Origin of the sequence: Type-D symbiont of Plautia stali (genome assembly GCF_001485335.1) — a bacterium.
GTDB classification, from domain to species: domain Bacteria; phylum Pseudomonadota; class Gammaproteobacteria; order Enterobacterales; family Enterobacteriaceae; genus Pantoea; species Pantoea vagans_C.
On sequence record NZ_BBOC01000051.1, the window covers coordinates 1 to 40,854 of the forward strand.

Genomic DNA, 40,854 nt, shown 5'->3' on the forward strand with positions numbered 1-40,854 from the left:
TGTTACCTATGTGCCCGGTCTGATCTGTTACCCATGTGCCCGGTTGTACCTTTCTGCGCACCTCCCATCAATTAAAAAACTTAATATCCGTTGGCGTGGAGATTTTCGCCGCATCGCCAGCTGCTTTTAACTCACCGCTATTCTCATTGAAATGGAACAGGGAAATATTGTTAGTAAACACATTGGTCACATAGAGATATTTTCCGCTGCCATCAAAAGCAAAGGCGCGGGGTTCAATGCCGTTGACCTGATAACTCACCGGTTTGCCTGGCATGCCATCCGCCTCAATTTTAAACACCAGCAATTTATTATCAGAGCCACGATTGGCCGCGATAATATATTTACCGTTTGGGCTGAGAATAATTCCCCCACCGCTACGATATTCCGCACTGCTGTTTTCGCTGTTAAGCTTAATATGAGCAGCCGGTTCCAGACGATCGTCCTTTACCGTAAACACCACCAGTTCACCGGCCATTTCGGTAGTCACATACGCATGCTTACCGTTCGGGGCAAACACCATATGACGCGGGCCGGACCCAGCAGTGAAATTCACATCGCGGGCGCTATCCGCTTCCAGCGGCTGGGCCTTATCGGCGTGATAACGGTAAGCGTGCAACTTATCTCCACCGAGATCGGCCGCGTAGAGCACCTTACCATCATGGGTAAAGGTGGTGGAGTGCGCATGACCGCCATCCTGACGCCCTTTGACCGCACCGGTTCCGTGATCAAACGGGAAATGCTGTACTTGCTCGCCCAGCTTGCCATCGTGATGAATTGGGAACACTGACACCCCCGCACCGCCCTTCGCCACCGAATAGTTCGCCACAAACAGGAATTTACCGTCTGGGCTAATGGTGGCATGGGTTGGCTGCTGGCCGTGGCTATCCACCACATTTAGCACCTGCACCTTTCCGTCTTTGGCAATACTCAGTGCAGTAACGGCCCCGGCATTCTCTTCATTGGTGGTGTAAGCGAAACGTCCATCGTGTGATTTCACAATCCATGAAGGACTTTTCATTTTGATCACCTCAACAGGCGTCAAGGTGCCGTCACTGTTCACTTTCAGGCGATATAAACCTTCGCTGAGATGATCCGGTTTTTGCTCTAATGGCGCATCAGGAATCGACGTCCAGGTCCCCACTAATGCTGTTTGATGATGTTCCGCGGCATTTGCCATAGCGCTCCCCGCCAGTGAAAAAACAGCTAAGGATAATGCCATGGTTATGTTTGTGGCTAAACCGCTGCGTACGGCTTTTTTATTACTATTCATGTGAATACCCCACCATAATCGGAATGTTTAACGACTATACCCAAAATAATTCGAGATTCAGGAAGGCGGCAAGTGCATGAATCCTCTGGAGCTTACTGAAGTAAGTGACTGAGGTGAATGCACGTAGCCAACGCACCTGCAACTTGAAGTATGAAGGGTATATAGTGGGATTAATTTGAATAACGCCCGGCCAGGGTGACCGGGTTCACAATAACGCAGATTAATATTTAGGAAATCGTGCCATTTAATTCTGGCTCATCGCGATCCAGGGTAAATATCTGCCAGTCAACCTGTTCAGCATGCAGCGTAAATAGGGCGGTCGCCAGCGTATTCTCATCATCGGGGTCCTGCGGCGAGAGCCGATAAATCGGCAGCACGGCATCATGCTGGTCAGACAGAATTGCTTTCGCTGCAACACCATCAAGCTGCGTTTGCGTCTCTTGCCACTCAATTAAACGTTGCTGGCGTGAACCTGAGCTTGCGGTAATCACCTGCTCCACCGCAGCTAATTGCGGATGGATAAGATGGTTGGCATGGGCAAATATCCCGGTCAACGGCATCACGGAACATCCTGACCCCGTCGCTTCAACACTGAACAGGCGGCTATCGCCCATTTGTCCCAGCGTATGATGGAATGCCCCGGCACGCGGTTCGGTGGTGAGGATGGCAATCGCCTCGTCCAGGGTAGTCGCATTGAGCGCTGCGCGCGCCAGAATCTGGCGCGGCATGCCGTCAGGACGGTGTAGCGCACGAATATTATTGACCGTGTTCACCACTCCCTTCTCGTTGACCGCAACGGTGTGACCGCAGATCGAACCCGGATAGGCAAAACTGGTGAAGGCGAGTCCCGCATCAGGCGTGATGCTAACAATGGCACAGTCATCACGCAGTTGCGGGAAACCGTCTTCATTGTGCGCGATAATCAACTCGCCATTGGCGCCTTTCCCCGCCACCGTGGTACAGCCATCCGACGTGGAACGTACCAGATCGCCACGACAGTTCCAGGCAAACACCTCATCAATCGGTGCCTGCAAACCTTCAGCCAGCCCGACCAACTCTTGCCAGATGAGTGGATACTGCGCCTCAACCTGCTGGCGCATGTTGACGGTCTGCGGCGCATCTTTCATGGCGATAACGGTTTGCCACAGCGCCGTTTGCGTCAGCTTTTGGTGCCAGGCCGTGCGGCCAAATTCACCCAATTGCTGACCCACAGCGAAGGCGGAACCACGGATTGCGAGTTTTTTCATATTGTTATCATTCACTTCTGTTCAGGATACCTCACGAGGTCGGATTGCTCCGACCTGGCGGGATAATTTTGGTTGTTTATTAAACCACTTCACGTAGATCTTGCTATAAGTACCGTCAGCGCGCAGCGCCTGCAGTGCAGCATTGACTTTCGGCGTCAGGCTGCTGTTTTTCTGCATGGCAGCGGCAGAATGCTATCGGTTTCACCGGTGGATTTCACCTTGCCATCACCCGCTGTTTTCACGTAATAGAGCACGTTAGGTGAATCATGCACCACCGCGTCAAGGTTACCCGCTTGCAGATCAAGATAGGCGTTATCGATATTCGGGAATTCAACGTAGTTCGCTTTATATTTGCTCTTCATAAAGCTGGCCGCAGCCGTACCCTGCTTCAGCCCCACCTTTTTTCCGGCCAAATCGCTGAATTTCGTGATGCTGTTATCACCACTTTTAACCGCCATTAATAAGTCGGCGTCATAATAGCCGTCGCTGAAATCCACCACCTGCTTACGGGCATCCGTAATGGTAATGCCTGCCATAGCGACATCCAGATTACGTGATTGCAGGCCAGGAATTAAACCGCCGAAATCCATTGGGCGTAATTCGTAACTGACATTCATCTTTTTCGCGATGGCATCCCAGAGGTCGATATCAAAACCGACATATTTATCGCCCTGTTTAAATTCAAAGGGAACAAAGGCGGTATCCACGCCGACGGTTAATTTATCCTGTGCCATGGCAATAAAACTGGCAGAACAGGCCACCAGTGCTAATGTAACTTTTAGTTTAGAGAAAAATGCAGACATAATAACCCTCAGCGTCAGTGAAACAGCATGCAGTAAATGTCACCCAGCGAATAAATTCATGGGCATCAGGGAGTTAATTCATTTAATAAATCAGGCGTAGCAGGTACGCCTGATTAAACCGAGAACTTACGCAGGAATAATATGATCCTGGGTGTCGGGTACTGGCGTCTGCGCGCCATTCATTATCATCGAGAGAAAACTGTAATAACCGTTAATGCCGATCAGATCCACCACCCCTTTTTCGCCCCATAAATCGATGGCTTGCTGCCAGGTGGCGTCACTGACTTTTTGCTGCTGGTGCAGTTGCTGGCAGAAGTGGTAAATCACCCACTCATCCGGCTGTAAATCTTCCGGCAGCTGTTTTGCGTTAATCGCCTCTACCGCTGCGGCTGAAATGCCTTTTTCACGGGCAATCGGTGCATGTATCGCCCACTCCACCGGCTGCGACCAGTGGCGCGCCGTCATCAAAATCGCCAGTTCCGATAAACGCTGGCCGAGCGCACTGCGGTAGCGCAAATATTCCCCCATGCGCTGCGCGTGTGCCATCAACTCAGGACTGCGCAACAGTGGTTCAAACGGGGGCAACAGCGCACCGCGCGGCCCATTGATGATCTCTTGCGCCAGTGGACGTTGCTGATCGTCCCACTGGTGTTCCGCCAAAGGCGGTAAGCGGTTAATCATAATTTGCTGGTCTCTTCACGAATCACCACGCTCAGGGTATCGACCACAAAATCGAGCTGGCTTGGGGTGATAATAAACGGAGGTGCGATCAGAATATGGTCACCATATTGTCCGTCAATCGTTCCGCCCATCGGATAAACCAGCAATCCGCGTGCCATGCAGTTGGCCTTAATTGCCGCATGCAGTTTCAATGCGGGATCAAAAGGGGTTTTACTCTCTTTGTCGCGCACCAGTTCAACCCCGGCGAATAAACCACGACCGCGTGTATCACCCACGTGCGGTAAATCACCCAAAACCTCACGCAGTGCGTTTTGCAGATATGCGCCCTGCTGTTTCACCGCATCTAACAGGTTATCGCGCTCAATCACCTGTTGTACGGCCAGTGCAGCCGACGCGGCGGTGGCGTGACAAATATAAGTGTGACCATGCTGGAATAGTCCGCTACCCGCTTGCAGCGCTGACACAATCTTTTCGCTCGCCAGCACGGCGCCAATGGGTTGATATCCGCCCCCTAACCCTTTGGCGATGGTGACCAAATCGGGTATCACCTCGTCTTGCTCAAAGGCGTGCAGGGTGCCGGTGCGTCCCATACCGCACATCACCTCATCCGCGATGTACAAAATGCCGTATTTGTCGCAGAGCGAACGCACTCCTTTCAAATAGCCAGGCGTGGGTGGCGTCGCGCCGGTGGTGGCACCGACCACCGTCTCTGCACAGAAGCCAATGATCGTTTCCGGGCCAGCATCCAGAATTGCCTGCTCCAGTTCGTTTAACAGACGTGTGGTGTATTGCTGTTGGCTCTCGTCCGCACGACGATCGCGATACTCATTGCAGGCCGACACGCGAATCACATCAATCAAAAGCGGCGCGAACTGACGACGACGCCATTCGTTGCCGCCCACCGCCAGCGCCCCCAGCGTGTTGCCGTGATAGCTCTGCTTACGTGCGATAAATTTGGTGCGTGACGGTTGGCCGATTTCAACAAAATACTGACGGGCCAGTTTTAGCGCGGTTTCAACCGCTTCCGAACCGCCAGACACGAAGTAGGCATAGTTAAGATCGCCCGGCGCGGTGCGGGTCAACTGCACGGCAAGTTGTTCGACCGTGTCACTGGTAAAGAAACTGGTGTGGGCATAGGCCAGTTGATCGATCTGGCGATGCATCGCCGCCAACACATCAGGATGGGCGTGCCCTAAGCAAGAAACGGCAGCGCCACCGCAGGCATCAAGATACTGTTTTCCCTGTGCATCGAAGATGTTCGCCCCTTGTGCGCTTTTCGCCACGGCGGGGGTGGTGCGCAAACTGCGGTGGATGATGTGGCTCATAACTGGGTCCTGCTCCTGAATACGCTACGGTAGTTAAGCGCATCTTGCAGGATCCATTTGAATCACGTCAACGCAATTATGATTCAAATGCATTCTATTTTCTTATGACGGATGCAAATGAATCATTTGTCAGGATTTACCGGGCACCACGTAAGCACCTGAATCGATCAGATAGCGTTCGGCACTTTCGATTTTGTTGACGGCTTCGCGGCCATGACGAGCGACCAGCATCGCCAGTAAACACTCTGCCAGCCCCATGCCAGAGACCACTGAAGGGAAAAATGATGGGCTATCAATGGAGAACAGCAGCGTACAATCGGCAGCTTGCGCCAGAGGTGAAACCGGGGAATCGGTGATAGCAATAATCTTAGCCCCCGCGTCTTGAGCCGCGTGTAAAACGTCCAAAGACTCACGTGAGTAAGGCGCAAAACTGGTCAACAGCACGCAATCTTGTGCCGTCAGTTCACGGGTGAACACTTCAATATTGCTCGCCAGACCATCAATCAGTGACACCTGGCGATTAAACAACCGATAGACGTAAAACAGTGACCAGGCGATGGGGAAACTGGCGCGAAAGCCACAGATATAGACATTATCTGCCGCATCCAGCAGCGTCACCGCTTGCTCCATCGCCTGATGATTCTCACTGCGCGTATACGCCAGGTTGGCTTGATGCGCCTGGAACACCTCTTCATACAGTTGCGGTTGAGTGCCTTTGGCGATCAGTTTCTCCGCTTTGGATACATATGTATCATTGCGCAGACCGATGTCATCGATGAAAGCATCTTTGAGTTCACCCCAGCCGTTGTAGCCCAGTCTCTGCGCCAGACGCAGCAGCGTCGCGGGTTTGACGCCCGCCTCACTGGCAAAGGCACGCATTGATTGCACCACCAGTTGATTGGCATTTTGCAGTGAGAATTCGGCGGCGCGTTGCAGTTCAGGCGACAATACACTGAACTGGCTGACAATATTTTCCCGAAGATTCATGGCGTTTGGTCATTGGTAACGGATGGATGCATATAACCATAATTGGCGCGATGAGAAAACAGCGTGCAAAGAATTGCGCAATTCTTTCCAATACCGCTTTCCTCACCACGTGCTTTAATGCCGTCAACACCATAAATACAGAACGGATTGTTCGCTATGCTGCAGTTTTCAAATGGTTTTTTACTGAGTTTATCGCTGTGTCTGGATATTGGGCTGGCCAATATCGCCATGATCACCCTGGCAATGCAACGGGGTTACTTTCACGGCTTCTGGCTCGGCATTGGGACCTGCGTGGGCGATCTGATTTACGCCTTGCTGGCGCTGGCGGGTATGGCCGTGGTGCTGCAGTTCACCCCCGTGCGCTGGGTGTTGTGGATTGGCGGGGGCGTCTTGTTGCTGTGGTTCGCCGCAAAGATGCTGATCGCTGCACTGCGCAAAGATGCCACCCTACCGCAGGCAGAGCAGCAGCCCTATCGTTCGCTACTGCGTGAATTCCGTCGTGGTGTGGTACTGGCGATGTCATCCCCGACCGCCATCCTCTGGTTTGCCAGTGTCGGAGGCGCACTAATAGCTCGAATGGGGCACGGCAGCGTGAACGCGACATCATCGTTCCTCAGCGGATTCTTTATTGCGGGTGTGGTCTGGACCTGCGTGCTGTGTCTGGTGGGCAGCATGGGGGGGAAATTGCTGGGTCAGCGCCTGCTGAAGTACTCGTATCTCGCTTCGGCGCTGATTTTTTGCTATTTCGCGGCCTACGTGATGGTGTCAGGCTATCGGGAATTTATCCTGCGCTGAAGCAATCTGCTGCGCATAGTTATACGGTGTGGTGCCCATCACTTTGCGAAACGCGTTGATAAAGTGGCTCTGATCGTAGAAACCTAGTTGCAGTGCCGCCTCCTGCGGATGCACCCGCTGACGCAGCAAATCGCGGGCCTGATGCAAGCGCAACTGCATGTGATACTGCAACGGCGGCATACCGGTTAGTTGGGTAAATCGACGCACCAGATGGTATTTACTCAACCCAGCTATCTGCGCCAATACCTCTAGATGAGGCTTCTCGTGTAGATGCTCACGCAGAAACTGTTTTACCTGCTGGATAATCTGCACATCTCCCTGCTGCAAACTGGTCTCATCATCCAGCAACTCTCCACACAACCACAGCAGCTGCTGTTCCAGTAAGGTCTCATCGGCCTCACGTGTCACTTGTTCAAAGCGACAAATGGCCTGAAACAGGCGAGCATCGTTGAATACTCCTTCACGCAGTGCAGGCGCCTCTGCGGTTCCCAAGAGATTGCTTAACGTCGATTGCGCCAGGTGCAGGCTAATAAAGCTCACCGCCTCAAGGCTAAACTGAGAGGACTGAATGGAACTCGGGTTATACAGGGTGACCTGTCCGGCGAACACTTGTTCGACTTTGCCATCCAGCCAGATCTCTTCACGACCGCTCAGATTGGCGCAAATCACATATTCATCATGCAAATGACGCGGAAAGCGACTGCCGCTGGCACTGACGCGCGAAGATTCAATGCCGTTACGGCTAAACCAGTCAGAAGAGGTGAGCGACACGTAACCACCAAGAGCAAGGAGGAGTGCGTTATAACAGCATCGCCAGGGGGAAATTGCAAACTGATGTGGTTGCCATATTAGCGTAATGAGTGTGAGTTAAGAACTCAGGCTGCTTTTTGATAAGTGGCCTTTATTTACAGTGCGGCCTCAGACGGCGTTATCGCCAGCCTCTTAACTGACGAGCATTACGCCATAAATGGCACCCATGGAAAATTGGGGGTGGATTTTCGTCAGGTGCGCATTAATGCACACCTGATGACTTAGATACCGGCAATGCGCTTTAAATCCGCTTCCGCACCCGGCGCGACAGCCAACACTTTAGCTCCTTTCAGCAGCCGTTCGCCTTCGGTGTTAAATGGGTGATACCAGCCGCCCGCCTCTTTCACCAGACAATAGCCTGCCAGGCAATCCCAGGCGTGCATATAGGGTTCGAAATAGCCCACCACACGGCCTGCGGCCACCCATGCCAGCATCAATGCACCCGAGCCGATGCGGATAAAATTGCCACCGGCCTCCAGCAGTGAGGCCAGCAACTTGCCCACTTCCTCGGGACTGACATAGCTGTTGGCACCAAATCCGGTGACATGATTTTGCAGTGTACGCGAAGGGTCGACCTGCAAGCGACGACCGTTCAACGTCGCTCCCTGACCCAAGGCCGCCACATAACACTCCTGATAGGTCGGTGCGTAAATCACCCCAATCACCGGCACGCCATCATGCAGCACCGCCACTGACACACACCAGTTTGGCATCCCGTTCAGGAACGGACTGGTGCCATCAATCGGATCTACTACCCAGGTATAGCCCGATGTACCGGCCTGCAAACCGTACTCTTCACCCAGAAAACCATCGTCGGCAAACTGTGCACGAATCTGCTGATCGATCATCTGTTCCACTTCACGGTCTGCGCGTGACACCACATCCTGCAAATCATGTTTGGTTTCCACCACCAGCGTGTCGCGATGATGGAAATACTCCAGTGCCTTCTCGCCGCCTGCGCGTGCCACTTTCTCTGCCAGAATCAAACGGGCCAGCAAAGCTTCATTTACCGAGTCGCTCATTATTCATCCTTAACTTAACCGGCAATCAGGGCTAATCCCTGAGGTTTAAAATCAATCGCTACCGTTGAGGTCAGGGGCAATTTCTGCTCCATCTGCGCATCAACAATAAACAGCGAACCCAACTCCGTTGCCACTTCATACTCAATGTGATCGCCCAGCCAGGTACTGTGCGTCACTTCACCTTGTAGCGCGCCGCTGCCCGCTTCATGCAAGGTAATAAACTGCGGGCGCACCGAAAGTTGTGCCGCCCCCGGCTGCACGCCGTTACTGCGCACGCGGTAACGTTGGTTGCCCAACTTCACCAGCGCATCGCTGCCCTCAAGCTGCTCGACTTCGCACGGCAGGATGTTGGCTTCGCCCATAAAATCAGCGATAAACACCGAATTCGGGGCGTGATAGAGGCTTTCTGGCGCACCCTGCTGGGCAATATCCCCCTCTTTCATGACAATAATTTTATCAGACACCGCCAAAGCTTCTTCTTGATCGTGGGTGACATACACCGCGGTGAAGCCAAGCCGTTGTTGTAAATCGCGAATATCGGTGCGCACCCGACGGCGCAACCGCTCATCCAGATTGGATAACGGTTCATCCAACAGCAGCACTTGCGGCTCTAATACCAAGGCGCGTGCCACGGCGATACGCTGCTGCTGCCCACCAGACAGCTCTGACGGCAGACGATTACCCTGCGTCTCCAGTCCGACTAACTTTAACCCTTCACGCGCGCGGTCTTGCGCTTCCTGCTTCTTCATCCCGGATGACTGCAACCCATACATGATGTTGTCGAGCGCACTCATATGGGGGAACAGCGCATAGGATTGAAACACCATCGCCACATCACGTTCGTTAGCTGGAAGGTTAGTCACGTCCTTGCCACCAATCAAAATGCGTCCTGAAGTAGGATGTTCAAGACCCGCCAACAAACGTAACGTAGTGGTTTTGCCACACCCAGAGGGACCGAGCAGCGTCACCAGTGTACCTGGCTCCACGGTCAGCGAGAGATCCGGCAACGCATTAAAACCTGCAAAACGTTTTGTCACATGTTCAAACACCACCGAACCGGCTTGAATGCGGGTCATAGGGCTCTCTCCTGAGTTAATGACGTCGAGGATGGGATAGCTGCCACGTCGACGGGACGTGCCACGCGACGTAAGCGACGCTCGCCTACCAGCCACTGGAACACACCAATAATCAGCAGCATCACCACAATCAGCACGGTGGAATAGGCAATCGCCACGCCGTATTCACCGTTCTCGACCAATCCCACGATGTAGGATGTCGCCATGTTGTACTGCGCGCTGACCAGGAAGATTACTGCGCTGATCGAAGTGATCGCGCGTACGAAGGCGTACACCAGCGCTGCGCTGATGGCCGGTTTCAGCAAAGGCAGCACCACTTTACGTAAGGTGCGGAAACTGTTGGCACCCAGGGTTAAAGAGGCTTCATCAAGACTTTTATCGAGTTGACTCATGGCCGCAATGCCCCCGCGCACGCCGACCGGCATATTGCGGAACACAAAACAGGCAATCAGGATTAACGCGGTGCCGGTGATCTCCAGCGGTGGCAGGTTATAGGCCATCACATAACTCACCCCAATCACCGTGCCGGGGATGGCAAAGCTGAGCATCAGCAAGAACTCAAACGTCTGGCGACCGGCAAACTTCTGTCTGACGATGAGCCAGGCGGTCAAGAGGCCAACTATGGCGGTCAACGGTGCAGCAATCAGCGCAATCTCTAGCGTGGTCCAGAATGAGTTCCATGCCACCCCGCTCCACAACAGATGCCCCTCACTAAAGCTGACACGGAAGGCGCGGACATAATGTTCGATGGTCAATGCATCGTTTAATCCCCACGACTGCACGAATCCCCCCACCACGATCATGCCGTAGATGACTAAGGTGAAGATCCCCCACGGAATCACCATGCCGTACACGCTGTAACGCAACACGCGTGGGAGCTGTCCATGTTTTCCACCGTCACCTTTACCGGTGACCGTGGCAAAGTTTTTGCCGCCCAACCACCAGCGTTGCAGGACAAACGCCGCCAGCGTGAAGCACAGCAGGATCATCGCCAGCACAGCCGCACGACTCGGATCGTTCTGTGCGCCGACTACCGAGAAGAAAATCTCCGTGGAAAGCACGCCATGGCTGCCGCCTAATACCATCGGATTGCCAAAGTCGGCCATGCTTTCGATAAAGCTGATCAGAAAAGCATTCGCTAATCCCGGTGCCATCAGTGGAAGAGAGATGCGGCTGAACGTGCGCCAGCGGTTAGCGCGCAAGGTTTGTGACGCCTCTTCCAGCGAGGGACTTACCCCTTCCACTACGCCAATCAGCACCAGAAACGCAATCGGGGTGAATGACAATACTTGCGCAATCCAGATGCCGGTCATCCCGTACAACCAACGTCCAGGCTCGATACCAAACAGCGTCGCCAGATGTTCCGTCACTACGCCCGAACGCCCAAACAGCAAGATCAACGCCAGACCAATCACAAACGGCGGAGTAATGATTGGCAGGATGGTCAGCATGCGCAGCGCTTTTTTGCACGGCAGCGGCGTGCGCGTGGCGGCGAGGGCAAAGGCTAACCCGAGCAAGGTCGAGCCGCTGGCCGTCATCAACGCCAGCCACAGCGTACGCCACGCCGTACCACAGGTGCCGCCCTTGAGGCAGGCTAAGCTCCAGATTGAGGGATCCTGGATATTGCTGATCAGCCCATCGGGTTTAAAACTGCCGTCCACATCCTGCACCGACACCACGAACATACTGAGCACCGGATAAAGCACAAACACACTGACCAGCGCCGTCAGTAACACCAGCGATGCGACGACAAAGGCGTCGCCCTTGAGCACGCCGCGTTCGGCAAGGGCAAAGGAGAACAGCAACAAGAAGGTGGTGAGCAAGACGATCGCACCGGCCCCCATGGCAGGTTGACCCTGAGCCAGCGTGCCAAACTGGTTTTCCAGCCACATCCAGCTCCAGCCGCTGTAACCGATAGCGTGGCCTTCGATGACCAGAAAAATTACCCCTAAAGCGCTAAACAGCAGCAGTAATCGGCTGCGCGCTCCTTGAGGCAATATGCCGCACGCGGCACACAGCCCAAACAACGCCAGTGCAACCACCAACCACGGATGTTCACCCAGCTGCCACAGCATGGGCGCATTGGCGGCATCACCCCATAAATTGAACAGCCAGCCGCCATCAAAAAAACCGCTTTCAAGGCTGTACCACGGCAGCAGTAACAGTGCCGTTGCGCCCATTAATAGCGCAGCCGTGAGACGACGATTATTTGCGTTCATGAAACACCTCTAAAGGGAGATCGTTCATAGCCTGAGTGCAATCGATAGTGCGCAATAAATTGCGCCGCTACGGTATCGGCTTTAAGCAATAAATTGCGCCGCGACGATAATGTGTCTCGGGCCGTAGCGGCGCGATTCATCAAGCTTTTCGTTGCCGCAATTACTGTGCGCTCGCACCGATCTCTTTATCCCAGCGGCTCAACAAGGCTTTGCGTTTTGCCGAGTCGCCGTAGGTTTTGAAGTCATAATCGATCAACTTGATATTCTCGAAACGGGGCGCGTATTCAGAGATTTCAGCGTTGCGGTTTGACGGTAACTGGAAGGATTTCGCCTCTTTCATGTGGGACTGCGCGGCAGCACTCAGCGCCCAGTCGTACCAGACTTTGGCGTTTGCCAAGTTACGTGCGCCTTTCACGATCGACATCGATCCAATCTCATAACCGGTGCCCTCACACGGCGCCACGGTCTTTATCGGGAAACCATCCACCTGCATCGCCACTGCATCGTGCATAAACACAATGCCGACCGTGGTTTCACCGCGTGCCGCCGCTTTCACTGGCGCCGATCCCGACTTGGTATATTGCGAAACGTTAGCATTGAGTTTTTTCAGGTAATCAAAGGCTTTGTCTTCACCCATGATTTGCACCAGCGTGGCTAAGGTGTTGTAAGCCGTGCCGGACGAATTGGGATTGGCGATCTGAATTTCCCCCTTGAAACCAGGATCCAGCAGATCGGCCCAGCAGGTGGGTTCTTTGAGTTTTTTATCCGCCAGTAACTTGGTGTTGTAGCCCCAACCTAACGCTCCGGCATAAATCCCCACCGTGCGATAGCCCGAATTTTCAGCCTGTTTCTGCGCCCAATCCTGCTGCTGATCCAGCAGCGGCGATTTATAGACCTGGGTTAATCCCTCATCGGCCGCCTGCATATGGGGATCGCCCGTCCCCGCCCACCAGATATCGGTACGCGGATTGCGCGCTTCACTGCGCAGACGTGCATAGGCTTCCCCGGCGGACAGGCGCACCATGCTGACTTTAATGTCTGGATGCTCCTGGCTGAAGATGCGGGTCATGTGCTCGCACACCACCACATCTGCCGAGCAGACCATATTAAGATTGCCCGCAGCGGACGCGGCGAAAGGGACAGCGGTGGAACAGAGGGACAGCGCAACGGCGATAGAGGTGGCTCGCATGGTGTTCTCCTTGGATTGTAGGGCGGTGCTTCACTGGCACCTTGTATTGCACGTGTGTGCAAAGTAGTAATGAACAAAAAATCAGCTGTCAAATAGCTTGCTGCGCAATTGATTGCCCATGTCACAAAAATGCAACAAATGAGATCTCGAACAGATTGCACAGCTTTGCAATCTGAGGCAGACTCATTTTCAGCCATAAGTTGGGGAGGAAAGCAGCATGCAAAATGAGAAAGCGGTGGTCAGTGCGCAGGATGTTGCCGAACGCGCTGGCGTGTCGCGCTCCGCTGTTTCCCGGGCATTTACCCCAGGCGCCAGCGTGTCACCTGCGATGCGCACGCGCGTGATGAAAGCCGCCGAGGAGTTGGGTTATCACGTCAATCATTTGGCGCGTGGGCTGGTGCGCAATCGTAGCGGTATCGTCTGTTTGGTGGTGTCGGAGATCGCCACCCCCTATCGCGCCAGCCTGGTACGCTGGCTGACGCAATATCTGCAAGAGGCGGGAAAAATCGCCATGCTGATCAACACCGATCGTTCCGATAACAGTGTGTCAGCGGCGTTGCAGCAAGCGATCAATTTCCGCGCCGATGCCTCCATCATTCTCTCGGGCATGCCGGATCGCACCATCACCCGTCAGTGTTTCCAGCACGGTCAGCGTATTATTTTAATCAACCGCGATGAAGACCTGCCAGGTTCACTCAGCATCCATCTTGACGCACAGCGTGCAGCCGCTACTGCCGTGATGGCATTCCAGCGTGCCGGTTGTCGGCATCTGGCGTTTGCCAATTCACTGGCGGGTACGCCGAGCCTGATGAAGCGCGAAGCTGCGTTTATTGCGGAGGCAGAGCGCGTGGGATTGAGCGTCATGGTAGAGCGGTTTGGTACCACTTCATACGAAAGCGGTCAGATTCTGGCGCACCGTCTGCTGACGCAGCCTCAACGCCCGGATGCGATATTTTGCGTCACTGATCTGGTGGCATGTGGATTGATGGATGAAGCACGCCATCGCTTTGCCCTGCGCGTGCCGGACGATCTCTGTTTGATCGGTTATGACAACATCGCCCAGGCGGGTTGGTCCTCTTACAATCTCACCACCTTTGCCCAACCGGTGGAGCAGTTTGCGCGTGATGCAGTCAACTGGTTGCAACGTACCGAAGCGGAAGAGCACGGTCTTACGCCGCAGAATGACCCACAGCATCACAGCCTGATTTATCAGGCTGATGTGGTGTGGCGGGGATCGGTGCGCGGCGGATAATTCATTGCTGGCAGCTTGCCTTAATGACGCCGCGCAGCCAGCGATGCGCAGCATCGTTCTCCAGCCTCGGGTGCCAAAGTTGTGACACTGTCATTTCGGGTGTGGCAAACGGCAGTTCGAACATCGCCAACCCTGGATGGTTATTAATCAGCGGATGATGCTGTACCAGCGAATATGGCACCAGTGCCACCAGGTCAGATTCCACCGCCAGCGTGACCGCCGTCGAGAAAGCAGGCACCACCGACACCACTCTACGGCTCAGCCCGGCCTGTTCAATGGCGTCATGAATGGGCCCACCCAGCTCGATTCGTCTTGAAGCGACGATGTGACCGAACGCCGCCAACTGGCTAATATTCACCTGATTTGTCAACGGATGCCCGCTTCGCACCACCCCCACAAACCGGTCGCGAAACAGCGCCTGTAAGCGGATTTCCGGGCCCATATTGCCTAACACACCGATTTCCAGATCGATATTACCCGCGCGCAAATCACGATCGCTTTTCTCCGGCTTACTGACGAAAACCAGCTTTACGTTTGGCGCTTGCCCGGCAACAGCGGCAATCAGTTTGCTGCCAAAAGCTTCAACAAACCCCTCATTGGTGCGCAAGATGAAACGACGATCAAGTTGTGCCAAATCGAGTAATTCGGCATCAGGGCTTAACACAGCACGTGCTTCTCGCAAGGTGAGATGGGTGCGTTCGCGCATCGCCTCTGCGTAAGGGGTGAGCACCATATTGCGCCCCGCGCGCACCAGCAGCGCATCTCCGGTGGTGGCACGCAAGCGCCCCAATGTGCGGCTCATCGCCGATTCACTGAGGTTTAAGCGTCGTGCAGCGCCAATCACACTGCCTTCAATCAGCAGTGCATCCAGGGCAATCAGTAAATTCAGATCGGTATCATTCATCTTCGCTATCCTGCTTGATAGCTTCTCCTGTGACAAGGCGTCTGATGCAGGTTATCAATGCAAAGCCTGCGCGTTCCGCCTTCCCTTTCCACGCGCTAGACTTTTTCCACATCGCATCCGGAGGAACACATCATGAAAATACTACTGATAGGCGCATCACGTGGACTGGGCTTCGCTCTGGCGGAGAATATGCTGAAACGCGGAAACCAGGTGGTGGCCACGGGCCGCGCCCACTCAATAGACAAGCTGGCGCAACTGGCGGCGCAGTTTCCGCAACAGTTAACCGTGGAGAGCGTGGACATCACCGAGCCACAACAGCTGGACGCGCTGTCTCAGCGGCTGGATAACGCCCAGTTTGACATGCTGTTTGTGAATGCCGGGGTGAAAAATGATGACCGGGAAACCATTGCCGACGTCTCCACCGAGGAGTTCACCCGCGTAATGGTGACTAATGCCCTTAGCCCGCTGCGCGTGATTGAAACCTTTAAAGATCGTGTCACGCCTCACGGCACCATCGCGGTGATGTCTTCGGGCCAGGGCAGTATTACCAATAACACCAACGGCAATTACGAGGTCTATCGCGGCAGCAAGGCGGCGTTAAATATGTTTATGCGCAGTTTCGCCGCGCGCAACCCAGACGAACGCACGCTGTTGTTGATGGCACCGGGTTGGGTACAGACCGAAATGGGCGGGCCAGAAGCGCGGCTGACCATCGACGAAAGCATTCCTAATCTGTTGGATACCATGGAATCTTACGCTGGACGCACCGGACTGCATTATCTGGATTATCTGGGGCGCGTGGTGCCGTGGTGAGGCCGCATCCAACAACGGCGAATGCCTCGCACGTTTTCATAGGGTGCGGCCTTCGCCCATCGTTTCCACCTGGTCGTAGCGGCGCGATTTATCGCGCTTTGTTCAGCAGCAAATTATGCAACCTGTCACGCAACCAGACATTCGCAGGGTCATCCTGCTGCGCATTGTGCCACAGCAGCGATAACTCATAATCAGGCATAGCAATCGGTACGGGCGCGGCTTCGAGGCCATACCGTTCACGCCACACAGGTTCCAGCCCTTGCGGTACGGTGGCGAAAATAGGCAACTGCTGTAACAGCAGCGGCAAACTGGCGAAATGTGGCGTGACGTAACGCACCCGCCGGGATTTGCCTAACCGCTGCAACTCACGGTCCAGCGCACTTTCACTCGCCCCGCGATAGGACACCAGCGCATGGTCGTGACGTACAAAGTGCGCCAGGGTGAGCTTTTTCAAAGCAATCTGCTGCTGGCTCCACAGGGTACGAAACCCTGCACGCGAGATTTTTTCCCGTGTCAGGTCGCGGCTCACCTCACTGCCTACCGTCACCACCACATCTGCTTGCTGCTGCTCCATCAGCGGGATCGCTTGCCAGGGATCGGCCGCCACAACGTTGATATCAATATTTGGCGCTGTGCGGGCCAACTCAACCAGTAAATCCGGCATCAGCCACTGCTCCAGCCAGTCACTCATGCCGATGCGGAACGTACGGCTATCCTGCAGCGGATTGAATGCCTGAGGCGTAAAAATCACCCGATGCAGATCCTGCATTAGCGGCGCAAATTGTTGTACCAATTGTTCAGCGCGCGGCGTGGGCGTCATGCCCTGTGACGTACGCACAAACAACGCATCGTTGAACATTTCGCGCAGTCTTTTCAACGCGGCGCTCACGGCCGGTTGTCCGAGGTAAAGCCGGTTCGCCGCCAGCGTCACGCTACGCACCTCAAACATCACCAACAGCACAATTACCAGATTGAGGTCGATACGTGAAAAATCATTTTCGTTGATGGGCTTCATGATTTTAATCGATTTAATTAATGAGATTGCCCTCAGTATAGTGGTTTTCATCTGAAGTGATGAACGCTTAACTGGAGCCAGCATGAACATTCGCGTAGGCGATTGCCTGATTGAAAAAGTTTCTGAACAAACCGGCAGCTTCCCTTTCGGCTCGCTCTATTCCGCACATCGCGCGGAGATGAGTGATAATTTTGCTGCACAGCTAGCCGAGGTATCTATTCACAGTTGGGTGGTGCGCGCGGGTGAGGACGTCATTGTGATCGATACCGCCACCGGCAATGGGCGCAACCGCGATAACAAGCCGCTATTCCACCAGCTAAACACCCCTTATGCCGAGAATTTAGCGCGTGTGATTGTCGATCCTGCATCCGTGACCCTGGTGTTGATGACACACATCCACACCGATCATGTCGGCTGGAGCACACACTGGCTCAATGGTGAGTGGCAGCCGATGTTTCCTAACGCGCGCTATATCTGCTCGGCCAAAGAGTTAATACAGTGCCAGCAGACGCCCGCGATGCAGGCGTTGTATCGCGACAGTATTCTGCCGTTAATTGAGCGCGGCCAACTGGAGACCATCAATGTTGATCACTCCCCGCTGTTTGCAGGCGTACTGCGCTATATCGCCACACCGGGCCACAGTGTCGATCATGCCTCTATCGTGCTGGAAAGCGGCGGAGAATCGGCGATTTTTGCCGGGGATGTGATGCATCATCCGGTGCAGTTTCAACACCCACACTGGAACTCGCTGTTTTGTGAGGATTTACCGCTGGCCATCGCTTCTCGACAACGCGTTATAGACTGGTGCCGCCAACATCAGGCAATCTGGTTCAGTTCCCATTTTCACAGCAGCTCGTGTGGCCGCGTAGCGCCCGACGGGCACTGGATACCACTGGAGGATTAACCGGATGCAATACGCTGACTATCTCATCGCGTCACTCAGCAGCTTACAACAGACACTGCAAAGCGGCGCTGTCACTTCGCGCCAGCTGACAGAGTTTGCGCTGCAACGCATCGCGGAGGTGGATCAACCCCGTTACAACGCCATCACCTGGTTGTTTGCCGAGGAAGCGTTGGCAGCAGCCGATGCCAGTGACGCACAGCGCCAGCGCGGAGAAGCGTCAGGGCAACTGGCCGGTATTCCTGTGCTGATCAAGGACAATATTGAAGTCAAAGGGTGGCCTACCAGCGCCGGTTCGGTGCTGCTACGTGACGTTATTGCCCACAAAGACGCGCCGCTGATCACCACGCTGCGCCAACAAGGCGCGATTTTAATCGGCAAAACGGCAATGCATGAACTGGCTGCAGGAATCACTGGTGCCTCATCGCTGAGCGGATTCACCCATAACGCCTGGCGCGAAGGCCGATCGCCGGGCGGATCGAGCAGTGGTTCGGCGGTGGCCGTTGCTGCTGGCTATGTGCCGCTGGCGATCGGCAGTGATACCGCAGGTTCGGTACGTATCCCCGCTGCGTTTAATGGGTTGTTCGGCTTGCGTATGACGCGCGGCGCACTCAGCACTCAAGGTATTGTGCCGCTCTCTCCGACGCAGGATATTCCCGGTCCGCTGGTGCGCAGTGCCGCCGACCTGCGCATCGCCAGTGAAATCTTGAGCGGACAGCACTTTGCGCGCGAAGGTGAAACGCTGCGAGTGGGCATCTGGCAGGAAGGATTTGCCACCGATGAGCACGAAATTAATCAGGCCGTGTATGCCGCGGTTAACGGGTTCGCACCGGAGACGGTCAGCTGGCCACAGCTGGAATCCCTTGCTGCAGAAGCCAACATTATTGGCTATGAGTTTGCGGAAGCCCTGGCCGGATACCTGGCGGACAAACCGTGCGCGCAGTTTCATACCTTGCAAGAGATTGCCGCCTCAGAGCTTTACCATCCCCAGTTGACCACTGTGTTTAAAACCCGTGCCGCACATCCGGGCACGGACAGTGCAGGTTATGCCACCGTGCAGCAACGCCAGCGCGATTTATATCAGCAGTTAGAAGCGATGTTCACGCAGCAGAATATCAACCTGTTGGCCTACCCGGTGGTACGCCACGCCCCGGTCAGGCATGGCGAGATGCAGGAAGGCAGTAATGCGTTGGTATCGGCGGTGACCGGTGCGCCCGCCATCAGTATTCCCGCCGGATTGAGTGATGACGGGATGCCGATTGGCGTCGAGTTGCTGGCACTGCGTGGCCGGGAGGATTTGCTGTTGCGGGCAGCGGAGGCTATCCAGGTGCGCATTAATGCGCACCCGACAGATAAATCGTGATGTCAGTGAAATCGCCATGGATGGCGAAGGCTTTTACCCGTGCAACTTCAGCCCTTTAATCGCCTTATCCACGGCCTTCTTCGGACCCCGGATCGCAATTCCCACCAGGTTCAGATTGTCGGCATCCTCCGCCATAAACACCTCGCGGTTGGCCGCATCATGACCAGTCGAGAACATCGCTTCCACATAGGGGATCAACGTCAATTCCCGCTCCAGCCCCTGCCGATGCGCGCGCTGTAACCCGGCCAAATCGCCAGCAAACACCAGCATCGGTTGGCCAGCCATATTGCCATACTGACGCCCATCAGCATCGACATAAGGCTCGCCCATCATCTCGGGCGCGGCGGACGCCACACCGGTGGCGAGAAATGCCACCACATTCAGGCGCTGCCAGGTGGCTAAATCATCACGAACAATCAGGGCAATTTTGGTATCAAACATCTGCAACTACTCTCTGCTAAGGTCGAAAACCTTATCATCGATGAGCGGATGCTGCTGGAGATAGAACGTTTGTGCACTGACGTTGATAAGATGCAGGCGTCATACGATAGGCACGCTGGAACCAGCGGCCCAGGTGGCTTTGATCGGCAAAACCGACTTGCGCTGCCACATTCACCGGTTCAATGCCCTGCGCCAGTAACATGCGCGCGCTACGTAGGCGAAGGCGCACCAGATAAGCATGCGGTGATTGACCAAATGCCTGCTTAAACTGGCGCGTCAACTTGAAGCGATCAATCCCTGCCAGCCGTGACAGCTCATCCAGCCCGACATCCTGCGCCATAAAGTCATGCAGGTAGTCACGCATCAGCTGCATCTGCTGCATCGCTTCGCCCTGCTGCGGGCTGGGTCGGGTATCAAGATGGCGGGAAAGCATCGTCATCAGATGATCAAGACTCTGATCGCGTGCCAGCCGCCCTTCATTGTGATGCACCGTAAACCAGGCTTGCTGAATGGCGCTGGCCAACAACGCATCATCGGTGAGCGTATGGCGGAACGCCCCTTCTATGTTCGCCACATCACCCAGCCCACGCTGCTGCATCATCTCCGCCACCCAATGTTGTGGCAGATACAGCATCACGTAGGTGAAGCCTTCCGCATCCGGTGCGTGACCATCATGAACCGCGCCCGGTTCAATCAGAATGGCGCGGCCTGGCGAGCTGGTATGTAGGGAACGATGGCAGTTAAAGCGCTGCAAACCCTGCTGCGTCACACCGACCAGTAACTCGTCATGATCGTGCGGATCGTAAGCGTGCCCGCGAAAATGCGCGTTTACGCTTTCGATTCCGGTTTCATCATCACGACGAAAATCGACCCAATCGTTGTTGGCTGGCATGCAGGGATCTCAAGGCTTTAATGGTCGGGAACTATCAGGCATAGCCTAGCAGCCAAAACCATCCATAATCCAGCGGTAACAGCACCAGCACGCTAAAGATAAACACCAGCACGCAGAGTGATAATCCGGCTTTGGCTGGCACGTTACCCAGCCCCATGGCCACCACCACGGGCGAAGCCTGATAAGGCAATAAGGGCGTGGCGTAAGCGAAGACCTGCAACATCACCACACTGATCAGTGAAAAGCCGGAAGCGGTTGCCAGTTCTTGTGCCATCGGCGTCACCATCGCTGGCACACCATTTGCCGTCAGCACAAAGTTGAGTAGAGAGACCAGTGCGTTGAGCACCGCAAAATTACTGAATGAGGGATGGTCCTGCAGAGGCAAAACGCTAAGTAATGCATTGGCGATCAGACGCCCGAGCCCTGAATCCACCACTACCGTTGCCACCCCGAGAATGCCGGCAATATAAATGCAGGTGCGGAAATTGACGCCGCTGGCGAACTCATCCCCAGAGAGAAAACCAATCCGGGGCAGCAGACAAATACAGGCGGCAGCCAGCCCGACCCAAGCCGCTGATAACCCATGCAGACTGTCGGTCATCCACAACAGTAAGGTTACGGCGAGCAGCCCGATAAGCCGCCATTCACTGGCGCTTAAAGGTTGGGATGGATCACGATGGCTTACCGGCTGCGGCCTGGCACGAAACAGCAGCAGGATACAGCCAATCAGCACCAGCGCCTTACCCAGCCCCACCACCGGCATGTGCAGCAGCCACCACGGCATCCATTGTAAATGGAGTTGCCAGGCACTCTCGGCGGCCCCGCTCAGCACCAGATTAGGCACATTGGCCGGGAGAATGCTGGCAGAGAGCTGGAAAGTACCGAATCCGACGGCCAGCGCCAGCCCAATACTGCCACGGCTACCGGGTGTAATCCCCGCCCGCTCACCCAGCGCCAGCACCACCGGCATCAGCAGGGCAATACGCCCCATGTTGGAGGGCATCACCAGCGCCAGTAAATAGGTTAACGCGATGGTGCCCGCCACCATACGCGGCCAACTCTGACTCAGCGGCACCACCAGCCAGTTAGCCCACCGCTGCGCCAGGCCGACTTTACGAATCGCGGCACCCAGCACAAAACCGCTCAGTACCAGCCAGAAGGCCGATGAGGCGAAACCACTAAAAATGGTGCGCGTGGGTGCGATGTTGAGTAGCGTGGCCGCCGCGTAAAACAGCAGCGCCGTCAGGTATTCCGGTAAGCGCGCGCTGGCCCACAACAAGATGGTGATGCCTACCACTGCAGTGGTAAGCCAGAAATGCAGATCTACGGCCACTGGCTGAACTCCCTTTCATTAAACCGTCGCTCAAAGCCGCTAAGCATAGTGCAATTCCCTCTGCACAACGCGGTAACAGTTAACAGTTTGTTAAATTATTCAGCCAGTTTATCAACGCTTCGCTGCCCGGCTGGCTTCGCGATCGCTGCGGCCAGGCGAGGAAGTAGGGTTTGCTCAGTGGCAGGCTAAGTGCATCCACCACCACTAAATCGCCACGCGCCAGTTCAGCGGCGATTAGCCTTTTCTGCCCTAACAGCAAACCTGCACCGCTGACAGCGGCATCAATCGCCAGCGAAGTGAGATTGAAACTGAAGGCAGGTTGCGCTGCTGGCTCTGCCATCCCTTTGGCCTGATACCAGCTGCGCCAGTCCGGTAAAAAACGCCCCTCGTTGCCCCAGTCAAGATGAATCAGTGGCGCCTGCGTCAGTATGTCGTCCGCTGAATAGCGTTGGATTAACGACGGGCTTGCCACCGGTACGACCTCATCCAGAAACAGCCGCTGTTTATCGAGTTGCGGATAGCGGTCTTCCCCGAAACAGATGACAAAATCCGCGGGTGTGGCATTGAAATCGACCTGCGCGTGAGTGCCATGCAGGGATAAATCGATATCCGGGCAGTGCGCGCGCCACTGCGCCAGATGGGGTAACAGCCACTTTGAGGCCAGTGCAGGCAGTGAGTAGAGTGTGAGTTTTGGCATCGAGGCGACGTGGCGTAAGTTCTGCTGGCCGAGATGCAAAATGTCAAAGGCTTCCGTCACATAGCGCAGATACTCTTTGCCGGTGTCGGTCAGCATCACTCCACTCTGCGTGCGCACAAACAGCGCGCTGCCGAGTTGCTCCTCTAACTGGCGGATCTGCTGACTCACCGCTGCGGGCGTCAACGCCAGTTGCGCAGCGGCCTTCGCCAGACTGCCCAATTCTGCCGCCACCTTAAATGACTGAATAACGCTAATTTTAGGTAACCGCGGTGACTGAGCGGGCATTAAGGTTTCCTTAGCAGGTCGTTAAATTTATATCGTTACGCAGTAATTTATCAGCGAGTTACAGTCTAAATACACCTGTCATCATGAGAACTGCTGCTATGTCTGCACTGATCCGTTTCGATTTACACCCGTTAGACAACGCCGACTGGCGACGCGCTTGTCGCGATCAGCTTAACCAACAGGGTGCGCTGGTGTTACGCCAGTTTCTACAAACTGCGGCGCTACAGGCGATTATTGCTGAGGGTGATGCACAGCGCCACTTGGCCTATCACACCCTCAGTAAGCACAACGTTTACCTGATGAAAGCGGATGAGGCTTATAGCAGTGAACATCCACGCAATCGCGATGTGATCAGCACCAAAGGTTGCATCACTGATGATGTGATCGCCGCCGAATCGCCGCTGCGCCAGTTGTACAACGATGCCTTGTTTAAAGAATTCCTGTGCGATGTGCTGGGTGAAACCGCGCTGTATTCTTACGCCGACCCGCTCTCATCCATCAATTTGCACTACGCACCCGATGGACAGGAACTCGGCTGGCACTTTGACAACTCATCCTTTGCCATCACCCTGTTGGTGCAGAAACCGCGCGCGGGCGGCGTTTTCCAGTATGTGAAGGATTTGCGCGACGCCGATGCCGGAGAGATGAACTTCGACGGCGTCGCTGCGGTGCTGGATCAGCGTCAGCCGGTGGATGATCTGGCCATCGAAGCAGGCGATTTAGTGCTGTTCCGGGGGCGCAACTCGTTGCACCGCGTCACGCCTACCGAAGGCGACATCACGCGGATGCTGGCGGTGCTGGCCTACAATACGCAACCCGGCATCGCACTTTCCGAGACCGCCCGCATGACGTTTTACGGGCGCTTATGATGTTCCGCTAACAGCGCTTTCCAGCCGCGCACAAAAATTTGCTGGGTGCGAAACGCCACCAGATCGCGCCAGTCGCGGTCTGCGGGCCAAAACCCCTCCACCAACTGTTGTTTGATGGCGATCCCTTCCTCGCTCGCGGGGTCACCTTGCAAATGCAGCCAGTGATCGTCGCGCACCCGGCGATGCATCTCTTCACCCGCATAGGTGCCGCACTCCACCACCAACGGCAAGAGGTGCGTGTGTGGCAACGCATCCAGCAGATACTGAGAAACATAGCCTGTGGCAGTGGCCGTGACGCCGGTCTCACTGTCTTTGCCTGCGCCCGTAAACAGCAGCGTCAGCCATTCGCCATATACGCTTTTTCCCCATTGATGGGCAGCCACAGCCTGTTCGGCAATCGACAGCAACATCGGATGGCCCCAGGCACCCGCGCCGGTGTGCAAATCAAAGCTCAGAATGGTTTTCGCCTGCGACAAGTGGCGGGTGATAATGGTTTGCAGGGTGCGATGGGACCAGCCTGGCTGCTCACCACCATAGAAAAAACCGTCAGCTGAGTGATATTGCCCAGCTTCCACCACCCGCTTCATCGCTAACCACCCGGCACTGCTGAGGGTCTCTTGCAGCAATTGGTCGGCTTCAACACGATCGCCGTGGTAGATACCGTGCCAAGCGGCATACTCCGGGTTAGCCGGTGGAGATTGGGTGAAATCAATGAAGTTGCGGTTCAGGTCGATATTGTCTTCATTGACGCGACGCAGGTGGGCCGCACCCCACGGGTTCAGCAGATGCAAAAGCACTATCGCGGTGTCATCGGGTAGCGCGGTGAGATTGAAGCGACTGAGCCAGTCAATCTGGCTATCAGAACCGTAGTAGCCTTCCACTCCGTGAGTGCCAGAGATCACCAACATCAGCTTAGTGGCGTTGGCATTTCCTATCACGGCAACATCGGTGTAAAGCGCCTCACCTTGTGGACCGTACAACGGATGTTTGTAAGAGGTTAACGCGCCATTTTGCCGCTCGACGGCGGCGAGAAAACGGGCGCGTTGTGATGCGTAATGCGGTAGTGCAGGCATGGTTATTCCTGTTCGGGTATATCGCTTACGGATACACCTTGAATTTAAAATACTTCTTCGCTAATTGATCGTAAGTGCCATTGGCGTGCAGCGCTGCCAGCGCGCTATTGATCAGTTTCAGGTTAGCTTCATCGTCCTTACGCAAGGCAATCCCGACGCCATCACCAAAGATGGTTTTGTCCACCAGCGTGGCTTTGATGGTAAAATCTTTACCTTCGGGGCTGCCTAAGAAGCCCTGCTCAGCAGAAACGGCGTTGGCGACGCTGGCATCCAGACGCCCCGCCACCAAATCTGGATAGACTTCCATCTGATTAGGATACGACACCACATTCACGCCCTGCGAAGCCCATTTGGTTTTGGCATAGGTTTCCTGGATGGTGCCTTGCGCAACGCCAATGGTCTTACCGCGCAGCGTGGAGATATCTGCGGTGAGCTTGCTGTCTGCGGGCGTCAGTAATGCGCTGGGGGTGTTGTAAAGCATGTCACTGAACGCGACCTGTTCACGACGTTTGTTGGTCATCGACATCGCGGAAAGAATCGCATCAAACTTCTTCGCCTGCAGTGCCGGAATGCTGCCATCAAAGCCAATCTGTACCCACTGACACTTCACTTTGGCCTGAGCACAAATCGCATTACCAATATCGATATCAAATCCCTGCAGTGAACCATCGCTGGCTTTAGATTCAAACGGCGGGAAGGTCGGATCGACGCCAAAACGCAGCGTCTGCTCAGCGAAAGAGAGATGGCTGAACGCACTGAGTGAAAGCAGTAAGGCGAAGGACAAACTCTTTTTCATGATTATCTCCAGCAGGCAGGTTAAGGCATAACAGCATGCAGAGTTAATAACATGACGGGCGGATTACCACCACTGAAATGGCGGGTTTATGTAGAGTAAATTCTTATATTCGTTAATAGGTTAGCGGAATTTCATTCCCCATTAAGTTTTACTTAACCCCCCTTGTCATTCTTTTGTCATGATTCGCTCACCCTGATGTCAGAGCGCTTTTCATATCCTGTGCCCGAACCTTTCTTATCTGGAGCACACTGATGAAACTGAAAAAATTGACCCTGGCGGCAGGCATCTTGTTTGCCATGGCAGGCGGCGTGGCGCAGGCTGAAGCGCAACCGGTCAAAAATATCGTCCTGGTACACGGCGCCTTTGTAGGCGGCGCGGGCTGGCGTCCGGTGTATGACCGCCTGACTCACGACGGCTACAAAGTGACGCTGGTGCAGGAGCCACTGACCGGTTTTCCTGAAGATGTCACGGCCACCCGCCGTATCATTGATCAGCAGAATGGCCCGGTGATTCTGGTAGGTCACAGCTATGGCGGCGCGATCATCAGCGAAGCGGGTAACGACAACAAGGTGGTGGGTCTGGTTTACATCGCTGCCCATGCACTGGATAACGGCGAAACTGAAGCCAGTAACGGCAAGAAATTCCCCAATAGCGCGCATCCTTTTGCAAAATCAACTGATGGCTACCTGACCATTGCGCCGGAAAATTATCACAGCGATTTCGCCGCAGATTTACCGGCAGCCCAAGCGGATTTCGAAGCCCATGCGCAGATGCCAACCAATGCTGCGGTGTTCACCGCCAACATCCCAGACCCGGCGTGGAAAACCAAGCCTAGCTGGTACATGGTGGCGAAAGCTGACAAAATCATTAACCCCGATCTGGAACGCATGTACGCGAAACGCGCGCACAGCCACACCGTTGAAATTGCCGGTGCCAGTCATTCGGTGTACGAGTCGCATCCTGCTGATGTGGCAAAACTGATTGAACAAGCCGCTCAGCAGGCACAGCCTTAATATCCCCTATCCCGCCCGGAGATACGCATGAAGATTTTGGTGGTTGAAGACGAAGCCAAAGCACGCGATTACATGCGCAAAGGATTGACGGAAGCGGGATTTATCGTGGATGTAGCGGAGAAGGGTCAGGATGGTTTGTTCTATGCGCAGGAGCATCATTACGACCTGATTCTGCTCGACGTGATGATGCCCGACATGAGCGGCTGGGACGTCATGGCCGCGCTGGACAAGCAAATTCATACCCCGGTGATTTTCCTGACCGCTAAAGGCACCGTGGAAGATCGCATCAAAGGTCTTGAATTAGGTGCGGATGATTATCTGGTGAAACCCTTTTCATTTGCTGAACTGCTGGCGCGCGTCCGCACGCAACTGCGACGCGGCGGCCAGCAGAAATTACCGGATTTACTGACACTTGCCGATCTGCAACTCGATATCCTGAAGCGCCGGGTTGAACGCGCGGGTCAGCGTATCGATCTCACCAACAAAGAGTTCAATCTGCTGCATCTGTTTCTGCTGCATCCCGGTGAAGTGTTGACCCGCACCGTGATTGCTTCTCGCGTTTGGGACATGAACTTTGACAGCGATACCAACGTGGTGGACGTAGCGGTTAAACGTCTGCGACAGAAGATCGACGGTCCATTTGCCCAACCGCTGATTCACACTGTGCATGGCGTGGGTTATCGCTGCGAAGCGGAATCATGAAACAACGCTCGCTGGCCACCCGTTTGTCGCTGCTGCTCAGTGTCACGGTGATGGTGATCTTCGCCCTGAGTGGCTTTGCACTTTATCACTCTCTGGCGAAGCAGATTGGCGTGCGCGATGACGCTGCGTTACTGACGCGCATCGATCAGATTCGCACCCTGCTGCGCGATGAAGATGCCATCACTCTGATTCAGCAAAAACCACGCTTGTTTGCCAATATGCTCGGCAATACCGAATCCCTGCTGGTGCTGCGTTTTCCCGGCCAGCCGCCTTTGATTGTGGTGAACCCCGGCGCACGCCCGGTGCCGGACATCATCCCGGTACCCACCGATCAACCTTTGGGTCTGGCATCCGTTCACCATCAAACCTCACCGGACGGTACACCTTTTATTTCTGCAGCGGCGTTAGTCACCACCCGCGATGGTAGCGGGCAAATTGAAGTCATCACCGGCCGTTTGATGAGTGACAGAACGCAAACGCTGAATAGCTATCGCGACCAGATCATTGTGTTTACCGCACTGGCCGCATTATGGGTGGCGGGGATCAGTATTTGGCTGGTGCGGCGCGGTCTGTCTCCTCTGCGTCGGTTGGCCGCAGAAACCGATGCCATCGATGTCCGACGCTTGTCACACCGTATTCAGTCAGACGATGTGCCGATGGAGCTGCAACCGTTGGTGGCTGCCTTTAATGAAATGCTCAGCCGCCTTGAAGGGGGCTATCAGCAACTGAGCCAGGTTTCGGCGGACATGGCGCACGATCTCCGCACACCGATTGGCACCCTGATAGGCCAGACAGAAGTGGCGCTGAGTCAGCCACGCAGCGTGCGTGATTATCAGGCACTGCTCGGCTCCAATTATGAAGAGCTGGAGCGGCTGGCGAAGATGATCGATAACATGCTGTTTCTGGCGAAAGCGGAAGATGCCAGCCAGGCCATGGACTGGCAGGTCATTGACCTGGCGCAGTTGGGGGAAAAATTGCGGGATTACTTTGATGGTATGGCAGAAGAGCACGCCATGCGTTTAGAGATGAAGATGCAAGGCGAGTTGCGCGCCGACCCACAGTTGCTGCAACGCGCGCTGGCCAATCTGATCGCCAATGCCCTGCGCTATGGTGAAGGGGGCTCCACCATCAAAGTCGTGAGCACGGAGCAAGGCGAGAGCCTTGAGTTAATGGTAGAAAACCGAGGTGCGCCGCTCAGCGTCGAGCAGCAGTCACGTATTTTTGATCGCTTCTGGCGCGCCGATGCCTCACGACATCAGGGCAGCAGCGGGTTGGGCTTGTCCATTGTACGCAGCATCATGCGTTTGCATCACGGCAGTTGTGCGGTGAAGAGCGAGCACGGGATTAACAGCTTTAGTTTACGCTTTCCGCGTTAACTAAAGCTGGATTCCAGTAGGGGCGCCCCCGCAATGAGATGGGCGTCCTGAAGGCCGCACCCGACAAAAACCGTGTGGGATCGTCGTAGGGTTGCCATTTATGGCGACCAAAACGCGCCTAACTGACAAGCATTACCGTTTCATGCATTCATCAAATAAACGTGAAAATCTCGTCACGCGGCAAACGCGATTTTGGCAGCGCAGCATTGAAATCGTCTTCACTGCGATAGCCAAGCGACACCAGCACTACACTGGTGAAACCCTTTTCACGCAGGCCCAGTGCCTGATCCAACGCGCGCTGATCAAAACCTTCCATCGGCGTGGCATCAATACCTAACATCGCCGCGCCCAGTAACAGGCCGCCCAGTGCCAGGTAAACCTGTTTCTCCATCCACTGCGGAATATCGCGTTGTTCATAGCGATGCATATCAACATAGCCACGGCGGCTCTTATCCTGCCCGGCTTTGCCTTCAGGTTTGGCAAAACGTCCGTCCTGCTCTTCCTGCGCCAGCACATTTTGCAGATGCGCTTCATCCAGATCGGTACGCATGCAAAGGGCAATCACATGAGACGCGTTGAGCACTTTGGGGCCGTTATAGACAAACGAGCCGGTAGTGGATTGCGCAATCTGCTCACGCCCTTCTGCGGTTGAGGCCACTACAAAATGCCATGGCTGGGAGTTCACCGAGGACGGGCTGTTACGCAGCACGTTCAACAGCGTGTCGATTTCTTCCTGCGGCAAGCTTTTACCGGCTGTAAAGGCTTTCACGGTGTGGCGACTTGCCACTGCGTCGTTCAGAGTCATGTCATTCTCCTGATTTAAGTTGTGCAATAAATTACGCCACGGCAGCAGCATCCATAAACCAATTGTGTTTCAAAAGGTTAAAAACCGCTGAGTACAATCTTGCCGCGTGCTCGACCGCTTTCAATCAGCGCATGTGCTTTGCGCAAATTAGCGGCATTGATTTGACCAAGATGTTCGCCAGCGGTGGTTTTCAGGGTCTGATCATCAATCAATTGGCTGACACGTTGCAAAATATCATGTTGGCGCTGCATATCGGCTGTCTGGAACAGCGAGCGGGTAAACATCAGCTCCCAGTGCAGTGAGATGGCTTTGCGCTTCAGCGGTACCACATCCAACGTTTCAGGATCGTCAATCAACGCCAGCTTGCCCTGCGGTGCCAGCACATCCACCAGCTGCGTGTAATAGCTGTCGGTGTGGGTCAAAGAGGCGACATACCGCACCTGCGGATGGCCAATCGCAGCGAGCTGTTCAGCCAGAGGTTGCTGATGATTCACCACATGATGAGCCCCTAATTCACGCACCCACTGCGCCGTCTCTGGGCGTGATGCGGTACCAATCACGGTAAGGTTGGTGAGCTTGCGCGCCAGCTGTGTCAGGATCGAGCCCACACCGCCGCCAGCACCAATAATCAGCAAAGCCGCGTTGTCTTCAGCCTCAATCGCTAAGCGATCAAACAGCAGTTCCCACGCAGTGAGTGAAGTGAGTGGTAATGCAGCCGCATCGGCATCATTCAGTGAACGCGGTTTAACGCCAGCGATGCGTTCATCCACCAGACCATATTCCGCATAACTGCCGGCACGGGTGATATCCCCGGCGTAGAACACTTCATCCCCCGGTTGGAACAGGGTGACGTCACTGCCCACCGCCTCCACTACGCCCACGGCGTCCCAGCCCAAAATACGCGGCTTATCGGTGGGCGCGCCGTGACGCACTTTGGTGTCCACCGGATTCACCGCAGTGGCGCTGATCTTGACCAGCAAATCACGCGCACCGGGCTGTGGTTTAGCAACATCCAGATCGTACAGTGCATTTTCATCGGAAATCGGTAAACCGTTTTGGCTATAGACGATGGCTTTCATCCAGCAGTTCCTCAATTCATCAGCAAGTTAGGTAAGTTGCCTGAAGAATAACGTGGCGATTGCAGTTGAAAAATGCCGGTAGCAGAGCAACACTTTCACTCTTAGAGTGAAAATCAACGATAATAATGAAATGATCCGACTGGAAGATGTCACCCTCTTTGTCCGTTCCGCCGCGTTAGGCAGTTTTTCCCGCGCTGCGCGCGAGGTGAATTTGCTGCCCGGCCAGGTCAGCGCGGCCATTCTGCGACTGGAACGCGAACTTGATCGCCGCCTGTTTGCGCGCTCCACCCGCAGCCTGCGCTTAACCGCGGAAGGCGAGAAGTATTTGCCTTATGCCCAGGAGATGCTGGCGCTGATGCAGGCCGGTGCCGACAGTTTGCAGAGCCATGAAGATGAATTAAGTGGTGAGTTAAAAATCGCGCTGCCCTCAGATATCGGTCGCCATATTCTACTGCCGCTGATTACGGAATTTTGCCGTGAACACCCTGCTCTCTCCGTGCGTTTGTCGCTGTCCGACCAAATCAGCGACGTCTTCCGTGATCCGGTGGATATCGCCATCCGTTATGGCATGCTGGAAGACAGCAGCTATGTCGCGCTGCCACTGGCTGAAGATAACCGTCGAGTGATGGTGGCCTCTCCCGCTTACCTCGACCAACAGGGGCGTCCTGAAACGCTGGAAGAGCTGGCAAGACACCACTGTCTGCCGTTTGTTATGGGTGGCCACGTTTATGATAAATGGACGTTTCCACAGGAAGGCATGCGTAGGCAGATTACCGTAAAAAGCCGCTTACTGTGCGATGACGCTGAAGTCGCGCGTCGCTGGGCAATTGCTGGCATGGGTATCGCGTATAAATCATGGATTGATGTCTGTGAGGATATCCAACATGGCCGCCTCGAAATCGTGCTGCCACAACTGCCAGGCGAAAGCACGCCGTTGCATTTAATCTGCCCCCATCGCAAACAATTTTCCCCTGCTATTCGCGCTTTGCATGCAATATTAAGAACACATCTTCGTGTAATTACCGCTCGGTTGTGATCGCTGATGCTGTGCTAAGCGGCATTGAAGATTTATGCCGCACTGCCGATAGTCGTATCAGGCTTTTTCAAAGCCGTTCAAGCCCCTGTTTGTCGTTTAAAGGAGAGCAAGATGGATGTATCACAAATCGTTTCACTGGCGACCGGCCTGGATAACATGGAGCTCAGCAGTAAGGTGAGCACCTTGGTACTGAAGAAGACGCTGGATAATCAGCAATCGATGGCTGCCGGGATTTTGGATTCAATTCCACAGCTGCCAGCCAATCCGGCGATTGGTCGCAATATCAATACCACTGCCTGATACGTTATGACGTTGCCAGTACAACGTTGAGGACAACCTCGTTTATACACTCCCTACTCAGGGAGTGATTTAAACGGACGGAATGTGTTTATGTTATAACCCGCTTGTCAAAGCCCCGCCAGCCCCAGCATCACGTTGACGAAGCCTGCAGCGAGAAGAACACCGGCGGGTATAAGGTAATTTTTATCTTTCTTGATACGAGCAATATAAACCATTGCCATAGATGTGGTGATCATCGGAATGCCGATTTTTATAAATATAGACATAGTATACCTTCTCCCTGGCAATATCTTAATAGCTTATCAATTGTTCACAGCAGACTATACAAAATTTCGCGCTATCTTAATAGCCCTTTTTCGCTGCGAAATTCTCGTCTCGGTCGTCAATGAATACTGCATTATGCCAGTAACCAGCACTTGATACTTATTATATTTAAGATCCCTGTTCCTACATTGTTCTGGCAGTGATATTTTACATTATAATTTTAATTGACCACCCAAAATCACGTCAGCCTCTTGTAAAGTGACATCCAGTCCTGCTGATGGGGTAAAGGTCAATTCACCAAAAATCACCTGACCGTTTAGCAGGTAGAAGTCAGCCCTGACAAATTTGAAGTCGGTAGCCAACTTGAATGCATACTCTTTCATTTTATGAAAACCCTCAGGCATCTCAGGCAGTTGATTGTCATTGATTAATTCAATCGTATCCTCGAAAGGCAGCGGGTTCCAGTCCATGTCAAAATAATAAAACTTGGGCGTTCCTTTCTCACGGCCGATGCAGACCATCACCGCGTAGGGCTTGCCATTGAAGCAGTAAAATTTATAGTCATCCGGAAAACCACCGGACTCATTCTCGATGAACTTTTCACATAAAATTTTTCTTTCTATCTTCTTGTACTGCGGTTCAACAAAATGTGAGGAGAAATCTTGCTTCAACCATTCATTCAGCTTCTTATTGGTTTTTTCAACATCCAGCGACGACTTGTTATCACAGATGATGTTATAGCCTGCACCATGATTGCATTTCATGGCAAATTTTTCAGGCAATGCATCATAGTCGATCGCTTGCGGGTTATCGTACACACCGTACAGTTCATTGAGAATTTCCCCACAACCTTTAGAGATAATGTACTCTCTGACCTTATACTTATCCGCACACAGGGTGTAGATATCTCCCTTATACTCATTGAACTTAAGCCACTGGATCTTTTCATTGAAATTGGTCGGATTCCTAAGGTTTAACTTCTTCTTAAACTTTATGTAATAGTGCGCCTTTGCAGAAAATTCAGGGGAGATATTCGCACTAAACTTTAGCGCGGACTTAACTGTGTGTTTTATCATTTTCATATAAATTATCTCAGTTTAAAAACATTAAGATGCATGTTGATGATGGTTCTGTTTTTGAAAAAATAATTAAGCAGCGTGCATGACATTATTTCGACGATCAAAAAGCAATACGCAGCACCATTGATGCCGAATGACTGAATCATTATCCAGGACAAGGGGATGGTTAACACACAACACAAACACATTTTCTTCGCGAGGTAGCTGTAACCCGACTCTTTAATCATGTAGCGATAGCAAATTGTTCCTAATGAGGAGAACATTGTTCCGACAATGATAATCGGAATAATATCAACGGCCTTCATAAAACGGTCGCCATAGAGGTAATGGATAAAATACCCGCCAAACAGATAAAATCCTCCCAGCGCAACCAGCGAGCACAGGATGACAATTCTGTTTATCTTAACCAGCAGTTCCCGCACGGTGCTGGGGTTTTTCTCACTGTAAATTTTCGAGAAAAAGCTGGTGATGAGCGCTAACACAATAAATGACCAGGCACCACCTATGGTTAACGCTACGCTATAAACGCCCAAATTAGAATACGAAATTATTTTCGCTAAAAAGATGCTGGATATTTGGGTATATATGTCTGCAGATATACTCGATAAAATTAATGCTCCTCCTGTATAGAGCATGTGCCGGTTATACATTCCGGCCCCTCTAGTGCTTTCTTTTATGGGCGTTGTATACTTAAAGTAAACCTGCCGCATGATATAAGGCATTAAAGGGATGATAATGATAGGTAGCGTGAAGTAGTAAACAGGCAACTCAAAGTGAGCAATACAGAATCTCACCAATAACGCAACCGACAGGCCGATAACATTTGTTATGGTGTTTATTTTTGATTTGAGCTGTGTGTTGTTATAGATAGAAAAAAAATCCATCACAATATAGTAAGTGGCAATGCAGTTCGCCACACCAAACAAAAAAACAATGGGGTCAGTAAAAAAATAGAGATAAATGAGCACTGCACTTGATGACAGCAGAAAGAAAATACGGCGTTGGTTCTGAGTATGCATCGCTAATGCGATGCCAGACTTGGTATTTTCGCTCATGCGTTTGAACAGAATGTTCTGACCGCCAAACCAGGACAATGTTTGTACAAAGATGAAAAGTGAGGTCGAGATGGCGATCTTACCAAAGTTGTCAGGTCCAATATATTTAGCCATGACTGAGTTGATATAAATCAGCCCGATAATGTTCACTGACTTTTCCAGCATGATCCATATTGCGTTTGAGTACATTTCATATCTCGCAGATGCATATACTTTGTTAATGTGATGTACCTTTTTACTTTCCTCATCACCCCCTTTTCTAAAGAAATGTAAAGTTAACCTATCCATGTTCAAATCACGCACTTGCTTACATTTCACTTATAATTTCTTAGCACGCTCATTTTATTTGGTTGACAGTGTGGCGGCATATAAAAAAATAGTGAAGGCTTTTTTTGACTTATCAGAATTATGACGGGAACAATCTGAAATTGAGACCACCTATAATTTTACAGTTATCATCACACCCACCAATTGAGACTTATTAATCACTTGAACATCGCTAATAATCAAGAGGGTTAAAGTCATACTCTCGGTGAAATTGATGGCTACACTTTATTCATGGGTGGCACTTCTGCTATCGCGAAGTGTTTATTGCAGAAATATCACTAAACTAATACAACTCCGTGAAAAAATGCGTATATTTCGTGACAAGGATCATATTTCATAATTTTATTCTCGCGCTGTATTTTGTTCTAAGATATTACCAACTGGAATACGAGAGATTAAGCATGAACCACGAAAAAGAAGCCGACCACATTATCGATCTCTACCGTACAGGTGCGGACATCTGGGATAACCTGCGCCAGACGCATTTTATTGAGCAACACTGGCTGGATCGTTTTCTGGCGCTGATTCCGGCCCAGGGTGAGATTCTCGATATCGGCTGCGGCGCAGGCATACCGATTGCGCAGTATTTTCTAAGTCATCAATTTCATGTAACCGGAGTGGATGCAGCAGAACCGATGATTGCCCATTGCCAAAAACGATTTCCTCATTCTGCCTGGCATGTAGCCGATATGCGGAGTCTGGCTTTATCGCGCTCATTTAACGGTCTTATCGCCTGGGACAGTTTTTTCCATTTAACGCGCGACCATCAACGCGCGATGTTTCCGCGCTTCGCCCAGCATGCAAAACCGGGCGCAGCGTTGATGTTTACCAGTGGGCATAGCGATGGTGAAGCGATGGGGACCTTCATGGATCGCCCCCTCTATCATGCCAGTCTCGATCACGCCGAGTTTCGCCAGTTGCTGACAGATAACGGCTTTAGGGTCGTTCAACAAGTTACTGAAGATGCCACCTGTGGTGGGCGGACTGTATGGCTGGCGCAGTATAGAAGTGGCTGAATTTCGAGCGGCCTGCAGGCCGCACCCTACGAACAAACTCAGGCTAAATCATCTTACAGGGTAAATTCTACATGATCGCCGCCGGGCATATTGACCCCAATGGTAAGCTGGCCCCCTAACGCTTCAACGTAACGTTTGAGTGTCGCTATTTTCAGATCTTCACCCCGCCCTTCAATCGCGGCGACTGAAGGCTGGGCAATACCCATTGCTTCTGCCTGCTGTTTTTGCGTTTTATCCAGCGCTTCACGAAGTTTGTACAACTGAGAATCGAGTCGCATAGCGGCAACTTTAGCATTTACCTGTACGAGCTCTTCAGGCGTCAAATCAGCCATTAGATCATCTATCGTTTTCATTTTTAGCCCTTACCAGTTGTGACAAGTGTTTTTGATATTCCTGGCCAGTGGTGATTTAGATAAAGGATATACATTACAGTCTATATCGAAGATTTCATCTATTTAGGCCCATACCTTCTTGTTACTGGAACCCAGTTCAAATCAGGAAGGTTGAAATGATGCAAAGCTTTGGTGGAATGTGACTCATATTGCATATTTATCGGGGATTTTGAATTCTCCGCCTCTACTCCTTTTCCGGCGCAAACACCTCCAGTGCCCGTGCAATCAAGCGGTAGTGGGCAGGCGTGCGGCCAATGATCTCACCATCGGCATTGATATCATGCGGACGGCGGGTGTTGAGGATGAATTCGGTGCCGCTTAAGGTACGCACATTGCCCCACCGGCCATGGGTGCCGCGTCTTAGCGAGGGGAATAACGCCAGCATCTGCCACCAGTGGCGCACTTCAAGACTATAGGCATCCAGCCGACCATCATCTGGTGCCGCATCCTTCTCAATCGTCATACCACCGCCGTAGAAGCGACCATTGCCCACTGAAAACTGCACGGTTTTGATCGCCTGTTGCTGGCCGTCAAACTGCAACGTCGCACTGAACGGACGACTCTGACGGAGTAAGCGTAAGGCAGCCAGTGCATAGCCGACTGTGCCCCACTTCTTCTTGGCTGCAGATGTCAGATTACGTGCCAGGCTGGCGGAAAAGCCCACGCTGGAGACGTTTAAAAACAGGTGGCCGTTGACTTCTCCGAGATCGATGCGACGCGTCTGCGCCGCCACAATAATATCAATAGCGGCGTCCAGCTGTGGGGGAATCCCCAGCGTGCGGGCAAAGTCATTGGCCGTGCCCAGGGGAAGGATGCCCAGCGGCAAATCACACTGCAACAAACCCTGCGCAGCGGCATTCAGGGTGCCATCACCGCCGCCGACGATGACCATATCCACCTCATGCTGATGCGCGATGATCAACTCACTGTAACTGCGTTGCTCATCCTCATGCGGCGTAATTAATGTGAAACCCGCCGATTGCAATTTGAGGTGCGCGTGTTGCGCCCACTGTTCACCACGACGCGCACGGCGATTGACCAGCAGCAGCGCACGCCGTTGCCCAGGTTGAGCACCCTGCATTGTCATTTTCTTTGCTTCCTTATATATCCAGTGACTTCCAGCGAAAGTAAACACAGAGCACCAGACTGACAATCTTCCTTAGATATCTTTACATCCAAATTCAGATTCATCTATATCACTAAGTTATTAAGAACGTCTTAAGATATTTGTGCTTCACTTATTGATTGGCGAACACCAGATTTGACGCATTGCGTTATCACAATACTCTCGATGAGGAAGGGTGAATTATGCTGATAAAACTGAAGCGAACCAGAACCCATATTGAAGATCGAAATCTTGCCCTCTGCCTGGCGACCTCAGCAGGCTTGCTGAACGCGATGGCGCTGGCGGCATTTGGTTTCTTTCCCTCACATATGTCTGGCAACATCTCGCAAATATCCAGTGATTTGAACGACATGGATATCCGGAACCTGAAAATTTTTATTGCGATGATTGGGGCATTTGTTAGCGGCGCGGTGGTCGCGCGCATCTCGGTGGTACTGGGTGTGATTAATGGCCTGCGCACCATATTCAGCTGTATTCTGCTGGCCGAAGGATTGCTGTTAATCCTGACGTCGTTATTTGAGATCTATTATTTCTCATCGAATAATAACGCTGAAATATTGTTGTTGCTCGCCTTCTTAATGGGTGTCCACAACTCCACCTCGACACAGCTCTCCAATGGACGGGTGCGCTCCACGCATATTACCGGCACCCTCACCGATGCCGGTATCTCAATGGGTTCGGTTTTTATCGCCTTATTACGCCGCGATCCGTCAAAAAATGTTCGAGCCTTTAAGCAGCAACTCAATACCCATCTTGTGACGATTTTCTCCTTCCTCACCGGCGGGATTGTCGGGCTGTTGATCTTCAACGCATTGGGTTTCGGCTCGCTGATGGGTCCAGGGCTGATTTTGGTGGTGATCGCCTCACTGTCGATTATTTTTACCCTGTTTAAAGTCAAAAACCGTCGACACGCGAAAGCGGTTGCCAGCTAGATGAAAAATGTTCCATAGCCAATCTCGTCCACTAGCGATATAACGGGGAAAAGGACAACCCCCATCGCAGAGGACAACATGGCGCTTTCACACGAACTGATATTGATTTACACCACCTATTTTGTGGCTACGGCCAGCCCCGGCCCAAGCAATATGGCGATTATGGGTACGGCAATGAAAAAAGGGCGCGGTGCGGCCCTGGCGCTGGCCAGCGGGGTGATTGGCGGTTCGATGATGTGGGCGCTGTTAGCAGCCTGTGGCGTATTAACCGTGCTGGCGACCTTTGCACAGCTGTTGATCGTGCTAAAAATCGGTGGGGGGTTGTATCTGTTATGGCTGGCGTTTAAAGCCGGCAAATCTGCCCTGCGCCGTCCTGATGCCACGGAGTTTATGGCCAGCGGCGAAAAACCCGCGTTTGGTAAATTATTCCGCCAGGGCATCCTGATGCATGTGGGCAATCCTAAAGCCATTCTCACCTGGGTGGCGATCATGTCTGTGGCATTAAAACCCGATGCTGCGGCCTCAACCTTGCCGATGATCATCGCGGGATGTGCAGGCATTTGCGTGCTGGTGTTCTGCGGCTATGCCGTATTGTTCTCAACCAGCGTGATGGCGGCATTTTATCGCCGTATTCGTCGCGGCCTGGATGCTTTGCTGGCGTGCTGCTTTGCGGTGGCTGGCTTAAAGCTGGTATTGAGTCGCAGTTAACGCGAAAGGGTGTGAGCACCGCCCACACCCTTTACAACATCACGAATTGTTAGGCGTGGAAGCCGGCGCTTCACTAAAGGCCGGTTTCTGGCGCGTCACAGAATACACCACGTTCTTCGGTCCCTTGTCATCAGTGGTGACGTCCACTGACGCAATGGTCACTTTGCCAAAACCAAACAGCGTCTGCACGTAGCCACCCACCTGGTGTTTACCTGCAGCGACGTGAATTTCTTTATTTTCGCCCTTCTGCAACAGACCTGCATCCTGGCCATCTACCGTGACATACACAGAAGAGCCGTCGTCAGTGCGTGTCACCAGATGCGATACGTTGATCACGGTGGGTCCGCTATCAAACTGGGAAGGAATGTTGTCATTCTCGATAGGTGCGGCAGCGGGCGCTTCAGCCTGTGCCGTAGCGCTGCTGTCTGCGGTGTGACGAGCACAACCGGTAAGCAGTATTGCAGCCGCCAATGCGGCTAATGTGAAACGAGAAACCATCGCGACAAAAAATCCTCTACTGAATGAGAAGCGTTTATTTTAGCGTGCCTCATGCAGTGATGACAGTCACATAAATCCAGTATTTTCCGAAATCCTGTTGCTGACGGGGTTAACCGGCATCAACCCGCACGGAAAGTGAAAGCGTGGACGCGTTTGAATAACATGGGGCGCACCAACATGCGCCCCAACCTTCTTTACCAGCTGTAGCTGACAGAAGCCACTATCGAACGTCCACTGCCATAGAAACAGGCACTGGTGTTGCTGCACGATGCCACGTAATGCTTATCCGCCACATTATTGACGTTGAGCTGCAGGGTGGTGCCTCGCAGTGAATTCGCCGCTTCACCCAACTCATACTTCGCCATCACGTCATACAAAGTGTAATGAGGCACTTTGTCCTGCCCCACTGAATCAGCCCATGCGGTGCCGGTGTAACGTACACCGCTGCCCAGCGTCAGGCCGTTAAGCGCGCCGTCGAGGAAGCTATAGCTTCCCCACGCCGAAGCGGCATGGCGGGGAATACTGGCTGGCGTTTTACCCACCTGCGCAGCGGTATTGCTCTGTTTGGTTTCGGCATCCGTAAAGGTATAGGCGGCCATCACCTTGATTTCTGGCGTGATTTGCGCGTGCGCCTCGGTTTCGATACCCTGCGACTTCACCTTACCAATCTGCTCGTTGTAGCCCAACTCGCTGTTGTAAGAGGTGATGTTTTTCTGGGTGATATCGAACGCAGAGACGGTAAACACCGCATCCCAGCCCACAGGCTGATATTTAACACCAATCTCCGTCTGTTCACCGGTGGTCGGTGCAAAAGGATCACTGCCCGGCGCGCCAGTGCTCAGGTTGGGTTCGAACGAAGTGCTGTAGCTGATGTACGGCGACAGGCCATTATCGAAGGCGTAGAGCAAGCCCGCGCGGCCGGTAAACTTGCTGTCGTTCTGTTGCGTGTTGGTGTTCTCAATACGGTCCTGAGTTCGCACTTCCGCCCAGTCCTGGCGCCCTGACAGCAGCAGGTTCCAGTTATCCCATTCCAGCTGATCCTGTAAATAGACGCCGACTTGATCGAGCTTCTTGCGCGTGCTGGTATT

General features: G+C 53.3%; 41 protein-coding genes and 1 pseudogene. 14 read left to right on the forward strand and 28 right to left on the reverse strand.

Annotation, left to right across the window (positions count from 1 at the left end; all coding sequences use genetic code 11):
- Positions 1 to 67 precede the first annotated feature (67 nt).
- The 6 genes and pseudogenes from PSSD_RS16200 to PSSD_RS16225 form a co-directional block, all read right to left on the reverse strand.
- The gene (locus PSSD_RS16200) at positions 68 to 1,177 is read right to left on the reverse strand and encodes a lactonase family protein (RefSeq protein WP_058972959.1); all 1,110 of its coding nucleotides are present in this window, start codon (positions 1,175 to 1,177) and stop codon (positions 68 to 70) included.
- 320 nt (positions 1,178 to 1,497) lie between these two features.
- Positions 1,498 to 2,517, reverse strand: a complete 1,020-nt coding sequence (locus tag PSSD_RS16205) for a C45 family autoproteolytic acyltransferase/hydrolase (protein WP_058972930.1) — start codon at positions 2,515 to 2,517, stop codon at positions 1,498 to 1,500.
- Positions 2,518 to 2,538: 21 nt separating this feature from the next.
- Positions 2,539 to 3,320, reverse strand: a pseudogene (glnH, locus tag PSSD_RS16210) (glutamine ABC transporter substrate-binding protein GlnH).
- A gap of 126 nt (positions 3,321 to 3,446) precedes the next feature.
- Complete coding sequence (locus tag PSSD_RS16215) at positions 3,447 to 4,001, reverse strand: carboxymuconolactone decarboxylase family protein (RefSeq protein ID WP_197063323.1); 555 nt, start codon at positions 3,999 to 4,001, stop codon at positions 3,447 to 3,449.
- Entirely contained in the window at positions 3,998 to 5,326 is a 1,329-nt protein-coding gene (locus tag PSSD_RS16220) for an aspartate aminotransferase family protein (RefSeq protein WP_058972931.1), read from the reverse strand. The genes PSSD_RS16215 and PSSD_RS16220 overlap by 4 nt, the downstream gene beginning before the upstream one ends.
- A 129-nt stretch (positions 5,327 to 5,455) precedes the next feature.
- Positions 5,456 to 6,313, reverse strand: a complete 858-nt coding sequence (locus PSSD_RS16225; protein WP_058972932.1) for a MurR/RpiR family transcriptional regulator — start codon at positions 6,311 to 6,313, stop codon at positions 5,456 to 5,458.
- A gap of 156 nt (positions 6,314 to 6,469) precedes the next feature.
- Here PSSD_RS16225 and PSSD_RS16230 point away from each other — a divergent pair, with 156 nt between their 5' ends.
- Positions 6,470 to 7,108, forward strand: a complete 639-nt coding sequence (locus PSSD_RS16230; RefSeq protein ID WP_058972933.1) for a LysE family translocator — start codon at positions 6,470 to 6,472, stop codon at positions 7,106 to 7,108.
- Here PSSD_RS16230 and PSSD_RS16235 read toward each other — a convergent pair.
- From PSSD_RS16235 to PSSD_RS16255, 5 genes are all read right to left on the reverse strand, one after another.
- On the reverse strand, positions 7,079 to 7,879 hold the full coding sequence (locus tag PSSD_RS16235) for an AraC family transcriptional regulator (RefSeq protein ID WP_058972934.1): 801 nt from the start codon (positions 7,877 to 7,879) through the stop codon (positions 7,079 to 7,081). The two genes, PSSD_RS16230 and PSSD_RS16235, sit on opposite strands and share 30 nt — an antisense overlap.
- A gap of 260 nt (positions 7,880 to 8,139) precedes the next feature.
- Entirely contained in the window at positions 8,140 to 8,940 is an 801-nt protein-coding gene (locus tag PSSD_RS16240) for an inositol monophosphatase family protein (protein ID WP_039331065.1), read from the reverse strand.
- A gap of 14 nt (positions 8,941 to 8,954) precedes the next feature.
- The gene (locus PSSD_RS16245) at positions 8,955 to 10,016 is read right to left on the reverse strand and encodes an ABC transporter ATP-binding protein (protein WP_058972935.1); all 1,062 of its coding nucleotides are present in this window, start codon (positions 10,014 to 10,016) and stop codon (positions 8,955 to 8,957) included.
- Positions 10,013 to 12,235, reverse strand: a complete 2,223-nt coding sequence (locus tag PSSD_RS16250) for an ABC transporter permease (protein ID WP_058972936.1) — start codon at positions 12,233 to 12,235, stop codon at positions 10,013 to 10,015. Before PSSD_RS16250 ends, PSSD_RS16245 begins: the two co-directional genes overlap by 4 nt.
- Before the next feature lie 160 nt (positions 12,236 to 12,395).
- On the reverse strand, positions 12,396 to 13,424 hold the full coding sequence (locus tag PSSD_RS16255; protein WP_058972937.1) for an ABC transporter substrate-binding protein: 1,029 nt from the start codon (positions 13,422 to 13,424) through the stop codon (positions 12,396 to 12,398).
- Between the two features lie 217 nt (positions 13,425 to 13,641).
- Here PSSD_RS16255 and PSSD_RS16260 point away from each other — a divergent pair, with 217 nt between their 5' ends.
- Positions 13,642 to 14,676: a LacI family DNA-binding transcriptional regulator gene (locus PSSD_RS16260; RefSeq protein WP_058972938.1), complete on the forward strand. Its 1,035-nt coding sequence runs from the start codon at positions 13,642 to 13,644 to the stop codon at positions 14,674 to 14,676.
- A 1-nt stretch (position 14,677) separates the two neighbouring features.
- Here PSSD_RS16260 and PSSD_RS16265 read toward each other — a convergent pair whose 3' ends face one another.
- The gene (locus PSSD_RS16265) at positions 14,678 to 15,580 is read right to left on the reverse strand and encodes a LysR family transcriptional regulator (protein WP_058972939.1); all 903 of its coding nucleotides are present in this window, start codon (positions 15,578 to 15,580) and stop codon (positions 14,678 to 14,680) included.
- Positions 15,581 to 15,712: 132 nt separating this feature from the next.
- Between PSSD_RS16265 and PSSD_RS16270 the strand changes: the two genes are divergently transcribed.
- A complete protein-coding gene (locus tag PSSD_RS16270) occupies positions 15,713 to 16,393 on the forward strand; it encodes an SDR family NAD(P)-dependent oxidoreductase (RefSeq protein WP_058972940.1) in 681 nt (226 codons plus the stop codon).
- Between the two features lie 88 nt (positions 16,394 to 16,481).
- Here the strand turns inward: PSSD_RS16270 and PSSD_RS16275 are convergent, their stop codons facing one another.
- Complete coding sequence (locus tag PSSD_RS16275; protein WP_058972960.1) at positions 16,482 to 17,408, reverse strand: LysR family transcriptional regulator; 927 nt, start codon at positions 17,406 to 17,408, stop codon at positions 16,482 to 16,484.
- A gap of 82 nt (positions 17,409 to 17,490) precedes the next feature.
- On the opposite strand from PSSD_RS16275, the gene PSSD_RS16280 reads away from it, so the two are divergent.
- Both PSSD_RS16280 and PSSD_RS16285 read left to right on the forward strand, forming a co-directional pair.
- Positions 17,491 to 18,312 carry an MBL fold metallo-hydrolase gene (locus PSSD_RS16280; RefSeq protein ID WP_058972941.1) on the forward strand — a complete coding sequence of 274 codons (822 nt, stop codon included), beginning with the start codon at positions 17,491 to 17,493 and terminating at the stop codon, positions 18,310 to 18,312.
- A gap of 4 nt (positions 18,313 to 18,316) precedes the next feature.
- The gene (locus PSSD_RS16285) at positions 18,317 to 19,672 is read left to right on the forward strand and encodes an amidase (RefSeq protein ID WP_058972942.1); all 1,356 of its coding nucleotides are present in this window, start codon (positions 18,317 to 18,319) and stop codon (positions 19,670 to 19,672) included.
- 33 nt (positions 19,673 to 19,705) lie between these two features.
- Here PSSD_RS16285 and PSSD_RS16290 read toward each other — a convergent pair whose 3' ends face one another.
- From PSSD_RS16290 to PSSD_RS16305, 4 genes are all read right to left on the reverse strand, one after another.
- Positions 19,706 to 20,113 carry a DUF2000 family protein gene (locus PSSD_RS16290; protein ID WP_058972943.1) on the reverse strand — a complete coding sequence of 136 codons (408 nt, stop codon included), beginning with the start codon at positions 20,111 to 20,113 and terminating at the stop codon, positions 19,706 to 19,708.
- A 34-nt stretch (positions 20,114 to 20,147) separates the two neighbouring features.
- Entirely contained in the window at positions 20,148 to 21,005 is an 858-nt protein-coding gene (locus tag PSSD_RS16295; protein WP_058972944.1) for an AraC family transcriptional regulator, read from the reverse strand.
- A gap of 34 nt (positions 21,006 to 21,039) precedes the next feature.
- A complete protein-coding gene (locus tag PSSD_RS16300) occupies positions 21,040 to 22,338 on the reverse strand; it encodes an SLC13 family permease (RefSeq protein ID WP_153011451.1) in 1,299 nt (432 codons plus the stop codon).
- A gap of 79 nt (positions 22,339 to 22,417) precedes the next feature.
- The gene (locus PSSD_RS16305) at positions 22,418 to 23,320 is read right to left on the reverse strand and encodes a LysR substrate-binding domain-containing protein (protein WP_058972945.1); all 903 of its coding nucleotides are present in this window, start codon (positions 23,318 to 23,320) and stop codon (positions 22,418 to 22,420) included.
- 98 nt (positions 23,321 to 23,418) lie between these two features.
- Here PSSD_RS16305 and PSSD_RS16310 point away from each other — a divergent pair, with 98 nt between their 5' ends.
- Complete coding sequence (locus PSSD_RS16310; RefSeq protein ID WP_058972946.1) at positions 23,419 to 24,189, forward strand: HalD/BesD family halogenase; 771 nt, start codon at positions 23,419 to 23,421, stop codon at positions 24,187 to 24,189.
- Here the strand turns inward: PSSD_RS16310 and PSSD_RS16315 are convergent.
- Both PSSD_RS16315 and PSSD_RS16320 read right to left on the reverse strand, forming a co-directional pair.
- Positions 24,174 to 25,262 (reverse strand): DUF2817 domain-containing protein, encoded by a 1,089-nt coding sequence (locus tag PSSD_RS16315; protein WP_058972947.1) that lies wholly within the window; start codon positions 25,260 to 25,262, stop codon positions 24,174 to 24,176. The two genes, PSSD_RS16310 and PSSD_RS16315, sit on opposite strands and share 16 nt — an antisense overlap.
- A 25-nt stretch (positions 25,263 to 25,287) precedes the next feature.
- A complete protein-coding gene (locus tag PSSD_RS16320) occupies positions 25,288 to 26,058 on the reverse strand; it encodes a transporter substrate-binding domain-containing protein (RefSeq protein WP_058972948.1) in 771 nt (256 codons plus the stop codon).
- 251 nt (positions 26,059 to 26,309) lie between these two features.
- Here PSSD_RS16320 and PSSD_RS16325 point away from each other — a divergent pair, with 251 nt between their 5' ends.
- From PSSD_RS16325 to PSSD_RS16335, 3 genes are read left to right on the forward strand one after another with little or no spacing between them, the layout of a single operon-like run.
- Entirely contained in the window at positions 26,310 to 27,071 is a 762-nt protein-coding gene (locus PSSD_RS16325) for an alpha/beta hydrolase (RefSeq protein ID WP_058972949.1), read from the forward strand.
- 27 nt (positions 27,072 to 27,098) lie between these two features.
- Positions 27,099 to 27,773 carry a heavy metal response regulator transcription factor gene (locus PSSD_RS16330; RefSeq protein ID WP_058972950.1) on the forward strand — a complete coding sequence of 225 codons (675 nt, stop codon included), beginning with the start codon at positions 27,099 to 27,101 and terminating at the stop codon, positions 27,771 to 27,773.
- Complete coding sequence (locus tag PSSD_RS16335) at positions 27,770 to 29,149, forward strand: heavy metal sensor histidine kinase (RefSeq protein WP_058972951.1); 1,380 nt, start codon at positions 27,770 to 27,772, stop codon at positions 29,147 to 29,149. Before PSSD_RS16330 ends, PSSD_RS16335 begins: the two co-directional genes overlap by 4 nt.
- Before the next feature lie 151 nt (positions 29,150 to 29,300).
- Here PSSD_RS16335 and nfsB read toward each other — a convergent pair whose 3' ends face one another.
- Both nfsB and PSSD_RS16345 read right to left on the reverse strand, forming a co-directional pair.
- Positions 29,301 to 29,954 carry an oxygen-insensitive NAD(P)H nitroreductase gene (gene nfsB, locus PSSD_RS16340; RefSeq protein WP_058972952.1) on the reverse strand — a complete coding sequence of 218 codons (654 nt, stop codon included), beginning with the start codon at positions 29,952 to 29,954 and terminating at the stop codon, positions 29,301 to 29,303.
- A 77-nt stretch (positions 29,955 to 30,031) separates the two neighbouring features.
- Positions 30,032 to 31,033 carry a zinc-binding alcohol dehydrogenase family protein gene (locus PSSD_RS16345; RefSeq protein WP_058972953.1) on the reverse strand — a complete coding sequence of 334 codons (1,002 nt, stop codon included), beginning with the start codon at positions 31,031 to 31,033 and terminating at the stop codon, positions 30,032 to 30,034.
- A 130-nt stretch (positions 31,034 to 31,163) separates the two neighbouring features.
- Between PSSD_RS16345 and PSSD_RS16350 the strand changes: the two genes are divergently transcribed.
- Complete coding sequence (locus PSSD_RS16350; protein WP_058972962.1) at positions 31,164 to 32,069, forward strand: LysR family transcriptional regulator; 906 nt, start codon at positions 31,164 to 31,166, stop codon at positions 32,067 to 32,069.
- Positions 32,070 to 32,180: 111 nt separating this feature from the next.
- A complete protein-coding gene (locus tag PSSD_RS16355) occupies positions 32,181 to 32,369 on the forward strand; it encodes a YjfB family protein (protein ID WP_039331118.1) in 189 nt (62 codons plus the stop codon).
- Positions 32,370 to 32,476: 107 nt separating this feature from the next.
- Here the strand turns inward: PSSD_RS16355 and PSSD_RS27785 are convergent, their stop codons facing one another.
- The 3 genes from PSSD_RS27785 to PSSD_RS16365 form a co-directional block, all read right to left on the reverse strand.
- Complete coding sequence (locus PSSD_RS27785) at positions 32,477 to 32,635, reverse strand: hypothetical protein (RefSeq protein WP_156138056.1); 159 nt, start codon at positions 32,633 to 32,635, stop codon at positions 32,477 to 32,479.
- A 210-nt stretch (positions 32,636 to 32,845) separates the two neighbouring features.
- Positions 32,846 to 33,715, reverse strand: coding sequence for an ATP-grasp fold amidoligase family protein (locus PSSD_RS16360; protein ID WP_058972954.1), 870 nt, complete (start codon positions 33,713 to 33,715; stop codon positions 32,846 to 32,848).
- 5 nt (positions 33,716 to 33,720) lie between these two features.
- The gene (locus tag PSSD_RS16365) at positions 33,721 to 34,956 is read right to left on the reverse strand and encodes an oligosaccharide flippase family protein (protein ID WP_058972963.1); all 1,236 of its coding nucleotides are present in this window, start codon (positions 34,954 to 34,956) and stop codon (positions 33,721 to 33,723) included.
- A 539-nt stretch (positions 34,957 to 35,495) separates the two neighbouring features.
- Between PSSD_RS16365 and PSSD_RS16370 the strand changes: the two genes are divergently transcribed.
- Positions 35,496 to 36,110 (forward strand): class I SAM-dependent methyltransferase, encoded by a 615-nt coding sequence (locus tag PSSD_RS16370; protein WP_058972955.1) that lies wholly within the window; start codon positions 35,496 to 35,498, stop codon positions 36,108 to 36,110.
- Between the two features lie 53 nt (positions 36,111 to 36,163).
- Here PSSD_RS16370 and PSSD_RS16375 read toward each other — a convergent pair whose 3' ends face one another.
- Both PSSD_RS16375 and PSSD_RS16380 read right to left on the reverse strand, forming a co-directional pair.
- The gene (locus PSSD_RS16375) at positions 36,164 to 36,463 is read right to left on the reverse strand and encodes an XRE family transcriptional regulator (RefSeq protein ID WP_058972956.1); all 300 of its coding nucleotides are present in this window, start codon (positions 36,461 to 36,463) and stop codon (positions 36,164 to 36,166) included.
- 223 nt (positions 36,464 to 36,686) lie between these two features.
- On the reverse strand, positions 36,687 to 37,589 hold the full coding sequence (locus PSSD_RS16380; RefSeq protein ID WP_058972957.1) for a lipid kinase: 903 nt from the start codon (positions 37,587 to 37,589) through the stop codon (positions 36,687 to 36,689).
- Positions 37,590 to 37,810: 221 nt separating this feature from the next.
- Here PSSD_RS16380 and PSSD_RS16385 point away from each other — a divergent pair, with 221 nt between their 5' ends.
- Together PSSD_RS16385 and PSSD_RS16390 are read left to right on the forward strand one after the other, a co-directional pair.
- Complete coding sequence (locus PSSD_RS16385) at positions 37,811 to 38,560, forward strand: YoaK family protein (RefSeq protein WP_058972958.1); 750 nt, start codon at positions 37,811 to 37,813, stop codon at positions 38,558 to 38,560.
- 78 nt (positions 38,561 to 38,638) lie between these two features.
- On the forward strand, positions 38,639 to 39,268 hold the full coding sequence (locus PSSD_RS16390) for a LysE family translocator (protein ID WP_039331131.1): 630 nt from the start codon (positions 38,639 to 38,641) through the stop codon (positions 39,266 to 39,268).
- 39 nt (positions 39,269 to 39,307) lie between these two features.
- Here PSSD_RS16390 and PSSD_RS16395 read toward each other — a convergent pair whose 3' ends face one another.
- Entirely contained in the window at positions 39,308 to 39,766 is a 459-nt protein-coding gene (locus tag PSSD_RS16395; RefSeq protein ID WP_039331132.1) for a hypothetical protein, read from the reverse strand.
- Between the two features lie 194 nt (positions 39,767 to 39,960).
- The coding region (locus tag PSSD_RS16400; protein ID WP_153011452.1) for a TonB-dependent siderophore receptor at positions 39,961 to 40,854 on the reverse strand (894 nt) is incomplete at its 5' end.

Excerpts from the sequence above, each read along its gene's own strand:
- PSSD_RS16390 (WP_039331131.1), top strand. The coding sequence starts at position 38,639 with ATGGCGCTTTCACACGAACTGATATTGATTTACACCACCTATTTTGTG.
- PSSD_RS27785 (WP_156138056.1), bottom strand. The coding sequence starts at position 32,635 with ATGTCTATATTTATAAAAATCGGCATTCCGATGATCACCACATCTATG.
- PSSD_RS16310 (WP_058972946.1), top strand. The coding sequence starts at position 23,419 with ATGTCTGCACTGATCCGTTTCGATTTACACCCGTTAGACAACGCCGAC.
- PSSD_RS16265 (WP_058972939.1), bottom strand. The coding sequence starts at position 15,580 with ATGAATGATACCGATCTGAATTTACTGATTGCCCTGGATGCACTGCTG.
- PSSD_RS16315 (WP_058972947.1), bottom strand. The coding sequence starts at position 25,262 with ATGCCTGCACTACCGCATTACGCATCACAACGCGCCCGTTTTCTCGCC.
- PSSD_RS16360 (WP_058972954.1), bottom strand. The coding sequence starts at position 33,715 with ATGAAAATGATAAAACACACAGTTAAGTCCGCGCTAAAGTTTAGTGCG.
- PSSD_RS16380 (WP_058972957.1), bottom strand. The coding sequence starts at position 37,589 with ATGACAATGCAGGGTGCTCAACCTGGGCAACGGCGTGCGCTGCTGCTG.
- PSSD_RS16285 (WP_058972942.1), top strand. The coding sequence starts at position 18,317 with ATGCAATACGCTGACTATCTCATCGCGTCACTCAGCAGCTTACAACAG.
- PSSD_RS16395 (WP_039331132.1), bottom strand. The coding sequence starts at position 39,766 with ATGGTTTCTCGTTTCACATTAGCCGCATTGGCGGCTGCAATACTGCTT.
- PSSD_RS16275 (WP_058972960.1), bottom strand. The coding sequence starts at position 17,408 with ATGAAGCCCATCAACGAAAATGATTTTTCACGTATCGACCTCAATCTG.
- PSSD_RS16225 (WP_058972932.1), bottom strand. The coding sequence starts at position 6,313 with ATGAATCTTCGGGAAAATATTGTCAGCCAGTTCAGTGTATTGTCGCCT.
- PSSD_RS16270 (WP_058972940.1), top strand. The coding sequence starts at position 15,713 with ATGAAAATACTACTGATAGGCGCATCACGTGGACTGGGCTTCGCTCTG.
- PSSD_RS16260 (WP_058972938.1), top strand. The coding sequence starts at position 13,642 with ATGCAAAATGAGAAAGCGGTGGTCAGTGCGCAGGATGTTGCCGAACGC.
- nfsB (WP_058972952.1), bottom strand. The coding sequence starts at position 29,954 with ATGACTCTGAACGACGCAGTGGCAAGTCGCCACACCGTGAAAGCCTTT.
- PSSD_RS16320 (WP_058972948.1), bottom strand. The coding sequence starts at position 26,058 with ATGAAAAAGAGTTTGTCCTTCGCCTTACTGCTTTCACTCAGTGCGTTC.
- PSSD_RS16295 (WP_058972944.1), bottom strand. The coding sequence starts at position 21,005 with ATGCCAGCCAACAACGATTGGGTCGATTTTCGTCGTGATGATGAAACC.
- PSSD_RS16350 (WP_058972962.1), top strand. The coding sequence starts at position 31,164 with ATGATCCGACTGGAAGATGTCACCCTCTTTGTCCGTTCCGCCGCGTTA.
- PSSD_RS16240 (WP_039331065.1), bottom strand. The coding sequence starts at position 8,940 with ATGAGCGACTCGGTAAATGAAGCTTTGCTGGCCCGTTTGATTCTGGCA.
- PSSD_RS16335 (WP_058972951.1), top strand. The coding sequence starts at position 27,770 with ATGAAACAACGCTCGCTGGCCACCCGTTTGTCGCTGCTGCTCAGTGTC.
- PSSD_RS16365 (WP_058972963.1), bottom strand. The coding sequence starts at position 34,956 with ATGTACTCAAACGCAATATGGATCATGCTGGAAAAGTCAGTGAACATT.
- PSSD_RS16370 (WP_058972955.1), top strand. The coding sequence starts at position 35,496 with ATGAACCACGAAAAAGAAGCCGACCACATTATCGATCTCTACCGTACA.
- PSSD_RS16200 (WP_058972959.1), bottom strand. The coding sequence starts at position 1,177 with ATGGCAAATGCCGCGGAACATCATCAAACAGCATTAGTGGGGACCTGG.
- PSSD_RS16385 (WP_058972958.1), top strand. The coding sequence starts at position 37,811 with ATGCTGATAAAACTGAAGCGAACCAGAACCCATATTGAAGATCGAAAT.
- PSSD_RS16305 (WP_058972945.1), bottom strand. The coding sequence starts at position 23,320 with ATGCCCGCTCAGTCACCGCGGTTACCTAAAATTAGCGTTATTCAGTCA.
- PSSD_RS16245 (WP_058972935.1), bottom strand. The coding sequence starts at position 10,016 with ATGACCCGCATTCAAGCCGGTTCGGTGGTGTTTGAACATGTGACAAAA.
- PSSD_RS16280 (WP_058972941.1), top strand. The coding sequence starts at position 17,491 with ATGAACATTCGCGTAGGCGATTGCCTGATTGAAAAAGTTTCTGAACAA.
- PSSD_RS16230 (WP_058972933.1), top strand. The coding sequence starts at position 6,470 with ATGCTGCAGTTTTCAAATGGTTTTTTACTGAGTTTATCGCTGTGTCTG.
- PSSD_RS16215 (WP_197063323.1), bottom strand. The coding sequence starts at position 4,001 with ATGATTAACCGCTTACCGCCTTTGGCGGAACACCAGTGGGACGATCAG.
- PSSD_RS16375 (WP_058972956.1), bottom strand. The coding sequence starts at position 36,463 with ATGAAAACGATAGATGATCTAATGGCTGATTTGACGCCTGAAGAGCTC.
- PSSD_RS16205 (WP_058972930.1), bottom strand. The coding sequence starts at position 2,517 with ATGAAAAAACTCGCAATCCGTGGTTCCGCCTTCGCTGTGGGTCAGCAA.
- PSSD_RS16220 (WP_058972931.1), bottom strand. The coding sequence starts at position 5,326 with ATGAGCCACATCATCCACCGCAGTTTGCGCACCACCCCCGCCGTGGCG.
- PSSD_RS16330 (WP_058972950.1), top strand. The coding sequence starts at position 27,099 with ATGAAGATTTTGGTGGTTGAAGACGAAGCCAAAGCACGCGATTACATG.
- PSSD_RS16325 (WP_058972949.1), top strand. The coding sequence starts at position 26,310 with ATGAAACTGAAAAAATTGACCCTGGCGGCAGGCATCTTGTTTGCCATG.
- PSSD_RS16290 (WP_058972943.1), bottom strand. The coding sequence starts at position 20,113 with ATGTTTGATACCAAAATTGCCCTGATTGTTCGTGATGATTTAGCCACC.
- PSSD_RS16355 (WP_039331118.1), top strand. The coding sequence starts at position 32,181 with ATGGATGTATCACAAATCGTTTCACTGGCGACCGGCCTGGATAACATG.
- PSSD_RS16250 (WP_058972936.1), bottom strand. The coding sequence starts at position 12,235 with ATGAACGCAAATAATCGTCGTCTCACGGCTGCGCTATTAATGGGCGCA.
- PSSD_RS16255 (WP_058972937.1), bottom strand. The coding sequence starts at position 13,424 with ATGCGAGCCACCTCTATCGCCGTTGCGCTGTCCCTCTGTTCCACCGCT.
- PSSD_RS16345 (WP_058972953.1), bottom strand. The coding sequence starts at position 31,033 with ATGAAAGCCATCGTCTATAGCCAAAACGGTTTACCGATTTCCGATGAA.